This window comes from Ralstonia sp. NFACC01, assembly GCF_900115545.1.
Lineage (GTDB): Bacteria > Pseudomonadota > Gammaproteobacteria > Burkholderiales > Burkholderiaceae > Ralstonia > Ralstonia mojiangensis.
The window spans coordinates 285,301-341,122 of sequence record NZ_FOWV01000001.1 but is presented as its reverse complement, the minus strand read 5'-3'; the positions used below and the strand labels follow the sequence as shown (position 1 = coordinate 341,122).

57 protein-coding genes (2 of these 57 running past the window's edge) are annotated in these 55,822 nt (G+C 63.3%); 21 read left to right on the top strand and 36 right to left on the bottom strand.

Annotated features, from left to right (window positions below):
- A protein-coding gene (locus BM136_RS01620) for a Crp/Fnr family transcriptional regulator (RefSeq protein ID WP_092969711.1) crosses the window boundary here: on the top strand, positions 1 to 214 show its final stretch. It extends 464 nt beyond the left edge of the window; the window shows 214 of its 678 coding nt (coding positions 465-678); the start codon falls outside the window, past its left edge; its stop codon occupies positions 212 to 214.
- Positions 215 to 234: 20 nt separating this feature from the next.
- Here the strand turns inward: BM136_RS01620 and BM136_RS01615 are convergent, their stop codons facing one another.
- The 6 genes from BM136_RS01615 to BM136_RS01590 form a co-directional block, all read right to left on the bottom strand.
- Complete coding sequence (locus BM136_RS01615; RefSeq protein WP_092969709.1) at positions 235 to 624, bottom strand: putative zinc-binding protein; 390 nt, start codon at positions 622 to 624, stop codon at positions 235 to 237.
- Positions 625 to 635: 11 nt separating this feature from the next.
- Positions 636 to 1,061 (bottom strand): ubiquinone anaerobic biosynthesis accessory factor UbiT, encoded by a 426-nt coding sequence (locus BM136_RS01610; RefSeq protein ID WP_092969707.1) that lies wholly within the window; start codon positions 1,059 to 1,061, stop codon positions 636 to 638.
- Positions 1,058 to 1,942, bottom strand: coding sequence for a U32 family peptidase (locus BM136_RS01605; protein ID WP_092969705.1), 885 nt, complete (start codon positions 1,940 to 1,942; stop codon positions 1,058 to 1,060). The genes BM136_RS01610 and BM136_RS01605 overlap by 4 nt, the downstream gene beginning before the upstream one ends.
- An 11-nt stretch (positions 1,943 to 1,953) precedes the next feature.
- A complete protein-coding gene (locus BM136_RS01600; protein ID WP_092969703.1) occupies positions 1,954 to 2,970 on the bottom strand; it encodes a ubiquinone anaerobic biosynthesis protein UbiU in 1,017 nt (338 codons plus the stop codon).
- Between the two features lie 45 nt (positions 2,971 to 3,015).
- Positions 3,016 to 4,296, bottom strand: a complete 1,281-nt coding sequence (locus tag BM136_RS01595) for a DUF2339 domain-containing protein (protein WP_092969701.1) — start codon at positions 4,294 to 4,296, stop codon at positions 3,016 to 3,018.
- Between the two features lie 75 nt (positions 4,297 to 4,371).
- The gene (locus BM136_RS01590; RefSeq protein ID WP_092969699.1) at positions 4,372 to 6,693 is read right to left on the bottom strand and encodes an AAA family ATPase; all 2,322 of its coding nucleotides are present in this window, start codon (positions 6,691 to 6,693) and stop codon (positions 4,372 to 4,374) included.
- A 515-nt stretch (positions 6,694 to 7,208) separates the two neighbouring features.
- Here BM136_RS01590 and BM136_RS01585 point away from each other — a divergent pair.
- The 4 genes from BM136_RS01585 (at position 7,209) to hemP (ending at position 9,580) form a co-directional block, all read left to right on the top strand.
- Complete coding sequence (locus BM136_RS01585) at positions 7,209 to 7,865, top strand: energy transducer TonB (RefSeq protein ID WP_092969697.1); 657 nt, start codon at positions 7,209 to 7,211, stop codon at positions 7,863 to 7,865.
- Positions 7,866 to 7,914: 49 nt separating this feature from the next.
- Complete coding sequence (locus BM136_RS01580; RefSeq protein ID WP_092969695.1) at positions 7,915 to 8,643, top strand: MotA/TolQ/ExbB proton channel family protein; 729 nt, start codon at positions 7,915 to 7,917, stop codon at positions 8,641 to 8,643.
- 9 nt (positions 8,644 to 8,652) lie between these two features.
- Positions 8,653 to 9,063 carry an ExbD/TolR family protein gene (locus tag BM136_RS01575; protein WP_024975369.1) on the top strand — a complete coding sequence of 137 codons (411 nt, stop codon included), beginning with the start codon at positions 8,653 to 8,655 and terminating at the stop codon, positions 9,061 to 9,063.
- A gap of 244 nt (positions 9,064 to 9,307) precedes the next feature.
- A complete protein-coding gene (hemP, locus tag BM136_RS01570; protein ID WP_092970693.1) occupies positions 9,308 to 9,580 on the top strand; it encodes a hemin uptake protein HemP in 273 nt (90 codons plus the stop codon).
- Between the two features lie 187 nt (positions 9,581 to 9,767).
- On the opposite strand, the gene BM136_RS01565 is transcribed toward hemP, so the two are convergent.
- The 5 genes from BM136_RS01565 to BM136_RS01545 all read right to left on the bottom strand — a co-directional run bounded on the left by BM136_RS01565 (position 9,768) and on the right by BM136_RS01545 (position 12,477).
- Complete coding sequence (locus BM136_RS01565; RefSeq protein WP_024972523.1) at positions 9,768 to 10,181, bottom strand: GlcG/HbpS family heme-binding protein; 414 nt, start codon at positions 10,179 to 10,181, stop codon at positions 9,768 to 9,770.
- A gap of 304 nt (positions 10,182 to 10,485) precedes the next feature.
- Complete coding sequence (locus BM136_RS01560; RefSeq protein ID WP_092969694.1) at positions 10,486 to 10,737, bottom strand: hypothetical protein; 252 nt, start codon at positions 10,735 to 10,737, stop codon at positions 10,486 to 10,488.
- A 247-nt stretch (positions 10,738 to 10,984) separates the two neighbouring features.
- Positions 10,985 to 11,323: a hypothetical protein gene (locus BM136_RS01555; RefSeq protein ID WP_175537053.1), complete on the bottom strand. Its 339-nt coding sequence runs from the start codon at positions 11,321 to 11,323 to the stop codon at positions 10,985 to 10,987.
- A 145-nt stretch (positions 11,324 to 11,468) separates the two neighbouring features.
- Positions 11,469 to 11,708, bottom strand: a complete 240-nt coding sequence (locus tag BM136_RS01550) for a hypothetical protein (protein WP_092969692.1) — start codon at positions 11,706 to 11,708, stop codon at positions 11,469 to 11,471.
- A gap of 301 nt (positions 11,709 to 12,009) precedes the next feature.
- Entirely contained in the window at positions 12,010 to 12,477 is a 468-nt protein-coding gene (locus tag BM136_RS01545; protein ID WP_139219325.1) for a phasin family protein, read from the bottom strand.
- A gap of 190 nt (positions 12,478 to 12,667) precedes the next feature.
- Between BM136_RS01545 and BM136_RS01540 the strand changes: the two genes are divergently transcribed.
- The 4 genes from BM136_RS01540 (at position 12,668) to BM136_RS01525 (ending at position 15,370) form a co-directional block, all read left to right on the top strand.
- A complete protein-coding gene (locus BM136_RS01540; protein WP_092969690.1) occupies positions 12,668 to 13,078 on the top strand; it encodes a PRC-barrel domain-containing protein in 411 nt (136 codons plus the stop codon).
- A gap of 138 nt (positions 13,079 to 13,216) precedes the next feature.
- A complete protein-coding gene (locus BM136_RS01535) occupies positions 13,217 to 13,417 on the top strand; it encodes a glycine zipper 2TM domain-containing protein (protein WP_004634401.1) in 201 nt (66 codons plus the stop codon).
- A 157-nt stretch (positions 13,418 to 13,574) separates the two neighbouring features.
- Complete coding sequence (gene nodI, locus BM136_RS01530) at positions 13,575 to 14,537, top strand: nodulation factor ABC transporter ATP-binding protein NodI (RefSeq protein ID WP_092969688.1); 963 nt, start codon at positions 13,575 to 13,577, stop codon at positions 14,535 to 14,537.
- An 11-nt stretch (positions 14,538 to 14,548) separates the two neighbouring features.
- Positions 14,549 to 15,370: an ABC transporter permease gene (locus BM136_RS01525; protein WP_092969686.1), complete on the top strand. Its 822-nt coding sequence runs from the start codon at positions 14,549 to 14,551 to the stop codon at positions 15,368 to 15,370.
- A gap of 69 nt (positions 15,371 to 15,439) precedes the next feature.
- Here BM136_RS01525 and purF read toward each other — a convergent pair whose 3' ends face one another.
- From purF to BM136_RS01415, 22 genes are all read right to left on the bottom strand, one after another.
- Entirely contained in the window at positions 15,440 to 16,975 is a 1,536-nt protein-coding gene (purF, locus tag BM136_RS01520) for an amidophosphoribosyltransferase (RefSeq protein ID WP_092969684.1), read from the bottom strand.
- A gap of 98 nt (positions 16,976 to 17,073) precedes the next feature.
- Positions 17,074 to 17,571 carry a CvpA family protein gene (locus BM136_RS01515; protein WP_092969682.1) on the bottom strand — a complete coding sequence of 166 codons (498 nt, stop codon included), beginning with the start codon at positions 17,569 to 17,571 and terminating at the stop codon, positions 17,074 to 17,076.
- Between the two features lie 90 nt (positions 17,572 to 17,661).
- The gene (locus tag BM136_RS01510; RefSeq protein ID WP_092969680.1) at positions 17,662 to 18,522 is read right to left on the bottom strand and encodes an SPOR domain-containing protein; all 861 of its coding nucleotides are present in this window, start codon (positions 18,520 to 18,522) and stop codon (positions 17,662 to 17,664) included.
- Positions 18,523 to 18,535: 13 nt separating this feature from the next.
- Positions 18,536 to 19,834 carry a bifunctional tetrahydrofolate synthase/dihydrofolate synthase gene (folC, locus tag BM136_RS01505; RefSeq protein ID WP_092969678.1) on the bottom strand — a complete coding sequence of 433 codons (1,299 nt, stop codon included), beginning with the start codon at positions 19,832 to 19,834 and terminating at the stop codon, positions 18,536 to 18,538.
- Between the two features lie 92 nt (positions 19,835 to 19,926).
- Positions 19,927 to 20,799, bottom strand: a complete 873-nt coding sequence (gene accD / locus BM136_RS01500; protein WP_092969676.1) for an acetyl-CoA carboxylase, carboxyltransferase subunit beta — start codon at positions 20,797 to 20,799, stop codon at positions 19,927 to 19,929.
- Positions 20,800 to 20,829: 30 nt separating this feature from the next.
- Positions 20,830 to 21,627 (bottom strand): tryptophan synthase subunit alpha, encoded by a 798-nt coding sequence (gene trpA / locus BM136_RS01495; protein WP_092969674.1) that lies wholly within the window; start codon positions 21,625 to 21,627, stop codon positions 20,830 to 20,832.
- Between the two features lie 14 nt (positions 21,628 to 21,641).
- A complete protein-coding gene (locus BM136_RS01490) occupies positions 21,642 to 22,463 on the bottom strand; it encodes a DNA-methyltransferase (RefSeq protein ID WP_092969672.1) in 822 nt (273 codons plus the stop codon).
- Between the two features lie 16 nt (positions 22,464 to 22,479).
- Positions 22,480 to 23,673: a tryptophan synthase subunit beta gene (gene trpB, locus BM136_RS01485; RefSeq protein WP_092969670.1), complete on the bottom strand. Its 1,194-nt coding sequence runs from the start codon at positions 23,671 to 23,673 to the stop codon at positions 22,480 to 22,482.
- A 95-nt stretch (positions 23,674 to 23,768) separates the two neighbouring features.
- Positions 23,769 to 24,488 (bottom strand): phosphoribosylanthranilate isomerase, encoded by a 720-nt coding sequence (locus BM136_RS01480; RefSeq protein ID WP_302848159.1) that lies wholly within the window; start codon positions 24,486 to 24,488, stop codon positions 23,769 to 23,771.
- A complete protein-coding gene (gene truA / locus BM136_RS01475; protein ID WP_092969666.1) occupies positions 24,485 to 25,309 on the bottom strand; it encodes a tRNA pseudouridine(38-40) synthase TruA in 825 nt (274 codons plus the stop codon). Before truA ends, BM136_RS01480 begins: the two co-directional genes overlap by 4 nt.
- Positions 25,310 to 25,392: 83 nt before the next feature.
- On the bottom strand, positions 25,393 to 28,299 hold the full coding sequence (tapV, locus tag BM136_RS01470) for a FimV/HubP family polar landmark-like protein TapV (RefSeq protein WP_092969664.1): 2,907 nt from the start codon (positions 28,297 to 28,299) through the stop codon (positions 25,393 to 25,395).
- 387 nt (positions 28,300 to 28,686) lie between these two features.
- Positions 28,687 to 29,790, bottom strand: coding sequence for an aspartate-semialdehyde dehydrogenase (asd, locus tag BM136_RS01465; protein ID WP_092969662.1), 1,104 nt, complete (start codon positions 29,788 to 29,790; stop codon positions 28,687 to 28,689).
- 340 nt (positions 29,791 to 30,130) lie between these two features.
- Positions 30,131 to 31,201, bottom strand: coding sequence for a 3-isopropylmalate dehydrogenase (leuB, locus tag BM136_RS01460; protein WP_092969660.1), 1,071 nt, complete (start codon positions 31,199 to 31,201; stop codon positions 30,131 to 30,133).
- 33 nt (positions 31,202 to 31,234) lie between these two features.
- On the bottom strand, positions 31,235 to 31,885 hold the full coding sequence (gene leuD, locus BM136_RS01455) for a 3-isopropylmalate dehydratase small subunit (RefSeq protein ID WP_027681084.1): 651 nt from the start codon (positions 31,883 to 31,885) through the stop codon (positions 31,235 to 31,237).
- Positions 31,886 to 31,908: 23 nt separating this feature from the next.
- Positions 31,909 to 33,318, bottom strand: coding sequence for a 3-isopropylmalate dehydratase large subunit (gene leuC / locus BM136_RS01450; RefSeq protein ID WP_092970689.1), 1,410 nt, complete (start codon positions 33,316 to 33,318; stop codon positions 31,909 to 31,911).
- A gap of 226 nt (positions 33,319 to 33,544) precedes the next feature.
- Positions 33,545 to 34,846, bottom strand: coding sequence for a citrate synthase (gene gltA, locus BM136_RS01445; protein WP_092969658.1), 1,302 nt, complete (start codon positions 34,844 to 34,846; stop codon positions 33,545 to 33,547).
- A 122-nt stretch (positions 34,847 to 34,968) separates the two neighbouring features.
- A complete protein-coding gene (locus BM136_RS01440; protein ID WP_009241006.1) occupies positions 34,969 to 35,256 on the bottom strand; it encodes an FAD assembly factor SdhE in 288 nt (95 codons plus the stop codon).
- A gap of 71 nt (positions 35,257 to 35,327) precedes the next feature.
- The gene (locus BM136_RS01435) at positions 35,328 to 36,029 is read right to left on the bottom strand and encodes a succinate dehydrogenase iron-sulfur subunit (RefSeq protein ID WP_092969656.1); all 702 of its coding nucleotides are present in this window, start codon (positions 36,027 to 36,029) and stop codon (positions 35,328 to 35,330) included.
- A 22-nt stretch (positions 36,030 to 36,051) separates the two neighbouring features.
- Positions 36,052 to 37,830, bottom strand: a complete 1,779-nt coding sequence (gene sdhA, locus BM136_RS01430) for a succinate dehydrogenase flavoprotein subunit (RefSeq protein ID WP_045206860.1) — start codon at positions 37,828 to 37,830, stop codon at positions 36,052 to 36,054.
- 3 nt (positions 37,831 to 37,833) lie between these two features.
- Positions 37,834 to 38,199, bottom strand: coding sequence for a succinate dehydrogenase, hydrophobic membrane anchor protein (sdhD, locus tag BM136_RS01425; RefSeq protein ID WP_092969654.1), 366 nt, complete (start codon positions 38,197 to 38,199; stop codon positions 37,834 to 37,836).
- A 10-nt stretch (positions 38,200 to 38,209) separates the two neighbouring features.
- Positions 38,210 to 38,620, bottom strand: a complete 411-nt coding sequence (gene sdhC, locus BM136_RS01420; protein ID WP_012436028.1) for a succinate dehydrogenase, cytochrome b556 subunit — start codon at positions 38,618 to 38,620, stop codon at positions 38,210 to 38,212.
- Positions 38,621 to 38,892: 272 nt separating this feature from the next.
- Positions 38,893 to 39,702, bottom strand: coding sequence for a GntR family transcriptional regulator (locus tag BM136_RS01415; RefSeq protein ID WP_092969652.1), 810 nt, complete (start codon positions 39,700 to 39,702; stop codon positions 38,893 to 38,895).
- A gap of 352 nt (positions 39,703 to 40,054) precedes the next feature.
- Here BM136_RS01415 and BM136_RS01410 point away from each other — a divergent pair, with 352 nt between their 5' ends.
- The 10 genes from BM136_RS01410 (at position 40,055) to BM136_RS01365 (ending at position 51,639) form a co-directional block, all read left to right on the top strand.
- The gene (locus tag BM136_RS01410; RefSeq protein WP_024975343.1) at positions 40,055 to 41,041 is read left to right on the top strand and encodes a malate dehydrogenase; all 987 of its coding nucleotides are present in this window, start codon (positions 40,055 to 40,057) and stop codon (positions 41,039 to 41,041) included.
- Positions 41,042 to 41,159: 118 nt separating this feature from the next.
- Positions 41,160 to 42,140 carry an HpcH/HpaI aldolase/citrate lyase family protein gene (locus tag BM136_RS01405; RefSeq protein WP_092969650.1) on the top strand — a complete coding sequence of 327 codons (981 nt, stop codon included), beginning with the start codon at positions 41,160 to 41,162 and terminating at the stop codon, positions 42,138 to 42,140.
- Between the two features lie 23 nt (positions 42,141 to 42,163).
- Complete coding sequence (gene prpB, locus BM136_RS01400) at positions 42,164 to 43,060, top strand: methylisocitrate lyase (RefSeq protein ID WP_092969648.1); 897 nt, start codon at positions 42,164 to 42,166, stop codon at positions 43,058 to 43,060.
- Between the two features lie 258 nt (positions 43,061 to 43,318).
- Entirely contained in the window at positions 43,319 to 43,858 is a 540-nt protein-coding gene (locus BM136_RS01395; protein WP_092969646.1) for a hypothetical protein, read from the top strand.
- A 35-nt stretch (positions 43,859 to 43,893) separates the two neighbouring features.
- Complete coding sequence (locus tag BM136_RS01390; protein WP_092969644.1) at positions 43,894 to 44,292, top strand: 2-methylcitrate dehydratase; 399 nt, start codon at positions 43,894 to 43,896, stop codon at positions 44,290 to 44,292.
- Between the two features lie 77 nt (positions 44,293 to 44,369).
- On the top strand, positions 44,370 to 47,075 hold the full coding sequence (gene acnA / locus BM136_RS01385) for an aconitate hydratase AcnA (protein ID WP_092969642.1): 2,706 nt from the start codon (positions 44,370 to 44,372) through the stop codon (positions 47,073 to 47,075).
- A 217-nt stretch (positions 47,076 to 47,292) separates the two neighbouring features.
- Positions 47,293 to 47,574, top strand: coding sequence for a hypothetical protein (locus tag BM136_RS01380; protein WP_092969640.1), 282 nt, complete (start codon positions 47,293 to 47,295; stop codon positions 47,572 to 47,574).
- Between the two features lie 97 nt (positions 47,575 to 47,671).
- Positions 47,672 to 48,883, top strand: coding sequence for a DUF2863 family protein (locus BM136_RS01375; RefSeq protein WP_092969638.1), 1,212 nt, complete (start codon positions 47,672 to 47,674; stop codon positions 48,881 to 48,883).
- A 162-nt stretch (positions 48,884 to 49,045) separates the two neighbouring features.
- Positions 49,046 to 50,644 carry an ABC transporter substrate-binding protein gene (locus BM136_RS01370; RefSeq protein ID WP_092969636.1) on the top strand — a complete coding sequence of 533 codons (1,599 nt, stop codon included), beginning with the start codon at positions 49,046 to 49,048 and terminating at the stop codon, positions 50,642 to 50,644.
- A 158-nt stretch (positions 50,645 to 50,802) separates the two neighbouring features.
- On the top strand, positions 50,803 to 51,639 hold the full coding sequence (locus BM136_RS01365) for a BspC domain-containing protein (RefSeq protein ID WP_092969634.1): 837 nt from the start codon (positions 50,803 to 50,805) through the stop codon (positions 51,637 to 51,639).
- Positions 51,640 to 51,679: 40 nt separating this feature from the next.
- On the opposite strand, the gene BM136_RS01360 is transcribed toward BM136_RS01365, so the two are convergent.
- Both BM136_RS01360 and yaaA read right to left on the bottom strand, forming a co-directional pair.
- Positions 51,680 to 52,825 (bottom strand): M14 family metallopeptidase, encoded by a 1,146-nt coding sequence (locus tag BM136_RS01360; protein ID WP_092969632.1) that lies wholly within the window; start codon positions 52,823 to 52,825, stop codon positions 51,680 to 51,682.
- Between the two features lie 14 nt (positions 52,826 to 52,839).
- Positions 52,840 to 53,613 carry a peroxide stress protein YaaA gene (gene yaaA, locus BM136_RS01355; RefSeq protein ID WP_092969630.1) on the bottom strand — a complete coding sequence of 258 codons (774 nt, stop codon included), beginning with the start codon at positions 53,611 to 53,613 and terminating at the stop codon, positions 52,840 to 52,842.
- Positions 53,614 to 53,650: 37 nt separating this feature from the next.
- Here yaaA and BM136_RS01350 point away from each other — a divergent pair, with 37 nt between their 5' ends.
- Both BM136_RS01350 and BM136_RS01345 read left to right on the top strand, forming a co-directional pair.
- The gene (locus BM136_RS01350; protein WP_092969628.1) at positions 53,651 to 54,175 is read left to right on the top strand and encodes a putative toxin-antitoxin system toxin component, PIN family; all 525 of its coding nucleotides are present in this window, start codon (positions 53,651 to 53,653) and stop codon (positions 54,173 to 54,175) included.
- Between the two features lie 12 nt (positions 54,176 to 54,187).
- Positions 54,188 to 55,360: a pyridoxal phosphate-dependent aminotransferase gene (locus BM136_RS01345; protein WP_092969627.1), complete on the top strand. Its 1,173-nt coding sequence runs from the start codon at positions 54,188 to 54,190 to the stop codon at positions 55,358 to 55,360.
- 20 nt (positions 55,361 to 55,380) lie between these two features.
- Here the strand turns inward: BM136_RS01345 and BM136_RS01340 are convergent, their stop codons facing one another.
- A protein-coding gene (locus BM136_RS01340) for a glutathione S-transferase (RefSeq protein ID WP_092969625.1) crosses the window boundary here: on the bottom strand, positions 55,381 to 55,822 show its 3' portion. 212 nt of this gene lie beyond the right edge of the window; the window shows 442 of its 654 coding nt (coding positions 213-654); its start codon lies off the right edge, out of view; its stop codon occupies positions 55,381 to 55,383.

Here is a 55,822-nt window from a genome sequence, read left to right as displayed (position 1 = left end):
GCTGATCGGGTATCTGCTCTCGCTGCCGCGCAAGTTTGACCGCACGCGATTTCCATGCAGCAAGAGTCTGGTCGCGTCCAAGCTGGGGCTGGCACCGGCCACGCTTTCCCGCACGCTGCGTCAGTTGATTCGCGACGGACTGATCCGCGTGGAAGGCCGCGAAATTGTCATCCCGAATACCACGGCGTTGCAGCGTCAGCTCATCGCAGGATAAACGCAGGAAGCCAATGCGGATCAATCGCCTGCGGTGTCGAGGCGATGCCGGAGCGTGTTGACGGCGTCATCCACCAGCGCGGCGGCGGCAGTCAATTCATCGTCGCTGCAATCGGCGTGATAACGCTTCTTGGCGCCGCACTGATTGAGCACGAGGTGAATGTCCGGCGCCACGCCCGCCGTTGCCAGGCAGGCCTTGACACACGCCAGCGCGCAACCGTCGAGCGCGAGAATGGGCCGCCCGCTGCGTGCTGTCTTGACGAGCGCGCGCACCCCACCGCCGACACCGCTGATGCAGGACATCTCTGCCCTGCCTGCGCGGTCCAGATCAACGGCCAGGCGGTTTGCCGCTTGCGCCACGCTTGAACAACCCGAGCATGCATAGACGAGCGGCAATGCACGTGATGACATGGCACCCCTCGCTACCGCGATTGCCAGCGTGCAAGCCACGCCGGGCGTGCAGCCGCATCGAGCCAGTTCTTGACGATCAGCCCAAGCTCCGTGTCGCCCGCAATCTTGAGGCGGCGTTGGAAAAACAGCGTATCTGCGTCGGCAGTGCCGCGAATGAGCGCAACGAAATCGCCCACGCCGGCACGCAACTCCAGTTCGGGTTCGGGGCTTGAAACGGAGAGCGTGTGGAACGCTCCACCGCGGCAGCAAAAGCAGGCGCGCAGGCCGAGGTCTTCCACGGTGATGGCAAAGCGCCGCCCCTCCAGTTCCGGGGGCGGCGTCAGCCAAGACAGGCGCCGGGCCAGATCGAGGCCCAGCACAAACGGGAACGATGTCAGCGGCACCGGCAGGCTGCGCGCCATGCGGACGAGCATTTCGGGTGGGCGGAGTCGCGTCATTGCGGCGCCTCCAGCCATTCAATGCCTGACTGGCCGTGCCAATAGCCGTTGCAGCGTCCCATGCCCTCGGGCGGCTGCACGTCTTGCACGGACTGACCTAAGCGCAGGGCATCCAGTGCAGCCACGGCGTCCAGCGTGCCTTGCGATTGCGGGCTGACACGCAGCACCTTCACGCCCAGCGCAGACAGCGCGGGCGCCTGATCGAGAATGTCGAGACATTGCCCCGATTGCGTCTGGATACCATTGATGGCGAGAAACTCCTGCCCTTCGCGCGTGCGCACGGCCAGGCCATCCGGATGCTCGATGCAGCGGAAGCCGCAGTCGTCCTTGTTGAGGCGAAAGTGCCGCGCCGTAAAGCAGCGTGCAGAAAATGCCAGCGGCAAGCGTCCCCACACCATTGCTTCGATTGCCAAGTCGGCAGGCTTCTCATGCATCAGATCGGCCAGTGTGGCCTGGCTCATCTCCAGCGGCATGACCGCACGCACGGCACCCAGCCCGGCCAGCCATGCCAGTGTCGCGCCGTGATACGCGTTGCAATGCGGCCCTGCAACGAATGGCCGGCCGTTCAGCAACCGCACAGCGCCAAGCTCGCCGGCTTCGACCATCCAGTCGTCCTGCTGACATTGCTTGCGCAACGCCTGCGCCTCGGCACTCGTTTCGATGAGCGTGCGCGTCGACAGCACCACCGACTTGCCGGCCTCGCGCAGCATGGCCGCGATATCGAGCCAGTCGTCCGCTCGCAATTCGTGGCGGCGGCTGCAGACCGTCTCGCCCACGTAGACGATGTCGACAGGGCTGGCGGCGACTTCTGCGTAGAAGTCAAACGTCTGTAGCCGCGGCCAGTAATACAGCAGCGGACCAAGCGAAATTTCGTAGGACATGATGTGCCTTTCTATTTCCAGGGCCGGTCAAACGCGCCTTGCGTGACATGCGCGCCTTCTGCGTGACGCACGAGTGCGGCCTGCCAGTCGGGCTTGACGGAGAAGCGCGCCGGATCCGCCTCTGCCGTGTCCAATGCGTCGCGCAATGTGGCCACCACCTGCGCAACGTACGCCGGACTGCGCTGGCGCCCCTCGATCTTGATTGCCGACACGCCCATGGCGAGCAGCCTGGGCAGCAAGCTGAGCGCATTGAGGCTCGTGGGCTCTTCCAGCACGTGGTCGATCTCGCCGTCGACTAGGAAGCGCCCCTTGCACAGCGTCGGATACCCGGCCGGCTCACCCGGTGCGTATTGATCGATCATGATGTTGTTCAGGCGGGCATCCAGGCTGCCGTCGCGCTCCACCCAGCGCACCGCATGCGCGGGTGAACACACGCCCTTGTTGTTGGGCGAATCGCCCGTGGCATACGACGACAACAGGCAACGCCCTTCGGCCATCACGCACAGGCTGCCAAAGCCGAACACCTCGATCTGCACCGACGTCTGCTGGATTACGCGTTCGACTTCGGTCAAGGTCAGCACGCGCGGGAGCACAGCGCGGTGAATGCCGAACTGCTCGCGCATCAGCTCGATGGCGCCGGCATGCGTGGCCGAACCCTGCACGGATAGATGCAGCCGAAGGTTCGGATAGCGGTCATGCGCATAGGCCATCAAGCCGGGGTCGGCCAGGATGACGGCATCGGCGCCCAGCATGTAGGCAGCATCGATTGCCATGCGCCACTCAATGGCGCGGCCGGGCTGCGGAAACGTGTTGATGGCAAACAGCACCTGGCGACCTTTCCGATGCGCATATTCAACGCCAGCGCGGATGTCACTCTCGGTAAAGTTCAGGCCGGCGAAGTTGCGCGCGTTGGTCGCATTCTTCAAGCCGAGGTAGACGGTGTCGGCCCCGGCCTCCACGGCCGCCTTGAGTGCGGCCAGGCTGCCTGCTGGCGCCACCAGTTCAATGGGGGAAACGTTCTGTGTCATGGCGGCCAGTCTGCGACTTGTCCGCCAATGTGGTTTTGCGTTCCGTCAATCGGGTGCAAACGCTCGCGAGACACGGCGAAACGTCAGCAGCGCCCGGCACAGCATCGCACCCAGCCACACGTGCGACAACGCGAACAGCACGCCAGCAATCACCACCATTCGTTGAGGCTGTAACGGCACCAGCAACAACGCCAGCAACACGAGCAGCAGCAGGCGGGCATGCCAATGCTGTCGGCGCTCGCCGATCAACGTTTGCATAGCCGGCAGCCGCACATGCCGCGGCACCCGCCTACGCAGATGCATCCAGATCATGAACGGGATGATCTTGCCGAGCATCGCATTGACAGGCAGCACGCCGCCACCCACGAGGGCCAGCACGCCCATCTCCCACGCGACGGGCCAGTCTGCTGGCAGCCAAGACGTGGTCAGACCCAGCACGGCAACCACCAGCCAGGCGACGGAAGCGGCCAGCCACAGCCGCCAGCCCGGATCGTGCCGACGACGCGCGCTGCGCAGTGCATGCATGCCCGCCATCGCCAGCGTTGCCAGGGCGAGCCATCCCCATGTCTGCCAAAGCACCGCGCCGCGCCCGACGCTCCACAGAGTGCCAATGATCAGCGGCGCCCACAGCCACCACGGCATCAGCCGATGCCAGCGCTCCGGCAAACGCCGCGTCTGCCAGAACATCGGCAACACTGTCGACGCCACACCCGCGACCAACGTGGCCAGCCAGCCGCCGAGGCCCCAGCCGACATGCAGAGCCAGCAGCCTGGGGGATAGCGCAAACCATCCGCTGGCCAAGGCCGTGGCAAGCGTCGCGCCGCTCACCAGCGTTGCCAACACGGCCCAGCCGATGCAGCGCAGTGTTCGCACCGTCGCATGCGTGCTAGGCGTCTGCACCACGCGCATGCCGGCAAGAATGATCAACGCGGCGGGCACGGCCAGCAGCGGCGCCCCCATCCATGCAGCCAGCACGAACGCGCGATGATTTGCGCCCAGGAAACCGGTCGCCAGTGCAGATGCCGTTGCCACGCACGAGAGCGACACCCATGGCGACACCCATCTCGCGCCACGCACAGGCACGCCGGCCACCACGGGAAGCAATTGAAATAGCGCACCGAGCATCGCCGGCAAAAGCACGCCCACGGCCAAGGCATGAACCAGCGCGAGCGACAGCGGCGCGAATCGGTCAGGCAAACCCGCGGATGGCCCCAGCGCTAATAGAAGACCCGCCGCGGCGCCTATCCACGGCACCGGCAGCAGGCAGCCGAACACCACGCCGGCGGGCGGCATGCGTTCGTAGAAAAGCGTGGGTGTAGTTGACATCGGGCCGACCGGATATCTATCCAGCCGACCACGTTAGCGCAGCCGCGTCTGCATGCGCTTGATATGCGTTAAGCGTCAGCGCAGTGTGAATCCGATGGAGCGCCGCTCGCGCAGTTCCGGCTTGATGGAATGCTCCTGTCGCAATTGTGCGAGGAAGGATTCCGGGTCAAGCGTCTCGCCCAACAGCAAAGACTGCTGCTTGACCACCGCAAAATCGCCCGGCGTGAGCATGTCGAGCGACGCCAGCATCTCGCGCCACACAGGCTTGAGCGCCTCAGCTTTGCCGCCCAGCGCTTCCGCAATGAACATCTGCTCGCGCTGCGCACGCACCAGCGGCTTGAAGCGGATCTTGAACGCAAACCGCCGCAGCGCCGCTTCGTCAATCCGATCAAACAAGTTGGTCGTACAGACGAAGATGCCGTCAAAGCGCTCCATGCCCTGCAGCATCTCGTTGACTTCCGACACTTCGTAATTGCGCACCGCACCCTGGCGGCTCTGCATGAAACTGTCCGCCTCGTCGAGCAGGAGCAGTGCACGCTCCTCTTCGGCTCGCGAAAACATCGCTGCAATCTGCTGCTCGGTTTCGCCGACGTACTTGCTCATCAAGTCCGACGCACGGCGAATCATCAACGGCATGTCGAGCTGCGCAGCAATGTGTTCGGCCAGCACCGTCTTGCCCGTGCCCGGCGGCCCGTAGAAGCACAGCGTGCCGCGTCGCCGCACGCGCAGCGCTTCGATGATGCGCTCGACGGAAAACCGCGTCTCCAGGTTCAGATAATCCAGCTTGTATTCAGTCACGACGCGATGCGCCTGCACGTCTGGCCGCAAGCCCATCGCCTGATCCGCGTGGTCGAGCTGACGCTCGATCAGTGATTCGGCGGACTCTTCCATTGCCGGCTGCGTCAGGCGCGCAAAGCGTGCGGCAGAATCGATTTGCGCAGGTGTGAGCGTCTTGCGCGCCGCCAGCTTGGCCATGAACGCGTCCGACACCTCCAGCCCCTCCAGGTGCTTGCGGATGATGCTCTCGCGCACCGTCGCCGGCGGCACCTTCAGCTCAAGATGGAACTGGAAACGGCGCAGGTATGCCGGGTCGATCTGGCGGATGGAATTCGACACCCAGATCACCGGCACGGGGTTCTGCTCCAGCGTCTGGTTCACCCACGCCTTGCCGTTGACGGAGCCCCGCGGCTCTTCGTGGCCGAAGAGGCTCATCAGCTCACGCGTCGGGCCGGGGAATACGTCTTCCACCTCGTCGAACAGCAGTACCGCGCCGGGCCGCCCGCGCAGGAACGCCTGCGACACCTGCAGCGAGCGGTAGCGGTCTTTGCCCGTGAGGCTGTTGCCGTCCTTGTCGAGGCAATCCACTTCGTACAGTTCGCAACCGGCGTCACGCGCCAGCACTCGGGCCAGTTCCGTTTTGCCGGTACCAGGCGCGCCGTACAGCAGGATGTTGACGCCCGAGGCGCGCTGCTGCGACGCGTTCTCCAACAGCGCGGTCAGGTAGCGCGCGTCGGTTTCCACATGCGGGTAATCGGACTGCGACAGCGTGGTCGGCGGTGCCGGGCGCGTGAAGACGGCCATCATGTCCGCCTCGCTAGCGTAGTCGCCCAGCAGCACGTGCAGCAGGCGGTCGGAGATGCGCATCAGATCGCCCAGGTCGGTGACGCTGTTCTCCGGCAGCGGCGGTTCGATGAGACCCAGCGTCTCCAGCCGCGAACCGGGCCGCAATGACGCAGCAATTTCGGACGTGCTTGCGCCCGCCAGGCTGGCGAGCAGCTGGAACGCTTCCTGGCTGTGCGCGACCTTGCAATCGACCATCACTGCGCGCAGATCGCGCTTGTATTTCACCAGGGAGGCAAACAGCAGCAGCGCGCGTTCGTGCGGCGGCAGGCCGAGCACGCGGGCCAGCATGTCGATGTTGCCGACCAGCAGGACACGTTCACCGGAGAGCCGCTCGCCCAGCGCATCGCACGACGCGCCGAACACGGTGAACATGTCCTTGGCGTGATGCTTGACGTACTCGTCGAGGTAATAGAAGAGCGAGCCTTCATCGAAGGCGCTACTCCACTGGCCGTGGCGGTCCATGAAGGTGGGCAGGTCGAGCTTGCCGACCGCGCGCCAGCCCGGCATGTCGGCGCAGCGTGCAGACAGAAAGCGCTGCAGCCGCTGGATGACCGTCACGGGCCAGATCAGCTCCGGCGCGCACACGGTGAGGATGTCATTGATATTGGTGCGCAGGTTGAAGCGCAGGCCCATCGCGCAGACCGTGCGCAGCGCAAACTGCGCGCACATGGAATCCAGCGACGACAACAGCAGCGCCTGCGGCTGCCTGCCGCCCGTGGGGACGAACGTACCATCGTCGTCAGCGTCGTCCATGTTGAGGTTGGCTTCATCCATGGTCGCCCCCTTCTTCCCCGTTTCACGGTTGGCCGGCCGGTCACCGTGTTTGAATGATTTTCATCCTAGCGCGTTTGCGCACACAGCGTACCCCGGGTGGACCCGTGTCTTTGCAAGTTGCGAGCCCGCAGCGCCTCGAATGGCCAACCGCCTGCACAGGCAGTTTCTCGCCATCAGCCGTCTGGACGTGAGCCTCACCCCACGAAAGAGAGGGAATTGCGCGCAAATAGGAATCATTATCGTTTATACTTTGCCTATCGACCCAATAGACTGAACGCAAACTGTGCTCGGTTGTCGCAACACTGTTGCAGTTGCGGGCCTACAATACCTGTCACGCTGGCGGCGACCCCGCCGGCTTCAACGCTAGGCGCCATGGAATTGCTCCTGAGTCTGCTCATCAGCATTGGGGTTTCATTGATTGTTTTCGGCAAGCGCTGACGCTGCGCCGCTTTCGTTGTTCATCCCACCACCATCGCATTGCATTCCTTTTTTCTGCTTTCGATTCCCGGTCGTTGATGATTCACCCTCGTACTCTCAAGATTCTGGTGGTCGTGCTGTTGCTGCACGCGGGCGTGCTGATGCTGATCCAGCTTGGCTTGATCGCCCCGCGCCCGCCTGTCGAAGAACCACTCGAAATCCAGGCGCACATCATTCCGGCCGCGCCTGAGCCGATCAAGCAACCGGAGCCGCCCAAGCAGCAGCCGATCAAGCAAGAGGCGCCCAAGCCCGTCAACATCGTCAAGCCGGTCGCGCAACCCAAGCCCACGCCGATGCCGACGCCCACGCTGCCGCCGTCGGACAACGCGCCCGTGGTGCCTGCCGCACCGCCCACGCCGCCGGCACCGGCTCCAGAACCTGCTCCCGCACCGGCACCGGTTTCATCTGGCCCGATCAGCGTCGGTATCAACGACATCCAGTGCAGCGATCCGCCGCTCGTCTATCCCAGCATGTCGCAGAAAATGGGCGAGGAAGGCCGCGCCATGGTCAAGATCTCCATCGGCACGGCCGGTGAAGTCACCAACGTGGCGGTCACCTCGTCGTCCGGCTCGCCGCGCCTTGACCGTGCTGCCACCGACGCCGCGCGTGCCATCAAGTGCAGCCCTTACAAGCAGAACGGCCATGCCGTGCCCGTGGTGGCCAGCAAGCCGTTCGTCTTCAAGCTCGATAACTAATTCGATCCCGCTTCTCGCTTAGCCTCTCGCTCAATTCAGGACATTCATCATGCAGGAACTCGGTCTTTCCCACCTCTGGACACAAGGCGATATCGTCACCCGCGCCACGGCGATTCTGCTGCTCATCATGTCGCTCGCCTCGTGGATCGTCATCTTCACCAAGGCGTGGGACATCGTGCGTCTGAAGTCGATGGCGCAAGGCGCTGAAAAGCGTTTCTGGCACTCGGACGATTTCGATCACGCCATGCAGACGCTGGGCTCGGCCAAGGACAACCCGTTCCACACGCTGGCGCAGACCGGCCGCGAGGCCGCGCAGCATCACCGCGCGAGCCAGCCGCAGCTGCACGATGTGATGGACATCTCCGACTGGATCACGCGCTCGCTCAAGAGCGCCATCGATGAGGCCGTGGGCCAGATGCAATCGGGCTTGGCCGTGCTGGCATCGGTCGGCTCAACTGCACCGTTCGTCGGCCTCTTCGGCACGGTGTGGGGCATCTATCACGCCCTGCTCGGCATCGGCGCCGTGGGCGTGCCGACCATCGACAAGGTGGCTGGCCCTGTGGGTGAATCGCTCATCATGACGGCCTTCGGTCTGGCCGTCGCCATTCCGGCGGTGCTCGGCTACAACGCGCTCACGCGCGGCAACAAAGCCATCATCGCCAAGCTCAACCGCTTCGCGCACGATCTGCACGCCTACTTCGTGACAGGCGCGCGCCTGCGCCCGGGCGCTTCGCGTGATGAAGCCGGCGTGCGTCTGGCGGCAGTCAAGCAGCAGTAAGGAGCGGCCATGTCCTTCGGATCTTTCGACAGCGACGACGAGGTGATGAGCGAGATCAACATGACGCCGCTGGTCGACGTCATGCTGGTGCTGCTGATCATCTTCATCATCACCATTCCGGTAATCAACCACGCGGTGAAGATCGACCTGCCGCGCGCATCCAACAAACCCGACGACGCCAAGCCGCAAAGCGTGAACGTCGAGATCAACGCAGACGGCCAGGTGTTCTGGAACAACCAGCCCGTTGACGAAGCGACGCTGCAGGCCGACATCGCGCAGGCCGCGCAGCAGCAGCCGCAGCCGGAAATGCACCTGCGCGCTGACCGCAACGTGCGCTACGAGCGCGTGGCGCAGGTGATGGCCTCCATCCAGCGGGGCGGCCTGTCGCGCATTGGTTTCGTGACGGAGCCGCAGCACTAAGGCGGCATCACCACGTTGCCCGACCGCCGTTCTCGCAGAACGTCCGGCGTCGCGGCACGGCTGGCTCACAGCACATCTACACGACCGGGCCTCGCGCCCGGTTTTGTTTTTTCAGGCGTGGATCAGCACATCGTCAGTCCACGCTTGTAATGATAACGATTCTCATTTAATCTATTTGGCATTCGCTGGAGACCCTTTGCCAGCCAACGTCTCAGCCCATGCTTCCGCCCGCCAGGACATCGCCATGAACGCTTCCGAACACCAAGACGCTGGACGCACCGTGACCCGCCGTCGTCACGTCATCGTCGCCCGTAAGCAGCCCGCTGACCTGAACACCGCTGCCGCAACGCCCGCGGCCCAGACCGTTCGCGATATGCCAGTCGCCACCATCGGCGACACGCGGACGATGACTTCTGAACAACTCTTTGCCGGTCAGAACGCCGTGGCCATACGCCACAACGGCGCAATCTACACGCTGCGCGTGACGCGCTTCGGCAAGCTGATTCTGACCAAGTAACACTGCAACACGCACCGGCTTTTGTGGGGACGTCTCTCTCAGGAGACATTCGGCCGTAGCCAGCCGTCGTCATTCCGCATTGCCGGACGACTGCCAGCCAAGCCCTTCTTTCTCCCCACCGCGCCCAAAGAGAAAGGGCGCGACCTCCGCCGCGCCCTTCCCTTTAAATCTGTTGCGTGATCGCGTATCAGCAAATCACGTTCACAGCGGCGATACCCGCCTTGGCGATCACGACATCCTCGGTCGACTTCACGCCCGACACACCGACCGCACCGGCGCAGACGCCTTCCACCATCACCGGCACGCCACCTTCGAGCATGCCCTGCAGATGCGGCGCCGACAGGAACGAGATGCGACCGTTGTTGATGATGTCTTCGTAGATCTTCGACTCGCGACGGCCCAGCGCTGCGGTACGCGCCTTTTCCGGAGCGATGTATGCCGAGATGGTGGCGCAGCCGTCCATGCGGCGCAGGCCCATCAGATGGCCGCCATCGTCTACCACGGCGATCGTCACGTTCCATTGGTGCGCACGCGCTTCTTTCTCGGCAGCGTCCAGGATCTTGGTGACATCGTCCTGGCACAGGCACGGTTTCGTTTTCATGACGTTCTCCTTGGTGGTTGTAATGCAATGGCGCAAGGGCTGCACAGAGCCCGTATTAGGCGAAAGTATGCCACTGGCATCGACCGCTTCCACGACTCTTCCTGAACCAATGACGCAAAAGAGCCGATACATTCCTGCGCTTCAGTATGGTTGAGGATCGTTCCGCTTGCGCCGTACGCCAGCGTTTCGCGGGACGTTGCGGGCCGACGTTAACACGAGGCTTCGTCAGAAAGATGCACAAAGAAAAAGCCCGGGTATCGCCCGGGCTTGATGTTGCGATGCGACAGCGCCTGCCGCTCTTCCTTTACGGCTGGCGATCGGTGCAGGCGCCATCGGTGTACGGGTCGGCGCGTTCCATTTTCGCGCCATCGGTGTACGGATCAGCGCGACTTACCTTGGCACCGTCGGTGTACGGATCGGCGCGGCTCACCTTGTGGTTGGCCTGATACGGATCGATCGACCCGGCGTGCGCGACCGCCGCGCCTAGCGCCAGGGCCAAGCCGCTTGCGGCCGCAACCAGGGTGCGCGTTGCAAAGCGTTGCGTGGTGACTTGCATGAGGACTCCTTTGGTCATGACACTGCGAACATGACGTGCGCCGCTGCGGCACACGTGTCCGCGTCGTTCACGCGGACGTCATATCGACCGGGTAGCGGGCGCCCAGTTCTGCACCGCGCTGCTTTGTCACGGGGCGGTGGCGCGCTTACCCGTCATCCAAATCCACGCACATGCCGTGCCACACGGGCACCTGCCGTCTAAGAAAAAAAGGCTCCCGAAGGAGCCTTTCTCTTGGCGGGTGCGCCGCTTAGCGCCAGTGGCCCCAGTGACGGCCATCGTACCAGCGATAACGCGGGCCCCAACGGTACCAGCCTGCGCCCACCACAACAGGTGCCGGGCCGTAAGCGGGCGGACCGTAATACACGGGCGCCGGGGCGTAATACGCCGGCGGCGGTGGCGCGTAGTAGACCGGAGGCGGAGGCGGCGGTGGGTAGTACACCGGTGCAGGGGCCACATACACAGGGGCCACCGGCACGCCAAACCCGATGCCGACGCTCACGTGCGCCGACGCCATCTGCGGCACGGCCAGCACTGCCAGCGCGGCTGCACCTGCAATCCACAGCACATTGCGTCGAATCATCTTCATCACCTGCAGCTGAAGCGCCGGGCGAATCCGTAGCCGGCGCGAAATACGGTATCTGTATTGTATTCAGAGCCGCTGACACAGGTGATACGGTGCTGGCGAATTAGTAACAGAACGTAACGCCACACCACCCACAAGGGACGCTCCGTCAGTCAAGCACGGGGCTGCAGTCGAACTCGCCGGAGGCGATCATCGCCTCGGCATACGCTCGCGCGGCTTCCAGCGCGCTCGCCGCACTCGGATACGTATTCGCCGATTCGCGCACGGTTGTACGGGCTAAGAGGGTCTCACCGTTGCTGGCGCGCAGGATGCTCACTTCGGCGCGCCAGGCTTGCGGCGAGAGTTCATAGGCAGATACCTCGATTTTGCAGTCGTCTCGGAAAGTCATGTGTCCTCCGGTTTGTATTGGATAGGCCTAGCTTCGTGTCAATGCACGAAAAGCCAGATCACCAGCAACACAAGCGCGGGAACACCCAAGAGCCACGCAACGAGATAGGGCATGACAACCTCCTACATGTTGATAGGCATGTAGGAAGTGTAAAGACGCGCGCACGGACAGAGTGTCGACCTCCGCCCGCGCCCTTTTGTAGGACTGTACCGAAATGACTGTCGGCCCACGCCGACGCTTCTCACCCGTACAGAGGAGCCTTAATGTGCCGCACCGTCCTTGACGGCTACGTCACTTGGCCTCAGGAATCGGCTCGCACCGCGTCTTCCGCCGCCTCTGCGGCGGCTACTTCCAGGCCGACCGATGCTTTGAAGAAATTCACGGCCGCCTCGGCGCCAGGAGGCGCAGCGTCCACTAGGTTCTCCGCGACGAAGCCCCATTGGCGGCGGACTTCATCACCGTGACGTTGCAAGGCGCGGGCGATCCCATTTTGGGTCTCCACGCCGATCTCAACAAAGTTGCGCGTATAGCCGGAGACGCGTTCGCCGGCAGGTTGCAGATAACGCGCTTGTGCGTTCCACCATTGGCCGGCGTCCTGCGCACCCGCAGCGTCGTGCAGGCAGTGCTCCGTCTCGCCAAGACCGGTCTTGAGGGCCTGCAGATTGAGCCCGATCAGGCGATTGACGCCGTTTACGGCCTCTTCCGTGACGGCCATCCAGGTTTCGAGCTGTGATCGTTGCAGAACGCCGAGTTGCTCCAGAGTCATCATGTCGGTTACTCCCTCGTGAGATCGGTAAATACGTCCAGCATGTGCCGGGCGTTTCAGTGTAGCTGCGCGCGACGCCGATTTCCTTGACCTCACCCGTTTGTCCTACATACGTTTCGGACGTCTTCGCCTGCGGTGCCGGCCATGTGCGCGTTAGAGTCGAACGCCTCATTCACCAAACCACGGAGTCACGATGAAACGTCTCGCCGCTGCCCTGATCGCTAGCGCCACCATTGCCGCCACACCGCAGGCTTTCGCGCAGGTCGCGGGCCACGCTGCGCTAGGGGTATCCGTTACCGAACTCGATGCCGTCATCAAAGGCGTGAGTGTGAAGAAGCAGGTGCTCGGCAAGCCGGTCTACAACGAGGGCAAGGAGAAGGTCGGCGATGTGCAGGACTTGATCGTGACGCCCGAGAATGCCGTCTCGTTCGCTATCGTTGGTGCGGGCGGCTTCGTGGGTGTGGGCCGTTATGACGTGGCCATTCCCGTGAATCAGTTCCAGTACGACCAGGGCAGGATTGTGCTGCCGGGCGCGACCAAAGACGCCATCAAGGCGCTGCCCGAATTCAAGTACGAGCGTCAGCCAAAGCCTGCCAAGGCCTGATGCCCGGGGGAACTTTGTCCTCCGCAGCCGCGCTGAAGGTGTGGGAATCGGCCGACACGCCTTTCAGGCAACCTGACCTGCACATACTGGCCTGCGTGTTCTTGAATGAAGATACACAGACGACAAAAGGAGTTTGTTATGCGTGCCTTCGTATCCTTGATTCTGGCGGCCGCATTGGCATCCGTCAGCGGATGCGCGGACATGACGCCAAAGCAGCGCAATACTGCGCTAGGCGCAGCCGCAGGTGGTGTCGCCGGGGCGGCCATCTGGGGCGGTCCGGGCGCCACGCTGGGTGGTGCGGCACTGGGTGGCGTGGTCGGTAACGCCGTCACCAAGTAGCCCCCCGGCGCGCAGCGATGCGCGCGCTGCAAGCTCGGGCCAGGCCATATCGCCTGGCCCTTTTTGTTGCCTGAGAGCGGCGCACTGCCATTGCACATTCCCCTCATACGCATATGCGAATGCCGGCGCATAATCGGCGTTTTGCAACGGAGGCAATGTGCGATACGAGCAAGAGGGTTTTGGCGTGAGCAGCACACCGATCCTGCGCGTCGAGGGCCTGCGCAAACGTTACGGTGACCAGACGGTCGTCGACAACCTCAGCTTCAGCGTCCGGCGCGGCCAGTGCTTCGGCCTGCTTGGCCCCAACGGCGCCGGCAAGACCACCACGCTGCGCATGCTGCTCGGGATGACGATGCCCGATGCGGGCAGTCTGAGACTGTGCGACGAGCCGGTTCCCGAAGCCGCACACCGCGCGCGCATGCGCGTGGGTGTCGTGCCGCAGTTCGACAATCTCGACCCTGATTTCTCCGTCTCGGAAAACCTGCGCATCTTCGGACGCTACTTTGGCCTGTCGTCCGCCACCATCCGCGAGCGCATTCCTACCCTGCTGGAGTTCGCGCGGCTCGAACAGAAAGCCGATGCGCCTGTACGCGCGCTCTCGGGCGGCATGAAGCGGCGGCTGACGGTCGCGCGCGCGCTGATCAACGATCCCGACATCCTCGTCATGGACGAGCCCACCACGGGGCTCGACCCGCAAGCGCGGCACCTGATCTGGGAGCGCCTGCGCTCATTGCTCGCCGCCGGCAAGACCATCTTGCTGACCACGCATTTCATGGAAGAAGCCGAGCGCCTGTGCGATGAGCTCTGCGTGATCGACAACGGCCGGAAGATCGCGCAAGGCAAGCCTCAAGAACTCATCGCGCGCGAAATCGGCTGCGACGTCGTTGAAGTCTATGGTGACGACCTCAACGCCCTGCGCACGCTGCTCACACCGCTCGCTGACCGCGTCGAAACCAGCGGCGAGACACTCTTCTGCTATGCACGCGATCCGCAGCCGCTGGTGGCCGCGCTGCGCACGCAGGCAGAAACGCACACCATGCCTGGGCTGCGCTACCTGCACCGCCCGGCCAATCTCGAAGATGTGTTCCTGCGCCTGACCGGCCGCGAAATGCGTGATTGAGAGAACCGCCCATGTCCACTGAAACCGCACTCACTCCAACGCAGAAACAGGCCTTTCCGCAGCCGCTGCTGCCACTGAACTTCCGCAACTGGCAGTACGTCTGGCTGCGCAACTTCATGGTGTGGCGCAAGCTGGCCATTCCATCGATGGCCGGCAACCTGGCCGACCCAATGATCTACCTGTTCGGTCTGGGTCTCGGGCTCGGCCTGCTCGTCGGGCGCGTTGACGGCGTGTCGTATATCGCCTTCCTGGCGGCCGGCACCGTGGCGTCCAGCACGATGATGTCGGCGAGCTTTGAGGCGATGTACTCCGCGTTTTCGCGCATGCATGTGCAACGCACGTGGGAGGCGATTCTGTACGCGCCGCTCAGCCTGGGCGACGTCGTCCTCGGCGAGCTGTTCTGGGCTGCCAGCAAGTCCGTGCTCTCAGGCCTGGCGATCATGTTGGTCGCGGGGGCGCTCGGGTATGCGTCGATGCCGCAGGCGCTGCTGGCTCTGCCCGTCATCGTGCTGACCGGCTTCACCTTTGCCTGCTTGGCGATGAACATGACGGCGCTTGCGCCCAACTACGACTTCTTCATGTTCTACCAAACGCTGGTGATCACGCCGATGATGCTGCTCTCGGGCGTGTTCTTCCCGCTGTCGCAACTGCCGGCGCCCGTGCGCGCGGCGACGAGCGTGCTGCCATTGCCGCACGCGGTGGACCTGATCCGCCCGCTGATGCTGGGTCGCACGCCCGACAACATCCTGCTGCACCTTGGCGTGCTGGTGCTGTACGCCGTGGCCGCGCTGCTGCTTTGTCTGTGGCTGCTCCGCCGTCGCATGCTCAAGTAAGGCACGATCGCAACGCCCAACAAAAAAGCCCGTCGCAATGACGGGCTTTTCTTTTGCTGCGTTCGAGATTTACTCGTTCACGGCAGAGCGCTGCAGGTGCAGCTGCGTACGCGGATCATCGTTCTGCGCATTCTCACGGTCGGCTTTGGCCGAGCTGTTGCGCGCGGCCTCCAGACGATCGAGGTAAGCCTCATCAATGTCGCCCGTCACGTACTTGCCGTCAAAGCACGAGGCGTCGAAATCCTTCAGCGCAGGATTGACGTCGCGTACGGCACGCTTCATGTCTTCCACGTCCTGGTACACCAGCTGGTCTGCGCCGATGATCTTGGCGATCTCTTCGTGCGTGCGGCCATAAGCGACCAGTTCGCCGCGCGTCGGCATGTCGATACCGTACACGTTCGGGAACTTCACCGGCGGCGCAGCCGAAGCGAAGATCACCTTCTTCGCACCGGCATCGCGCGCCATCTGCACGATCTCCGACGACGTCGTACCCCGCACGATGGAGTCGTCGACGATCAGCACGTTCTTGTCCTTGAACTCGATCGCCATGGCGTTGAGTTTCTGGCGCACGGACTTCTTGCGCACCGCCTGGCCCGGCATGATGAAGGTGCGGCCCACGTAGCGGTTCTTGAAGAAGCCTTCGCGATACGGCACGCCCAGGTGGTTGGCCACTTGCATGGCGGCCGGACGCGACGAATCCGGAATCGGCATCACCACGTCGATCTTGTCGGTCACCTCGCGCTTGATCTTCTCGGCCAGGTAATCGCCCATGCGCAGGCGTGCGTCGTACACCGACACGCCGTCCATGCGGGAGTCCGGACGGGCGAGGTACACGTATTCAAAAATGCATGGTGAAAGCACCGGGTTCGCGGCGCACTGCTTGGTGTGCAGCTTGCCCTCGAGATCGATGAAGATGGCTTCGCCGGGGGCCACATCACGCTCGAACTTGAAGCCGATGCCTTCCAGCGCCACCGATTCCGAGGCAACCATGTATTCGATGTCGCCATCCGGCGTTTCCTGGCTTCCCAGTGCAAGCGGGCGGATGCCGAACGGGTCACGCACAGCCAGCACGCCGTAGCCGGAAATCTCGGCAGCGATGGCATACGAACCGCGCACACGACGGTGCAGGCCTTCCACCGCCGTGAAGATGGAATCGCGATTCAGCGGGATGTCGTTGCTGGCGCGTTGCAGCTCGTCGGCCAGCACGTTGAGCAGCACTTCGGAGTCGGACTGCGTGTTGATGTGGCGGCGGTCACGCCGGAACATCTCGTCGCGCAGTTGATCCGAGTTCGTCAGGTTGCCGTTGTGTGCCAGCACGATGCCGAACGGCGCGTTGACATAGAACGGTTGGGCCTCTTCCTCGCTGGAGGAACCTGCGGTCGGATAGCGCACTTGACCGATGCCGCTCGTACCCGGCAGACCGCGCATGTTGCGCGTGCGGAACACGTCACGCACCATGCCGTTGGCCTTGTGCATGTGGAAAGTGCTGCCTGAAGCGGTGGCAATGCCCGCCGCGTCTTGCCCGCGATGTTGCAGGAGCAACAGACTGTCGTAGATCAGCTGATTGACGGGCGTGGCTGAGACCACCCCAACGATACCGCACATGTCGAACTCCAGCGAGAACGTATTTGGTGGCGCCCACACCCGTTGCGGGCGCCGAAAAAGCTTCCCGGATTGCCTAGCTTGTGGCCAGACGCTCCAGATCAATAGTGAACATACTTCGCGACATCCGGTGGCAACAACGGCTTGGCTGCCTGTACTGCCTGCTCCGCGTAAGGCCTTGTCATCGCATCGCGCCAGAACGGCTGCTCAGGCAGGCTGGTAAAACCGGCCACCGTCATCAGTACGAGGATGATCACGCCACCGCGTGCCAACCCGAACACCATACCCAGACCGCGATCCGCCGGCTTGAGCCCCGCGCTCGCCAGGGCCGCCGAGAGCAGCGCACCCACCAGCGAAGATGCAATCACCGTCACGATAAACAGTAGGACGAAACCGAGAACGGTGCGTGCGACCGGGCCGCCCGGCAGCGATTCCGGCATCCAGCCGGCCGCCACGCCTGAAAACGTGTATGCCACCCACGCCGCAAACAACCACCCGAGGAGCGCCAGCACTTCGCGGATCAGCCCCCGAAACAACCCAATCAGCGCCGACGTGACGATGATGAACAGCACGCCGTAGTCAAAGAAAGTCGGTTGCATCTGGCAGCGGCTCGGATTGACTGGCGTGGAATGCAGCGGGGTGAATCAGCAAACTTGGCGAGCGCGCTATGTACACGTTCGACCGCATTGTCATTGCTGCACGAGCTTCGGCGTCAGGCCGATCTGCTCGGCACGCTTCTGCGCCGCCTCGGCGGATGCACGATCGTTGAACGGACCCGCTCGCAGCAAGGCCAGATCGCCCTTCTCAGGCACCTTCTTGTGTTCGATGTAACCCGGAATCTTCTCGCTCTTGAGCTTGCCCAGCCAATTTCGGGCGCGGTCTTCGGAAGCGAACGCGCCAATCAGGAGAATGAACTTGCCGCCGTTGGCATCGGTGCTCGCTGCGGCCGTTTGCTGTGTGGGCTGGGCTGCCGGTTGGGCAGGTTTCGCTGTGGGCTTCGATTCAGCAGGTGGCGTCAGACTGGCGACAGGCTTGGGCGGTGTCGTCGGTTTGGTTGCAGCCGGCGGGTTCTGAGCCTCCGACGGCGCGTCGTTGCTCGCAACCACCTCTTCGCCTTGGTCAAGCGCCTGCGCCTGATCGGTCGACGAGGCTGCCGGACGCGACGCGGAACGCCGGCTGGCGACCTTCGGCTCATCGGTCGAGGCTTTGGCGCCACGATCAACCGGCTGATCCTGGATCTGCACGGCCACGGCATCGGTTACGGGGCGCGGCTTGGCATCAAACACGAGGGGCAACACGATGACGGCAGCGCCAACCAGCACCAAGGCGCCGATCAGCCGACGGCGAGCGCGTTGCTTTTGCGGGAGTTCGGGATCAAGGCCGTCGTCGTCATCGTCGGTGCGACGGGAGGCGCGGCTGCGAGCAGTGGACGATGCGCGCGAACCACGCACCGCATCGCGAGCGACATCGGCAGCACTGCCGGCGGCTGCGCCGCGTGTGCGTTCGCCTTCAGCGTTCTTGCGGGAGGAAAAGATGGAAAACAGTCCCATGAGGGCCCCGGTTTTAGTGCGCGCGACTCTTGCGCTCCGCCAGCACGCCGGCAACGGTGTAGAACGATCCGAAGACCACGATTCTATCATCCTCGGTCGCCCGCTCCATGGCGTTGCGATAGGCTGTGGCGGGATCGCTGAATGTGCTCACGCTCGATTCCTTGCCTGCGCGGAAACCGCAGTCGGCCAGCGCCTGCGCCAGGCTTGCAGCGCTCGCGGCGCGCGGCGTCGGCAAGTCGGTCAGGCACCAGTGATCGACCTTGTCGAGCATGTGCCCGAGCACACCCGCGATGTCCTTGTCCTGCATCGCACCGAACACCGCGTAGGTGTAGCGGTAAAAACCCATGTTCTCGAGGTTCTGGCCCAGCGCAGCCGACGCGTGCGGGTTATGCGCAACGTCCAGGACGACGGACGGACGGCCCGGCAAGACCTGGAAGCGCCCCGGCAACACCACCTGCGACAACCCCAGACGCACGTCCTGCGCCGAGATCGGCAACCGGTCGCGCACTGATTCCAAAGCCGCCAGCGCGGCCGAAGCGTTCAGCAACTGGTTTGCCCCGCGCAATGCCGGATACCCGAGGCTAGGCCAACGGCGCCCGCGGCCGCTAAAGCCCCACTGCTGCTTGTCACCTTGGAAATTGAAATCGCGGCCGATCAGCCAAAGATCTGCGCCAATGGCCTCGGCGTGCTCCACCAGGGAAATTGGCGGCACCGGGTCAGCGCAGATCGCCGGCTTGCCCGCGCGAAAGATGCCGGCTTTCTCAAAGCCGATCGCCTCGCGGGTATCGCCCAGGTAGGCCATGTGATCGAGATCGACGCTGGTAATGATGGCGCAATCGGTATCGATGATGTTAACCGCATCCAATCGGCCGCCCAGGCCGACTTCCAGGATCACCGCATCAAGGCCTGCATTGGCGAACAGATGCATGATCGCCAGCGTGGTGAATTCGAAATAGGTCAGGCTGACGGGCTCGGGGAAGCTGCAGCGCGCACGCTCCACCGCCTCAAAGTGCGGCAGCAACATCGCGTCTGTGGCGATCTCCCCATTCACGCGAGCACGCTCGTTAAAGTCGATCAGGTGCGGCGAAGTATGGCAACCTACCTTGTAGCCGGCCGCCAGCAGGATCGCCTCCAGCATCGCGCAGGTCGAGCCCTTGCCATTGGTGCCGCCCACCGTAAAGACGACTGACTTGAATTCCAGCCCGAGCGCCTCGCGCACGCGACTGATGCGGGCCAAGCCCATGTCGATGCCGACCGGGTGTGCGGTTTCCAGGTGGGCCAGCCAGTCGGGCAGCGTGTCGAATGTAGGCATGCGAAATAGGTGGCGCGGCTTCGGGAAACGGGCCGCGCAAAAACAAGAAGCGCGGACTCACGCCCGCGCTTCGGTTCAACAGATGTGCTGCATCAGGCCAGTGCGTCGGCCGGTTGCTTCTGCAGGAGCGCCAGAAGCTCGGCGATCTCGCGGCGCATGTTTCGGCGGTCGACAATCATGTCGATGGCGCCCTTCGTCAGAAGGAACTCAGCGCGCTGGAAGCCTTCCGGCAGCTTTTCCCGAACGGTCTGCTCGATCACGCGCGGGCCGGCAAAGCCGATCATTGCCTTGGGCTCGGCGATCACCACGTCGCCCATGAAGGCGAAGCTGGCAGACACACCGCCCGTGGTCGGGTCGGTCAGCACGCTGATGAACGGCAGCTTGGCTTCCGCCAGCTTCTGGACCATCGCAGTGGTCTTGGCCATTTGCATGAGCGACAGCAGGCTTTCCTGCATGCGCGCACCGCCCGACGCCGTCACACAGATGAACGGAACCTTCTGTTCCAGCGCCATCTGTGCGCCACGCGCGAAACGCTCGCCCACTACAGAGCCCATCGAGCCCGTCATGAACTCGAACTCGAAGCAAGCTACCACCACCGGCAGCGCATGGATTGCGCCGCCCAGCACGACCATGGCATCGGTCTCGCCGGTGTTGTCCATGGCCGCCTTGATGCGGTCGGGGTACTTTTTGCTGTCCTTGAACTTGAGCGCGTCGACCGGAAGGATCTCCTGGCCCAGCTCATAGCGGCCCTCGGCGTCCAGCAGCGCGTCCAGACGGGCACGCGCGCCAATGCGCATGTGATGATCGCACTTGGGGCAGACGTGCAGATTGGCTTCGACGTCGGTACGGTACAACACCGACTCGCAGGCCGGGCATTTGACCCAGAGGCCTTCCGGAATGCCCTTGCGTTGCGACGGATCGGTCTGTTGGATCTTGGGCGGAAGCAGTTTGTCCAGCCAGCTCATGCGTGCTCCTTGAATGCAGTGTCGCCGAGATCAGGCGTCGAGCGCCTGGCGAATCTCTGCGATGAAATCAGTCAAGTATTGTACCGCTTGTTCGCGAGGTGCTTCTTCAAGCAATTGCACAATGCGGGATCCGATGACCACCGCATCCGCCACACCGCTGATCGCGCGCGCCGTTGCCGCATCACGGATGCCAAACCCGACACCTACCGGCAACCGGGCGTGCTGGCGAATTTGCGGGATGCGCGCGGCGACCGCGTCCAGGTCGATGGTGGCCGCGCCTGTCACGCCTTTAAGCGACACGTAGTAGATGTAGCCGCTCGCCACGCGGGCAATCTGGGCGATGCGCGCCTCGGTGGACGTGGGCGCCAACAGGAAGATTGGATCGATGCCGGCGGCGCGCATGGTCTTGGCAAAGGCCTCGCACTCTTCGGGCGGATAGTCGACCACCAGCACGCCGTCGACACCCGCTTCGGATGCAGCCTTGGCAAAGGCATCCACGCCCATGCGTTCGATCGGGTTGGCGTAGCCCATGAGCACCACGGGCGTCGTTGAATCCGTGGTGCGGAATGTGCGCACATAGTCCAGCACCGTGCGCAGGCCCACCTTCTTGGCCAATGCGCGCTCCGACGCACGTTGGATCACAGGGCCGTCGGCCATCGGGTCTGAGAACGGCACGCCCAGTTCGATGACGTTGGAGCCGCCCTTGACCAGCGCGTGCATCAGGTCGACGGTCATCTCGGGGTACGGATCGCCGGCCGTGATGAACGGAATCAGGCCTTTGCGGCCCTGCGCAGAGAGTTGTGAGAAGGTTTGAGCGATGCGGGACATAGGGGGATCAGGTTTCAGGCGACCTTGATGGTGTCGGGCGCCGGAGATTCAGTCGGTTGGGCGGCAAATTCGGCGGCGGCATGCACAGCAGCCACGCGCTCGCGTGCCACGCGGCAATAGTCGGCGTTGATCTCGAAGCCGGCGAAACGGCGGCTGAGCCTTGCACACGCGGCAGCCGTCGTGCCACTGCCCAGGAACGGGTCCAGCACCAGGCCGCCCGGCGGGCAGCTTGCCAGGATCATGCGCTCCACCAATTCCAGTGGCTTCTGCGTCGGGTGCTCTGCGCGCTCCGGGTCTTGCCGGTGCAGACGCGACACGCTCCACACGTCTTTCGGGTTGTAGCCGACTTCCAGCCACTTCTTGCCCTCGAAACGCTTGCGGCTGCGCGCCTTCTTCGTCTCGGCATCGTACGGAATGCGCACGGCGTCGACATCGAAGTAGTAATCGCGCGAAGCAGCAAAAAAGCCGATGTTGTCGTGCACCGACGAGAACTTGCGCGTGCTGCCGCCCATGCTGGGCACGCGGCGATCCCAGATGATCTCGTTGACCATCGTGAGGCGCCGCTTGAGCATGACGAACAGTTCCGGCGCGTATTGCCACGTGCAGAACAGGTAGAGCGATCCGTTGCGCGCAAGCTTCGGCCGCACCGCATCGATCCAGCGCTCGGACCAGGCGAGGTACGCGTCGCCCGACAGCTTGTCGGAGTCGTTGCCGTAATCCTTGCCCAGCCCGTACGGCGGATCGGCGATGACGAGGTCCACGCTGCCGTCGGCCAGATGCCCGACCCCGGTAATGCAGTCCTCGTTGAAGATGCCGTCGATGGCGCGCTCGGTCATGCGTGTGCCAGTGCCGTTAGAGTTTGATGCCGGAGAATTCGGCGACGGTATGCATGTCCTTGTCGCCACGGCCGGACAGGTTCACCAGCAGGATCTTGTCCTTGGGTAGCGTCGGCGCCAGCTTGCACGCATACGCCAGCGCATGGCTCGATTCCAGCGCGGGGATGATGCCCTCCATGCGGCACAGGTCGTGGAAGGATTGCAGCGCTTCCTTGTCGGTAATGCCGACGTATTCCGCGCGCCGCACATCCTTCAACCAGGCGTGCTCCGGACCGACGCCCGGGTAATCGAGCCCCGCCGAAATCGAATGCGTCTCGATGATCTGGCCGTCTTCATCCTGCAGCAGATAGGTGCGATTGCCGTGCAGCACGCCCGGTGAGCCGCCCGTGAGCGACGCGGCGTGGCGGCCGGTTTCGATGCCCTCGCCCGCCGCTTCCACGCCGATCAGCTTCACGTCGGCATGGTCGATGTATGGGTAGAAGATGCCCATGGCGTTGGAGCCGCCGCCCACGCAGGCGATGACGGCATCGGGCTGGCGCCCGGTCATCTCCGGCATCTGCACTTTGCATTCCTCGCCGATCACGGCCTGGAAGTCGCGCACCATCATCGGATACGGGTGCGGGCCCGCCACCGTGCCGATGATGTAGAAGGTGTCGGCCACGTTGGTCACCCAGTCGCGCATCGCTTCGTTCAGCGCGTCCTTGAGCGTGCGTGAGCCCGACTCCACCGGCACCACGGTCGCGCCGAGTAGCTTCATGCGATACACATTGGCGGCCTGGCGGCGCACGTCTTCGCTGCCCATGTAGACGACGCATTCCATGCCGTAGCGCGCGGCGATCGTGGCCGTGGCCACGCCGTGCTGGCCGGCACCGGTTTCAGCAATCACGCGTGGCTTGCCCATGCGGCGCGCCAGCAGCGCCTGGCCGATCACGTTGTTCACCTTATGCGCGCCGGTGTGGTTCAGGTCTTCGCGCTTGAGGTAGATCTGCGCGCCGCCGCAGTGTTCGGTCAGGCGGCGTGCGTGATAGATGGGCGACGGACGGCCAACGAAATGCTTCAGCTCGTATTCGTATTCCCTGATGAATTCCGGATCGTGCTGGTAGCGCGCGTAGGCGTCGCGCAATTCATCGAGCGCGTGAGACAGCGTTTCCGCAACGAAGGTACCGCCGTAGGGGCCGAAATGGCCGTGGGCGTCGGGCAGGTTGTACATGGCAATCTCTCGAGGCATCCGCCGAGGTCAGGATGAAGACCCGTCGGCGGAGATATTCAGGAAGGCGTACGTCGCGAGAAACCCGCCAGATCGGCTCAGGCCTGAACCGATGCGCCCAGGGCTGCATCGGCCTCGCGGACCGCACGCACAAATTCGGTCATCCGGGCGTGGTCTTTCACGCCCCGTGCGGCCTCGATCCCGCTGCTGACGTCAACAGCGTACGGCCGCACGCGTTCAATCGCGCCAGCGACGTTTTGCGCGCTCAACCCACCACTCAAAACGAGCCGAGGAGCGGCGCTTGTGGTTGGCAAGGATGGCGATTGCGGGAGCCATTGCGGAGGAATGAGGGTCCAGTCGAAGATGTGGCCGCCACCGCCATAACCCTCAACAAATGCGTCGAGCAGCAGACCTTGGGCAGCGGCAAACCGATCGGCGAATTCTACCAAATCGGCCCCGGGCTGAACACGCAGGGCGCGCAGCCAGGGCAGCCCCATTTTCGCTGCAATCTCGACACACAGTTCTGCCGGCTCGTCACCGTGGAACTGAAGCAGCGTAAGCGGCACTTGGTCGAGCACCCGCGCCACGTCATCCGCGCTGGCGTTGACGAACAGACCGGTCACGGTGACGAACGGACCAGCGCGGCGGGCCAGCTCTGCCGCACGTTCGGTGGGAACGTAACGCGGGCTGGGCGGATAGAAAACGAGCCCGATCGCATCGGCGCCGAGCGTGACGGCGTGGTCGACGTCGGCCGGCTGGGTCAGGCCACACAGCTTGATACGGGTACGGTGCAACGGCATGGCGGAAGCGGAATTCACGGGCCGGCGTATTCGTCGAACACGCCACGAAACAGGCTGGACGATGCCGGAGAGGCCGGCAACGAGAAAGCATCAGGATAGCCGACCTCGGCCAGATACAAGCCGTCGGGCATGAAAGTCGGGGCGGCGGCTACGCGGCTGCGGGCAGCCAGCACATCGCGCATCCACGACGCGGGCTGCCGGCCGCGCCCGATCGCCACCAAGCACCCCATGATGTTGCGCACCATGTGGTGCAGGAAGGCGCTGCCGCGAATGCGCACGAATACCCATTCACCCTCGCCTCGCACCTCGATGGAGTACATCGTTTTGACGGGCGACTTGGCTTGGCATTCGGCCGCGCGGAACGACGAGAAATCGTGCTCGCCGACAAGCGCCTGTGCAGCCTCGTTCATGGTTGCCACGTCAAGGGATTGGCCAGGCGGCAGCATCACGTAGCCGGCCTTGTCTTCGAGCAGCGGTGCGCGCGTCGGGCCGAAGGTCAGCGCGTAGTAATACGTGCGGCGATGGGCGGAGAAGCGCGCGTGGAAATCCTCCGGCATCTCCTGCGCCCATCGCACGGCCACCGTGGGCGGCAGAAAGGCGTTGGTGCCACGCACCCACGAGAACGGCTCGCGCACGAGGTCGGTATCCAGGTGGACGACCTGGCCCAGCGCGTGCACTCCTGCATCGGTGCGGCCGGCCACCGTGGTCGGCAACGCCACGCCGGCAAACTGCCGCAGCGCCTCCTCCAGCGCATCCTGCACAGTGTTGCCGTGCGGCTGCGATTGCCAACCCGAAAACGCGGCACCGTCGTACTGAATGCCAAGCGCGATGCGCGTCATGCCGTGTGAATCCTCGTGCGGAAAGAAAAACGCCGGCAGGATACCACCCTGCCGGCGCTGTCGATGGCGTAAAACGCGTTGCGTCAGCCGATCTGGCGCATCAAGGCTTGCGCCTCGGCGTGGAACGACGGATCGCCCAAGTCCAGCACTTCCTGCAGAAGTTCGCGGGCGCCTTCCTTGTCGCCGATCTCGATGTAGGCCTTGGCCAGGTCGAACTTGATCTGCAGATCGCGCACGCCGTCGGCACCGTGCTCGCCGGACAGCGTGTGCGGCAGGTTGGTGTCCAGACGGATGGCAGATTGCGGTTCGTCGTTCGCGACCTCGGCGTGATGCGGCTCGGATTCGAAATGCATCGGGGCCTGCGACAGGTCGGTCGGCTGAGCCCAGCTCGGCAGGCTTTCCTCCGCGGCAACCGAGGCTGCCGGAGCCGTCGTTTCTGCGGCGGGCGGCGTCGGGTTCAGATCCAGCGACAAATCCGACAGATCCATATGCAGCGGGGGCGCAGCGACGGGCTGATAAGCCTCGCCAGCGTGCGCGTTGAACTGCGGCAGATCCGCCTCGGGTTCGGCGTGCACCTTGAAGATGTCCGATGCTTCTTCCGGCGCGGTGATCGGCTCGCCTGCTGCCGGCGCCGGGAACGACTCCAGCGGTAGATCGAAATCGGCCAGTTGCGGCGCCTTGGTCGACGGCGCGGACGGGTCCAGATCCGGAGACAGCGTAGTCCAGTCGTCCCCACGACGGGTGGTCTGCCCCGTTACCGTCGGGCTGAAGGCCTCGGCAGCCACCGCAGCGCCCACACCGGCCAGCGCAGCGGCACCTGCCACTGCGGCGCCAGCGTGGCTCGGCTCCGCATGCGCTTCGGCACCAACATGGCTCCCATCACCCTGCACCGTCAGGTACAGCGGGTTAGCTGGGTCGAACTTGCGGCCCATCGCAGCAGCCTCTGCCCATTCCGAAGAGGCCGCGCCAACTTGCGCCAGCATCTCTTCAGCAATGGTCTGGAAGCCATGGGCGTCCTGACGATTGGCGTAAATTTCCATCAACTTCAGGCGAATGGCTTGGCGCTCCGGATGCTGCTCCAGAGCCTCGCGCAGGATTTCTTCGGCTTGTACGTCGCGACCGTAGGCGATATAGACATCGGCCTCGGCAATCGGGTCGACTTCATTGCTCTCGTTGCCGCCGCCAATGCGGAAATCCGCACCGAACACGCTGTGCTGCGAGGTGTCGACGCTTTGACCACCGGCCGCGCCAAACAGCGAGTTGGCACCCGCCATCACGGTACTTTCCTGCGACAACAGACTGTCCTGGAAGCCATGTGCCTGCTCAGGCTTCTGCTGGCGGCGGCGATACACCACCAGACCACCCAGCAAGGCGACCACCAAGCCGCCCAGGCCCAGAGCCATCGGGTTGCCCAGCAGCGACGAGAGGAACGATTCCTCTTGAATCGGGGGCGGCGGGGCCACCACGACCGGCGCCTTCTTCGGCGCGGCAGCGGGTGCCGAGGCAGCCGCCATCGGGGCGCTGGCCGCCTGCGGTGCCGAGGCTGCAGCCACCGGCGCCGATGCCGCTTCCGGTGCGGAAGCTGCCGCCGCGGCCGTTGTCGAGGAAGCCGGTGCGGCGGCTGCCGTTTCTGCAAGAGCAGCGGCAGCAGGAGCCGGCGCTGACGATGCGGCTGCCACCGGCGCGGGAGCCGGCGCATTGGCTGCCGCCACTGCCGGAGCAGCCGTCGACGGTGCAGCACCAGCGGCCGGCTTGGCAGCGCTGGCGGCCTTGGCCAGTTCAGCGTTCTTCAATTCAACCAGGCGCTGCATGTCAGAGAGATTCTTCTCCAACTGTGCAACGCGTGATTCCATTTCCTTGAGCGCCCGTTCCTTGGCGACGAGTTCCTCATCGCGGGCCGCGGCCGCCCCGGCCTTACCGGTGCGGTCGGCCTTGGACAGACGCAATTCATCACGGCCGCTGGCAGCAGGCGTGGCTTGATCCTGCACACGGGCCGACACGCTGCCGCTCTGCTGGCGGGCGGAGTCGGTATCCGTGGCCGCGTTGGCTTCAGCCGCCGTTGCGAGGCGGTTCCGGTAGCCAGCGAAGCCGGACGTTTGCGCAATGACTTCGCGGCGCGCCTCGCGCGCAGGCGTTTTCTGCGCTTCGGCCTGCGACGGCACTTTCAGCACCGAGCCGGTACGCAGCCGGTTGATATTGCCGCCAATGAAAGCGTTGGGATTGTTCCGATACAGGGCCAGCAGCATCTGGTCGAGCGACACGGCGTCTTGGCCTTGCGCGGCGGTCGATGCCACGTCGTACAGGCTATCGCCGCGCTGCACGGTGTACGAGCCACCGGGCGTAGCGTCCGGGGTGGCAGCAGCAGGAGCAGCTTGCTGGGCACGCGCGGCTTGGCGAGCAGCACGGGGCTGGCGTGCCGGTGCGGGCGCTGCGGCAGCCGGCGCCGCAGCTTGCGGTTGGGCGGTCGAAGCAGCCGGCGCCGACTCAACGGTGCCGGGCGTGGTGGCCTGCACCACCGGTGTCGGCGCAAAATTCTGTGCGGTATTGCTGGAACCCACCGGGTCAAGCAGGAACGTATAAGCGCGCGAAACGTGGCCGCTTGCCCAGTTCAGGTCAACCAGGACATCAACGAACGGCTCAGCGACGGGCTGGGTCGAGCGCAGACGCACCACGTAGTTGCCATTCGACTGGCGCTCCAGCGAGGCACGCAGCGAGGAGACGATCGGGTTGTAGGTCAGCCCGGCGCGCGAATAGGCATCCGGCGCAGCCAATTTGGCGACCAGGTTTTGCGCCTCTTCGGGCGTCACGCCGGTCAGATCGATTTCGGCCTGCAGCGGCTGGCCGAGGCTGGAACGCACGTGCAGCGCGCCGAAACCGGCCGCTTGCGCTGCGGGCTGAATCAGCAGCAGGCTCGCCGCAGCAAACGCGACGGCCGACCAGCGAGGACTGCGATGGGACGATTCTCTCCGGCGGTATTGGCTCACCCTCACCTTCGACTCCGTTATCTTTTAATGTGCAAACGAACTTAACATCAACGAGTTAGCGCAGCAAGTTCACCCAAAAAGTGAAGTGCTGGATAAGAACCGCCGTCAATCTTTATGAAAACGACACAATTGGCGAGATTCTGAAGCACCCGACGTACCCCCCGGAATGCGCGTGCTTCATGTGGCGCTAACCCTTCCCCGTGCCCCGTCCACCCCACGAATGGGCGGACAGCGTTCCGGCCGCTATTGTGTACCAACGTTACAGACCGTGGGCATCCAGATGGCACAACGCCGCGCAGGCCGCGCGGCGTTGGTAGAAAAAGCGCACTTTCTGTTGTCAGGCCGCAACGACAGCTGCCGACGGCCGGCCTGACAAGGAAAGCAAAGCTCGAATCACTTGTCCAGCAGGATACGCAGCGTGCGGCGCAGCGGCTCGGCAGCACCCCACAGAAGTTGGTCGCCGATCACGAAGGCGCTCACATACTCGGGCCCCATGTTCAGCTTGCGCACACGGCCCACGCCGATTTCCAGACCACCAGTGATGGATGCCGGCGTCAGCTCCTTCTCGGTGATGCTGCGGTCGTTCGGCACCCACTTCACCCAGGGGTTGCCCGAGCGGATGATCTGCTCGATTTCTTCGAGCGGCAGGTCGCGCTTAAGCTTGAGCGTCAGGCCCAGGCTGTGGCAGCGCATTGCGCCAATCCGCACACACAGGCCGTCGACCGGAATCGTCTGCGCCGTGCCCAGGATCTTGTTGACCTCGGCCTGGCCCTTCCACTCTTCCTTCGACTGACCGTTGTCGAGCTGCTTGTCGATCCAGGGGATCAAACCGCCCGCCAGCGGGGCCGGGAAGAATTCGGTCGGCACGTCCTCGCGGATGGTCTTGGCAACCTTGCGATCGATGTCCAGGATGGCGGACGCCGGATTGGCCAGTTCATCGGCCACGGCGCTATGGATCACGCCCATGCCCTTGAGCAGTTCGCGCATGTGGTTTGCGCCACCGCCCGAAGCTGCCTGATAGGTCATCGAGCTGACCCATTCGACCAGGCCTTCGCGGAACAGGCCGCCCACGCCCATCAGCAGAATCGAGTTGGTACAGTTGCCGCCGATGAAATTCTTGGTGCCGGCCGCCACCGCATTCTTAATGAGCGACAGGTTGACCGGGTCCAGCACGATCACGGCGTCATCTTCCATGCGGAGCGTCGAAGCGGCGTCGATCCAGTAGCCGTGCCAGCCCGCGGCGCGCAGCTTCGGGAAGACTTCGGTGGTGTAGTCGCCACCCTGGCACGTGATGATCGTGTCGCATGCCTTGAGCGCTTCGATGTCGTTGGCGTCAGCCAGGGGCGCATCCGTCTTGGCGAATGCGGGCGCCTTACCGCCGGCGTTGCTGGTGCTAAAAAACACCGTGTCGATCAGGTCGAAATCCTTTTCTTCCTGCATGCGCTGCATCAGCACGCTGCCAACCATGCCGCGCCAACCGACGAGACCTACCTTCATGATTGTGAACCTCTAGTGATTTTCCCCGCCTCGGTCGCCCGGCGTGACCGCGCGGGGAAGGCGAACGGACACGACGGACGATCTACGAGATCGTTTTTTTGGTAATGACTTTCGTGGTCGTGCGAATCTCGACAGGCGTCATGCGAGCGCGCGCGGCAGTGCCCTTGGCGGCGATAGCCAGGGTGCCCAGAATGCCCAGTACGAGGACGGGGAGCGCGATCGAGATCATCTGCAAAAATATACACGATTTGGCGGTCGCACAATGCACTGCAACATGTGTCCGCCGAAAAAATGACGATTGCGGCGCCGCATGTGACGGCACCGCAACGCACGTTTTGATTTACAAGGCAGCGACCACCGCGTCGCCCATCTCCACAGTGCCGACTTGCTTGCAGCCCGGCGTCAGGATGTCGCCGGTCCGGTAGCCCTGTGCCAGCACCTTCTTGACAGCCGTTTCGATGCGATCAGCCTGCTCGGCCTTGTTCAGCGAATAGCGCAGCATCATCGCCGCCGACAGGATCGTCGCCAGCGGGTTGGCAACGCCCTTGCCCGCGATGTCCGGCGCAGAACCGTGCGACGGCTCATACAAGCCTTTGTTGTTCGCGTCGAGCGACGCCGACGGCAGCATGCCGATCGAGCCGGTCAGCATGGCTGCCTCATCCGAGAGGATGTCGCCGAACATGTTGCCGGTGACGATCACGTCGAAGTTCTTCGGCGCCTTGACGAGCTGCATGGCCGCGTTGTCGACATACATGTGCGACAGCTCGACTTCCGGATACTCCTTGTGCACATCGGTGACGATGTCCTTCCAGAACTGGAACGTCTCGAGCACGTTGGCCTTGTCGACGCTGCACAGTTTCTTGCCGCGCTTGGCGGCAGCCTGGAAGGCGACGTGCGCGATGCGGCGGATTTCTGGCTCGGCGTAGCGCATGGTGTCGAATCCTTCGCGTGCACCGGCGAACGCGCCGTCCGGGGCCGAACGCACGCCGCGCGGCTGGCCGAAGTAGATGTCGCCGGTCAGTTCGCGCACGATCAGGATGTCGAGGCCGGAGACGATCTCGGGCTTCAGGCTCGATGCACCGGCCAGCTCCGGATAGCAGATCGCAGGACGGAAATTGGCGAACAGCTGCAGATGCTTGCGCAAGCCGAGGATGGCCTGCTCGGGGCGCAGTTCGCGCGCCAGCGTGTCGTACTTCCAGTCGCCCACGGCACCGAACAGGATGGCATCAGCCTCCTTGGCAAGCTTGAGCGTATCTTCGGGCAGCGGATGGCCCTTGGCTTCGTAGCCTGCGCCGCCCACGGGGGCGAATTCCATCTCGAACGGCTCGCCCAGTACCTTGAGCACCTTCACGGCCTCGGCGACGATTTCCTTGCCAATGCCGTCACCCGGCAACACTGCAATCTTGGTCATGTGTTTGGTTGTCCTTGTTGTTCTAGCGTCAGCTCAGCCGACGAGCTTGTGCGCGAGCCACGGCATCTTGGCCAGGCGCTGCGCTTCGTAAGCCTTGATCTGGTCGGCGTAGCGCAGGGTCAGACCGATGTCGTCGAAGCCGTTCAGCAGGCAGTATTTGCGGAACGCCGTGATGTCGAACGGATACGCCGTACCGCCCGGCGTGACGACGACCTGCTTGTCCAGATCGACGGTCAGCTGGTAGCCCGTAAAGGCTTGCGTTTCGTTGAACAGATGGTCGACTTGCGACTCCGTCAGCACGATCGGCAGCAGGCCGTTCTTGAAGCAGTTGTTGAAGAAAATGTCGGCAAAGCTCGGCGCGATGATGGCGCGAAAGCCGTACTGCTGCAGCGCCCACGGCGCATGTTCACGCGAGCTGCCGCAGCCGAAGTTCTTGCGCGCCAGCAACACGGAGGCGCCCTTGTAACGCGGCTGGTTCAGCACGAAGTCCGGGTTCAGCGGACGCTTGCTGTTGTCCTGGCCAGGCTCGCCGACATCCTTGTAGCGCCACTCGTCGAACAGGTTCGGGCCAAAGCCGGTGCGCTTGATCGACTTGAGGAATTGCTTCGGGATGATGGCGTCGGTGTCGACGTTCTCGCGGTCGAGCGGGGCCACGAGGCCGGTGTGGATGGTGAATTGTTCCATGATTGCTCTCTCTATCCTGCCGCTCAAGCGAGCTTGCGCACGTCAACGAAGTGGCCTTCCAGCGCGGCCGCTGCGGCCATCGCCGGGCTTACCAGATGGGTGCGGCCACCCGCGCCCTGACGGCCTTCGAAGTTGCGGTTGGACGTGGATGCGCAGCGCTCGCCCGGGTCGAGGCGGTCGGCGTTCATTGCGAGACACATCGAGCAGCCCGGCTCGCGCCATTCAAAGCCAGCCGCCTTGAAGATCTTGTCGAGCCCTTCGCGCTCGGCCTGCTCCTTCACGAGGCCCGAGCCCGGCACGACCATCGCCAGCTTCACGTTCGAGGCAATGCGCTTGCCGAGCTTCTGCACGACCCACGCGGCAGCGCGCATGTCTTCGATGCGGCTGTTGGTGCAGGAGCCGATGAACACCTTGTCGATGTTGATGTCGCTGATGGCGACGTTCGGCTGCAGACCCATATATTCGAGCGCGCGCTCCATGGCGTTGCGCTTGTTCGGGTCTTTCTCCTTGTCGGGATCCGGCACGCGGTCTTCAATGCTGACCACCATTTCCGGTGACGTGCCCCAGCTCACCTGCGGACGGATCTCTTCAGCACGCAACTCGACCACGTGATCGAAATGCGCACCTTCATCGGAATGCAGCGTGCGCCAGTACGTCACGGCCTGATCCCATTCCACGCCCTGTGGCGCGAACGGACGACCCTTGATGTATTCCAGCGTGACATCATCCACGGCGACCATACCAGCGCGAGCGCCGCCTTCGATTGCCATGTTGCACACCGTCATGCGGCCTTCCATCGACAGCGCGCGAATCGCCGAACCGCCGAACTCCATGGCGTAGCCCGTACCGCCTGCGGTGCCGATCTTGCCGATGATGGCGAGCACGATGTCCTTGGCCGTGCAGCCACGCGGCAGCGTGCCTTCCACCTTCACGAGCATGTTCTTGCTCTTCTTGGCGAGCAGCGTTTGCGTGGCCAGCACATGCTCGACTTCCGACGTGCCGATGCCGTGCGCGAGCGCGCCGAATGCGCCGTGCGTGCTGGTGTGCGAATCACCGCAGACCACTGTCATGCCCGGCAGCGTCGCGCCCTGCTCCGGCCCGATCACGTGCACGATGCCCTGACGCTTGTCGTTCATCTTGAATTGTGTGATGCCATAGCTGTCGCAGTTGGCGTCAAGCGTATCGACCTGGAGCTTGGAAACCGGATCGGCAATGCCGTGCGAGCGGTCGGTGGTCGGCACGTTGTGGTCCGACACAGCCAGGTTGGCGCTGATGCGCCACACCGGGCGCTCGGCCAACTTCAGGCCCTCGAAGGCCTGCGGGCTCGTCACTTCGTGCAGCAGTTGACGATCGATGTAGAGGACAGTCGTGCCGTCTTCTTCGGTATGAACGACGTGATCGTCCCAAAGTTTGTCGTAGAGCGTCTTGGCCATGATGCGATCCGTGCACAACGCACCCATTTTGAAATTCTGGGCCGCTGCGCGAGCAGTTTCGTGGGGAGTGATCGATTATGCCACCCGGTGCATTGGGCACCGGACGTGACTGACGAAAGGGGGTTTCGCCATTTCGCGAAGGCCCTTTCCGGGCACCTCAAGCGGCGCGCAACAAAAAACCCCGCCGGTTTCCCGGGCGGGGTTTCTGCAAGGCGAACAGCTTGGCTTAGCGCTTGTCGATCGACGGCACTTCGCGGGTGGCGGCGCCGTTGAACAGTTGGCGCGGGCGGCCGATCTTGTATTCCGGATCGGTGATCATCTCTTCCCATTGCGAAATCCAGCCCACCGAGCGAGCCAGCGCGAAAATGCAAGTGAACATCGAGGTGGGGATGCCCAGCGCGCGCTGAACGATGCCCGAGTAGAAGTCGACGTTCGGGTACAGCTTGCGGCTGACGAAGTACTCGTCTTCCAGGGCGATCTTTTCCAGCTCCATGGCCAGCTTGAACAGCGGGTCATTGTGCAGGCCCAGCTCTTCGAGCACTTCGTGGCAGGTTTCGCGCATCAGCTTCGCGCGCGGATCGTAGTTCTTGTACACGCGGTGGCCAAAGCCCATCAGGCGCACGCCGCTGTTCTTGTCCTTCACCTGCTTGATGAACTCGGGCACCTTGTCGACGGTACCGATTTCTTCCAGCATGTTCAGCGCAGCTTCGTTCGCGCCGCCGTGCGCCGGGCCCCACAGGCAAGCGATACCGGCGGCAATGGCAGCGATCGGGTTGGTACCCGACGAACCCGCCAGACGCACCGTCGACGTCGACGCATTCTGTTCGTGATCCGCGTGCAGGATGAAGATGCGGTCCAGTGCCTTTTCCAGCACCGGATTCACCTTGTAGTCTTCGCACGGTGTGGCAAACATCATGCGCATGAAGTTGCCGGTGTACGACAGGTTGTTCTGCGGATAGATGAGCGGCTGGCCGATGTTGTACTTGTATGCCATGGCCACCAGCGTCGGCAGCTTGGCGATCAGGCGAATCTGCGAGATTTCGCGCTCGCGCGGGTCGTTGATGTTGGCAGCGTCCGGATAGAACGCGCTCATGGCGCCAACCAGGCCCGTCAGCACGGCCATCGGATGAGCGTCACGACGGAAACCGCGCAGGAAGAACTGCATCTGTTCGTGCACCATGGTGTGATTCGTCACCACATGGTTGAACTCTTCCTTCTGCTTGGCGTTGGGCAGCTCGCCCTTCAACAGCAGGTAGCAAATTTCCATGAAATCGCACTTGCTGGCCAGATCGTCGATGGCGTAGCCGCGATACAGCAGCTCACCTTTGTCACCATCGATGTAGGTGATCTTGGAATTGCACGACGCGGTCGACATGAAGCCGGGGTCGTACGTGAACTTGCCCGTCTGACCGTACAGCTTGCGAATGTCGATCACGTCCGGGCCAACCGTGCCCTTATAGATCGGCAGCTCGACGCTGGGCGAGCCATCGGAAAACGATAGGGTGGCTTTCACTTCGGACGGCGTCATGTCGGTTTCCTTCTCTGCTGTTTATAAAAATGAAGTCGGGAGACTCCCGCCAGACGGATCGAGGGGCGCCGGCCGGGGGCGGCTGGAACGATTCGTCTTGCGGCAACCTCTCGAGCGCCGGTTCAGACCGAGCGCAGCAAGGTCAGGACGTGCTGGATATGAGGCACGTCGAGTTCGCCCTCCGGCTCCTTGCGCGCAAGCAGGAGATCCATCAGGTCGTTGTCGGGTAGCTCGAACAACTGCGAGAGTGCGGCAACGTCGTCATCCGACAGCTCCGTCTCGTAGCGGTTGAAAAAGCGCTCGACGATGATGTCGTTCTCAAGCAGGCCGCGTCGGGCACGCCAGCGCAAACGGGCACGCTTGTGCGGATCGGACTGATGGGAGAACGTTGGAGTGTTCACAGCAACCATACTTCCTGAAAATGTGTCGCCGGAGAAACCGCTCCGGCGACACACAATGCCAAAGTGCGCTGACTCGCGGCTTACACCGCGCGCCGCACCATCAATTCCTTGATCTTGCCGATGGCCTTGGTCGGGTTGAGACCCTTCGGGCACACATCGACGCAGTTCATGATGGTGTGGCAGCGGAACAGGCGATACGGATCTTCCAGATTGTCCAGACGCTCGCTGGTAGCCTGGTCGCGGCTGTCGGCGATGAAACGATACGCCTGCAGCAGACCGGCCGGGCCGACGAACTTGTCCGGATTCCACCAGAACGACGGGCACGACGTCGAGCAGCTCGCGCACAGAATGCACTCGTACAGGCCGTCGAGCTCTTCGCGCTCTTCCGGCGATTGCAGGCGCTCCTTCTCGGGCGGCAGCTCGTCGTTGATCAGGTACGGCTTGATCGAGTGGTACTGGTTGAAGAACTGCGTCATGTCGACGATCAGGTCGCGCACCACGGGCAGCCCCGGCAGCGGGCGCAGCACGATCTTCTCGGGCAGCTCGCGCATGTTGGTCAGGCAGGCCAGACCATTCTTGCCGTTGATGTTCATGGCGTCGGAGCCGCACACGCCTTCACGGCACGAGCGACGGAACGCGATCGACTCGTCGAGCTTCTTCAGCTTGACCAGCGCGTCGAGCAGCATGCGCTCGTGACCGTCGAGCTCAACCTCGTAGGTCTGCATGCGGGGCGCTGCGTCCTTGTCCGGATCGTAGCGATAGACTTCAAAAATACGCTTCATTTTTGTGGGCCCTTCTTATCCGTTAGAACGTACGCGCCTTGGGCGGCACCGATTCCACCGACAGCGGCTTCAACTGCACGGGCTTGTAGTCGAGGCGGTTGCCTTCGCTGTACCACAGCGAGTGCTTCATCCAGTTTTCGTCGTCGCGGTTCGGGAAGTCGCTGTGTGCGTGGGCACCGCGCGATTCCTTGCGGGCGGCGGCCGACACCATCGTCGCCTTTGCCACTTCCACCAGGTTGGCCACTTCCAGCGCTTCGACGCGCGCGGTGTTGAACACCTTGGACTTGTCCTTCAGGTGGATGCTGCCAGCGCGCTCGGCCACTTCCAGGATGCGCTCGACGCCTTCATCCATCAGCTTTTGCGTGCGGAACACGCCGGCGTGCGACTGCATGTTGCGGCGGATGTCGTTGGCGACGTCCTGCGCGTACTCGCCCGAGCTGGACGAATCGAGCTTGGCCAGGCGCGACAGTGCGCGGTCCGCTGCATCGGCCGGCAGCGGCTTGTGCTCGCGGTTCTTCAGGTTCTGCGCAATGATGTGGTTGCCCGCCGACCGGCCGAACACCACCAGGTCGAGCAGCGAGTTCGTGCCCAGGCGGTTGGCGCCGTGCACCGACACGCACGAGCATTCGCCAATCGCGTAGAAGCCGTTGATGACCTCGTTCGGGTTGCCGTTCTTCGGCACCACGACCTGGCCGTGATAGTTCGTCGGAATGCCACCCATCTGGTAGTGGATGGTCGGCACCACCGGGATCGGTTCCTTGATGGCGTCGACGTTGGCGAACTTCAGGCCGATCTCGCGGATCGACGGCAGGCGCTTCATGATGGTCTCGGCACCGACGTGGGTCAGGTCGAGCAGCACGTAGTCGCCGTTCGGGCCGCAGCCGCGGCCTTCCTTGATCTCCTGATCCATCGAGCGCGACACGAAGTCACGCGGCGCCAGATCCTTCAGCGTCGGGGCATAGCGCTCCATGAAGCGCTCGCCATCCTTGTTACGCAGGATGCCGCCCTCGCCACGCACGCCTTCCGTGATCAGCACGCCCGCGCCGGCCACGCCGGTCGGGTGGAACTGCCAGAACTCCATGTCTTCCAGCGGGACGCCTGCGCGCGCTGCCATGCCCAGGCCGTCACCGGTGTTGATGAAGGCGTTGGTCGAGGCTGCGTAGATCCGGCCTGCACCGCCCGTGGCGAACAGCGTCGTCTTCGCTTCGAGGATGTAGACCTCGCCGGTTTCCATTTCCAGCGCGGTCACGCCCAGCACGTCGCCGTCCTGGTCGCGGATCAGATCCAGCGCCATCCATTCGACGAAGAAGTGGGTCTTGGCCTTGACGTTACGCTGGTACAGCGTGTGCAGCAGCGCGTGGCCAGTACGGTCAGCCGCGGCGCAGGCACGCTGCACGGGCTTCTCACCGTAATTCGACGTGTGACCGCCGAACGGACGCTGATAGATGGTGCCGTCGGCGTTGCGGTCGAACGGCATGCCGAAGTGTTCCAGCTCATAGACCACGTTCGGCGCCTGGCGGCACATGAACTCGATCGCGTCCTGGTCGCCGAGCCAGTCGGAGCCCTTGACGGTGTCGTAGAAGTGATAGTGCCAGTTGTCTTCGCTCATGTTACCCAGCGAAGCGCCGATACCACCCTGCGCCGCAACGGTGTGCGAGCGGGTGGGGAAAACCTTGGACAGCACGGCCACGGAGAGGCCGGCCTCTGCCAGCTGCAGCGATGCGCGCATGCCCGAACCGCCCGCACCGACGATCACGACGTCGAATTTGCGGCGCGGCAGCCCAGTCTTGACTGCGACCATGTCTTAAACCCTCCAGAGAATCTGAGCTGCGTAGCCCGCACAACCGACGAGCCACAGAATCGTCAACACTTGCAGCGTCAAACGCACTGCCACGGGCTTCACGTAGTCCATCCAGATGTCACGGACACCGATCCAGGCGTGATACGTGAGCGACACGAACGCCAGGAACGTCAGCATCTTCATCCACTGGTTGGAGAACAGCCCCGCCCAGCTTTGGTAAGACGTGTCTTTGGAGAGCAGGAACGCAGCCAGCAGCACGACGGTATAGACCGCCATGATCACGGCGGTGACGCGCTGCGCGAGGAAGTCCTTCAGGCCGTAGTGCGCGCCGACAACGAGGCGCTTGGGACCGATATTGTTTTGTGCCATTGCGGATTCCTCAGAACAGGCCGAACAGCTTGGCGCCGAACACGACGGTCAGCAGCAGGCTGACGATCAGCACGCTCACAGCCGACTTGGAGGCCGAAGCCTTGTCGATGCCGATATGCAGATCGAGGATCAGGTAACGGACACCTGCGCAGAAGTGGTGCAGGTATGCCCAGATGAGGGCAAGGACAACAACCTTGGCAAAGCCGTTGGACAGAAGCGCCGAGAACTTGGCGAAACTGATTTCCGACGTGAGACTTTGCTCGAACAAGTACAGCACGAACGGAAGAAGAAGGAACATCAGCGCACCGCTGGCACGGTGCAAGATGGACACCTTACCGGCCCAGGGCAAGCGGTAACGGGCGATATCGCCCAAACCGATGTTCCTGTATACCGGCCTGGCTTTCTTGATGGCTTCTGCCATGGTCAGACCCCAATTGGCTAATCAACAAACAAAACAGCTTTGCACAAATCCGCGAGATTCTAGCGCGCTTTTGTTGCGCAGCGCACCATTAATTCCATGCGACGCGCTCCACTTTTGTGCTTCCTGCCCTCGCCTGCCAGTGGCGTGATACGGGGGCCGATTGTCCTCTCTACACTGCCTTCATGACGCGCAATACGCTGTTGCGCGACGCACAAACCGCGATGCCACCGAAGTGGCAGCGGCCCGCACGAATCGGGCCCGGCAACGCGTCGTCAATTTAATTCGTTCTGGTAGTAGTGCCGCGTCGTGACGTACAGGCCACGACGTATCTCCACCGGTTTGTCGCCGAACGTGTGCGACACACGTTCCACCGAGAGCAGCGGCGATTCAACTGCAACTGATAGCAGCTCAGCCGTGGTCGCGTCAGCCGCTACCGCACGGAGGCGCTCGGTAGCACGCAACATGCGGACACCGAATTCCGCCTCGAAAAACGCGTACATCGGGCCCTTCCACTCGGTCAGCTTTTCAGCCGTCAGCCCTTTGAAACTCGCCCCCGGCAGCCAGATTTCTTCCAGCACGGTCGGTTCGCCCGAAAAAAACAGGATGCGGCGGATCTGCACGACGCTGTCGCCAGCCTTGAGTTCGAGCAGGCGTGCGATCTCGGCCGGGGCGCGCATACGCTTGCACTCCAGCACGCGACTGCTCGGATAGTGCTGCTCACCCTGCTCCGGCATCAGACGCAAGAAACGGAATTGCACCCCTTCTTCGTAGTGCGTGGTAACGAAGGTGCCTTTGCCCTGGCGCCGGGCGACCAAGTTTTCGGCCGCCAGCTCGTCGATCGCCTTGCGCACGGTCCCTTGGCTGACCTTGTAGCGGGCGGCCAATTCCATCTCACTCGGGATCATCTCGCCCGGCTTCCATTCGCCGGCCTGCAAGCTTTGCAGGATCAGGGTCTTGATCTGCTGATACAGCGGGCTAAAGGTGGGAGAGCCGCCCCCGCCTCCCGCAGAAGCGGGCGATGCGCCGCCTTCGCCGCCCGGAGGAGGCATCGCAGCGGATAGAGGGCTGGGTGTGCTCGACATAACTGCCGATTTCACCACAAAAGCGACAAGGGCGTCCAGCCCGTTTATAGAATGTCTTATGTCTTATATAAGACAGAAGATTCATTGACTTTCCCACGGGCACCGACCTACACTCGCGCCTGTTCCGGGCGACGGCCCACACACACACCACGATGGCTCAAAGGTCAATCGCAAGTGTGTTTCCACATCGTCATGCGGACGCAGTAAACTGCGAGGCTCTTGCCGTTCCCGAGCCGACCGCCCACGAGGCGCCGACCGTTGCCGGCAACGCCTGCGAGGCTGCACCGACATCCTGCCGGGATGCGCGCCGCGCGCAGTGCGATCCGCTTTCACTACCGTTTGGAGAGTTCTCATGGCAAAAGCACCCATGCGCGTCGCAGTGACCGGCGCTGCTGGACAGATCGGTTACGCCCTGCTGTTCCGCATCGCCGCCGGCGAAATGCTGGGCAAGGATCAACCCGTCATCCTGCAACTGCTGGAAATCCCCGATGAGAAGGCCCAAAAGGCGCTCAAGGGCGTGATGATGGAGATCGAAGACTGCGCATTCCCGCTGCTGGCTGGCATGGAAGCGCATTCCGACCCGATGACCGCATTCAAGGACGCCGATGTGGCTCTGCTGGTGGGCGCCCGCCCCCGTGGCCCGGGCATGGAACGTGCGGATCTGCTGTCGGCCAATGCCCAGATCTTCACGGCACAAGGCAAGGCACTGAACGCCGTGGCTTCGCGCAACGTCAAGGTGCTGGTGGTCGGCAACCCGGCCAACACGAACGCCTACATCGCCATGAAGTCGGCGCCGGATCTGCCGCGCGAGAACTTCACCGCCATGCTGCGCCTGGACCACAACCGCGCCCTGTCGCAGATCGCCGCCAAGACCGGCAAGCCGGTGTCGAGCATTGAGAAGCTGTTCGTGTGGGGCAACCACAGCCCGACGATGTACGCCGACTACCGCTACGCCACGATCGACGGCAAGAGCGTCAAGGACATGATCAACGACCCGGTGTGGAACAACGACGTGTTCCTGCCGACCGTTGGCAAGCGCGGCGCCGCGATCATCGAAGCCCGTGGCCTGTCGTCGGCTGCTTCGGCTGCCAACGCCGCCATCGACCACGTGCGCGACTGGGTACTCGGCACCAACGGCAAGATTGTCACGATGGGCATCCCGTCGAACGGCGAGTACGGCATTCCGAAGGACGTGATGTTCGGCTTCCCGGTCACCACCGAGAATGGCAAGTACAAGATCGTCGAAGGCCTGGAAATCGACGAGTACAGCCAAGGCAAGATCAAGATCACGCTCGACGAGCTGGAAGGCGAGCGTGCGGGCGTGCAGCATCTGCTGTGATCCGCATGATCTAAAAGAAGAAACCGGAGCGGATCGGCAGCGAACCCTCCGGTTTTTTTACACCTGCATTTCGAACAAAACGCAGGCGTTACCCGCGCCGCCCAACCGATACCAACCCGTGCACCCCACCGAGGTTTTGTTCCAGGACGATGCCCTGCCGGCCCAATTGCCGGTCTGCGACCACTACGCGGGCGCAGAAAAACTGATGCGCAAGTCGCTCGCCCTGCAACAAGCCCTTGGCCCCGTTTTCGATATCACGTTTGACTGCGAAGACGGCGCTGCCGTCGGCCAGGAACGTGCGCACGCCGAACTGGCCGCCGCACTCATCAACAGTGACGACAACCGCTTCAACCGCGTTGGCGTGCGCATCCACGATCCGAACCACGATGCGTGGACGCAGGACGTTGACATCCTAGTAGGCCTTGCCGGCCGCCGACTCGCCTACGTGACCGTGCCCAAGGTACGTGACGTGGTGGAAGTGGCGCGCGTGACCGATCGCATCAACCAGGCCGCCAAGGCTGCGGGCATTGCGCGACACCTGCCGATCCACGTGCTGATCGAAACGCATGGCGCGCTGGCGCAGGTGTTCGATATCGCTTCGTTGGTGCAGGTGGAATGCCTGAGCTTCGGCCTGATGGATTTTGTTTCGGCGCACAACGGTGCGATTCCGGGCGCGGCGATGGGCTCGCCCGAGCAGTTCGAGCATCCGCTGATCCGCCGCGCGCTGACCGATATTTCCGCCGCGTGCCACGCGCACGGCAAGGTGCCATCGCACAACGTCAGCACCGACATCAAGCACCCGGAGCGGGCCCGCGCCGATGCTGCCCGTGCCCGCAACGAGTTCGGCTATCTGCGCAAGTGGAGCATCCATCCGGATCAGATCGCGCCAATCGTTTCCGCCTTCCGCCCATCGCACGAAGAAGTGACACACGCGAGCGCCATTCTTGCGGCTGCGCAGGATGCCGCGTGGGGCCCGATCCAGCATGAAGGCCGGCTGCATGACCGCGCAAGCTATCGCTATTGGTGGGCCGTGCTGCAACGCGCGCACACCACCGGCGTGGAAATGCCAGCCGACGCCGTAGCGCGCTTCTTTGCGTGACGAGCATAAAGAGGAGATTCGCCATGACGGCAAACACCCAAACCAGCGCAGGTGCGCGCTTCCGCCAGGCGCTGGTCGAAGAATCGCCGTTGCAGATCGTCGGCACCATCAACGCCAACCACGCGCTGCTGGCCAAGCGCGCCGGCTATCGCGCGATCTACCTGTCGGGCGGCGGTGTGGCTGCGGGCTCGCTGGGCTTGCCTGACCTCGGCATATCGGGCCTGGATGACGTTCTGACCGACGTCCGCCGCATCACCGATGTGTGTGATGTGCCGCTACTGGTGGACGTCGACACGGGTTTCGGCGCTTCCGCCTTCAACGTGGCGCGCACAACCAAGTCGCTCATCAAGTTTGGCGCTGCGGCCATGCATATCGAAGACCAGGTCGGCGCCAAGCGCTGTGGCCATCGACCCAACAAAGAGATCGTCTCGAAGGACGAGATGGTCGATCGCATCAAGGCTGCCGTCGACGCGCGCACCGACGCCAGCTTTGTCGTCATGGCCCGCACCGATGCGCTGGCCGTCGAGGGATTCGACCGCGCCCTTGAACGCGCCGTGGCCTGCGTGGAAGCCGGCGCCGACGCGATCTTTCCCGAGGCGATGACGGAACTGTCGATGTACCGCAGGTTTGTCGACGCGGTGAAGGTACCGGTGCTGGCCAACATCACCGAATTTGGCCAGACGCCGCTTTTCACGCGCGATGAGCTGGCCTCCGCAAGCGTGTCGATGATTTTGTACCCGCTGTCGGCATTCCGCGCGATGAACAAGGCCGCAGAGAACGTTTACGCCGCTATTCGTCGCGATGGCACGCAACAAAATGTGGTGGACACCATGCAGACGCGCATGGAACTGTACGACAGCATCGGTTACCACGACTACGAGGCCAAGCTGGACGCGCTGTTCGCACAGAATCGCAGTTGAGCCGGGCCAAGATCCACACCAACGCAAACAAGGAGAACGGAAGGCAAAACTGCGGGGGTAAGTTGCCCGGGAACGCCCCGAAAAACGACGCTGATGCTAGCGCGACACCTCCGTTTGGCGGAGATGTCGGGCAAGCATGTAACAGAACGTTGGGCACGGCGGGCAAATCGGTCAAAATACCGGCCGGTGTGCGAAATGCCGTGGCATTCCGTGGCCTGGCAGCCGCCTCCCCCACTCTGTCTTACCGAAGGAAACCCTATGAACAAATTCATCGTGGGCGCCTGTGCTGGCGTTCTTTCGCTGGCTGCATCGCAATATGCAACCGCCCAGGCCCCGGCCAAGCCGGCTGCCAAGAAGGCTCCGGCCAAGAAGCGCGCCTCCAAGAAGGCCGCGCCTGTTGCCGCCGTCAAGCCGGAAGGCGTCGAATGGAAGTGTGAGCTTGGCAACGAGCTGTATCTCAAGGGCGACATGGCCCGCGACCAGATCATCACGATGTACTGGAAGGGCAAGAACTACCAGCTGCCGCGCCAGATGACCCGCACCGGCGCCGACCGTTACTTCGACCAGAAGACCGGCATGGACCTGGTGGTGATCCCGTCCAAGGCCATGCTGTTCGATCGCAACGAAGGCCACCGCCTGGCCGACGAGTGCCAGACCGCCGAGATGGCTGCCGGCGCACCGGCCCCGACGCAAGCCGGCGCCCTGCGCGCCCCGGCCGGCCTGCCGCTGATGACGCCGGACAGCCCGGCTCCAGCTCCGGCCCCGGCGCCGGGCACGGCCCAACCGGCCCAGCAGTAATCCGCCATCGCGCAAGAGGCCCAGAGGAACCGCCCATGTCCGCGCCGGTTGCGAACACACGCACGAATCCAGACAAGGTCATCGTCGACGATGTGACCTTGCCCGGATGCGCCGGGCGCCTTGGGCCCACCGTATCCGGGACCGTCGAGCCAACTGGCACGATGGCTCCCGGTACCGCCCTCTTCGCCTATCAGGCCATCGAGGGGCACCAGGATACCGTCGCCCGCGGCGCTCGCAGCACTGTGCTGCGGATGAAAAACGCCCGCGTGGACGACAAGCCTTTCACCACGAATGACCACGACGCCAAGAAGCGTCCGATCGCCCATGGCATCACCGCCCGCATCAACGGCGGCAAGACGTTCAGCGGGGTCGTGGCGAAGTACCAGACCGGTCAGAAGCCAGGCCGGTCAACGCGTTTGTCGGTTTGTACCTGATTTGATTTTGTCGATTTGATGTATCCGCAAGGGGCGCCCCGGCACCCCGCGCAATCCTCAAGCCTTGGAGTCATGCCATGCCCCACAATCTGAAAAAAACACTCAAGGAATTTAAGATCAACGGCGGCCAGACCGGCAAGTTCCACTCCCTGCCGCAACTGGGCAAGGAACTGGGCGTGGCGATCGAGCGCCTGCCGGTGTCGATCCGCATCGTGCTGGAGTCCGTGCTGCGCAACTGCGACGGCAAGAAGGTGACCGAAGAGCACGTTGCGCAACTGGCCAACTGGAAGCCGAACGCCGAGCGCGTCGACGAAATCCCGTTCGTGGTTGCCCGCGTGGTGCTACAGGACTTTACCGGCGTGCCGCTGCTGGCCGACCTGGCCGCCATGCGCAACGTGGCCGAGCGCATGGGCAAGAACCCCAAGAAGATCGAGCCGCTGGTGCCGGTTGACCTCGTGGTGGATCACTCGGTGCAGGTCGACCACTTCCGCGAGAAGAAAGCCTTGGACCTGAACATGCAACTGGAGTTCTCGCGCAACAACGAGCGCTACCAGTTCATGAAGTGGGGCATGCAGGCATTCGACACGTTTGGCGTGGTGCAGCCGGGCTTCGGCATCGTCCACCAGGTGAACCTGGAATACCTGGCACGCGGCGTTCATAAGAAAGACGGCGTGTTCTACCCGGATACGCTGGTCGGCACCGACAGCCACACCACCATGATCAACGGTATTGGCGTGGTGGGCTGGGGCGTGGGCGGCATCGAGGCGGAAGCCGGCATGCTGGGCCAGCCGGTGTACTTCCTGACACCGGACGTCGTCGGCGTTGAGCTGAAGGGCCGCCTGCGTGAAGGCTGCACGGCCACCGACCTAGTGCTCACGATTACCGAAATGCTGCGCAAGGAGAAGGTCGTCGGCAAGTTCGTCGAGTTCTTTGGCGAAGGCACGGCCAGCCTGTCGCTGCCGGACCGCGCGACCATCGGCAACATGGCTCCGGAATACGGCGCAACGATGGGCTTCTTCCCGGTTGACGAAAAGACCATCGACTACTTTAAGGGCACGGGCCGCACGCAGGAAGAAATCGCTGCGTTTGAAGGCTACTTCAAGGCGCAGAAGCTGTTCGGCGTGCCGAAGGCCGGCGAAATTGACTACACCAAGACGCTGACGCTGGATCTGGGCACGGTGGCCCCGTCGCTCGCCGGCCCGAAGCGTCCGCAAGACCGTATCGAAATCGGCAACGTGAAGTCGACGTTCTCGTCGCTGTTCTCGAAGCCGGTCGCAGAAAACGGTTTCAACAAGAAGTCGGAAGACCTCGACAAGACCTTCACGACCACCAACGGCGTCGACGTGAAGAGCGGCGACGTGCTGATCGCTGCGATCACCTCGTGCACGAACACGTCCAACCCGAGCGTGCTGCTGGCGGCAGGCCTGCTGGCCAAGAAGGCCGTCGAAGCCGGCTTGGAAGTGGCTCCGCACATCAAGACGTCGCTCGCCCCGGGAAGCCGCGTGGTGACGAAGTATCTGGAAGCCGCCGGCCTGCTGCCGTACCTTGAGAAGCTGGGCTTTGGCGTGACCGCATACGGCTGCACGACCTGTATCGGCAACGCCGGCGACCTGACGCCGGAACTGAACGAAGCCATCGTGAAGAACGACATCGTTGCTGCCGCTGTGCTGTCGGGCAACCGCAACTTTGAAGCGCGTATCCACCCGAACATCCGTGCCAACTTCCTGGCCTCGCCGCCGCTGGTCGTTGCTTACGCCATCGCGGGCAACGTGACGCGAGACCTGATGACCGAGCCGGTCGGCAAGGGCAAGAACGGCAAGGATGTGTATCTGGGTGACATTTGGCCGACCTCGGATGAGATCGCCAAGCTGATGAAGTTCGCGATGAACGCCGACACGTTCCGCACGAACTACGAGCAGGTCAAGAAGCCGTCCAAGCTGTGGGCCAACGTCAAGGGCACGAAGGGCCAGGTCTACGACTGGCCGAAGTCGACGTACATCGCCGAGCCCCCGTTCTTCGAAGGCTTTGGCATGACGCCGGCTGCTGCCTCGGCATCGGTCAAGGGCGCACGCGCACTCGGCGTGTTTGGGGATTCCGTGACGACTGACCACATCTCCCCGGCCGGTTCGATCAAGGAAACGTCGCCCGCCGGTAAATACCTGCTGGCCAACGGCGTGCTCAAGGCCGACTTCAACAGCTACGGCTCCCGCCGCGGCAACCATGAGGTGATGATGCGCGGCACGTTCGCCAACGTGCGCATCAAGAACCTGATGATCCCCGCCAAGGCCGACGGTTCGCGCGTGGAAGGCGGCGAGACGCTGTTCCAGCCGAGCGGCGAACAAATGTCGATCTACGACGCTGCCATGAAGTACATCGCCGAAGGCACGCCGACGGTCGTGTTTGGTGGCGAAGAGTACGGCACGGGCAGCTCGCGCGACTGGGCCGCCAAGGGCACGCAGCTCCTGGGCGTGAAGGCCGTGATCGCACGCAGCTTCGAGCGTATCCACCGATCGAACCTGGTCGGCATGGGCGTGTTGCCGCTGCAGTTCAAGGGCAGCGACTCGGCACAATCGCTGGGCATCGTGGGCGACGAGACCTTCGACATCGAAGGCCTGGACGGCGAAATCAAGCCGCAACAGGACGTCACACTGGTCATCCATCGCGCCAACGGCGAGACCACGCGTGCGCAAGTGCTGCTGCGCATCGACACCCCGATCGAAGTCGACTACTACAAGCACGGCGGCATCCTGCCGTTCGTGCTGCGTCAGCTGCTGGCGGCTTAAGCTTCACGCATTGCGCTGCCCCGGTGCAGAACGGAAACCGGCTCTTCGGAGCCGGTTTTTTATTGCCTGCCGAATCAAACAAGGTGACGATGCTCCAATCCGCACGCAGGCTTTGATACAGTGTGCCGAATCGGCCGCGTGATGTGCTCGTCCCCCCTCGGCGGCGAAATTGCCATCCGCCCTTGCCTGACCGTTTCATTGCTGGAGTCCCGCACCCATGGCCCAAGTAGTACTAGCCTTCATCGTCGTGGCGGCTGCCGTGTTCTACATCCTGGTCAAGGCACCCCAGACCGACGCCCAGACGCCAGCCTCCGCCGCGCCCGCTGTAGCGGCTGCGCCCGTGCCCCCGCCTCCACCGCTGGCTGCCTCCGCGCCCGTTGCCGAGGCTCAGGTGGCACCAGCCAGCACGCCGGCCGCATCAGAACCCACAGCGGCTTCCGTACCTGCGGCCGCAAGCAGCGTGGCCTCGGGAGCATCGATACCCGTAGCCAAGCCTTAACGTTTTCGCCCTATGGGTTTCGCTATGGGCGTCGCGCAGCAGCGTACAAGGGTAAAATAATGCCCCTTCATTCTTCCAACGAACGGTACGGCACAGCATGGCAGGATTCCGCTCCAAGGCTCCCCAACGTCTTTCCCCCGATGCAGAACGGCTGGTGGCCGATGCGCTGGCGCTCGACGCGTCGGGCAGCCGCATCGAAGACGTCTATTGGGAACAAAGGCTGTCCGAACGTCTTTCCCGGCTGCTCAAGAACGGCAGCCAGACCGCGCTCGACGCCGCGCTAGACCATCTTTTCAAACACAACGAGGAAGCTTCCGACGTGCTGGCCGAACAGGCCGAGACACTGGCCGAATCGGCCATCCTCAGCTCGGGCGGCGTCGAATATGACGCGTTGCTGATCGCAGCGCCGATCCTGGCACACACGCGCTACATGATCCCGTCGGGCACGATCAAGCCCGAGATGGCGCAGACGCTACAGGTGCACCTGCAGGCCCACGTGATGGCTTCAAACGCTCGCGTGGCGCTCGCGCCGTATCTGTACAGCATCGACCAGCTGCCGCGCACCCATTCCGACACCTTTGCGCTTACGCACAAGCTGGCAGCCTATGCGCTGTCGGGCCAGCCTGCCAAGGTCGAATTGCGCGATATGCCCGAGACGGCACCGATCCTGGCCGATCCGCGCTATCTGGTGGCAATCGTCGTGGCGCAGCACGGCCAGGCGCTGTTCCGCTGGCAGGAGGACGCCAAGGAGCACCACGCAGAGCGCTCCGCCTGCCTGGAGCAATGGCGCGAACAGGTCACGCCGACCATCTCAACGCTGATGCCCGGCTGCGAGTTCGATCTGCTGCTGCCGGACGCCTTCTTCCTGTCCTGCCGCGAGTCCGACAAGCAGATCCGCCCGCTGACCGTCCGCGCTGCCGTCAACTACCTGCAGGGCGCGCTCGATATGCCGGCCAACCGGTTCGGCGCCATCATCGGCGCATTCGGCGAAGAGCAGATCGAGGAATACCGCGTGGCTTTCACAGTGCGCGGCGAAAAAGATCTCATCTACGGCATCGTCTGGCCAGTCTACGGCCGCGACGGCGGCGCCACGGATGTCGCCGCGGAAGGCGAACCCGGCAGCCCCCTGGAGCAGATCTGCGACGAGTTGCGCGCCTGCGGCATCGAAGACATCTTCCGCCACGGCCAGCTCTTCGAACCGGAGTACTGCGAAGACTGCGGCGCCCCGCTCTATGCAGACCGCTCGGCAGAAATCGTCCACGCAGAAATGCCGGAAGACGCGCCGACACAGCAGCCGCTGTTCCACTAATGCACGCTGTGCGGCATCAAAGCCACCTTCGGGTGGCTTTTTTTATTGCTCCGCCATCGTTCATATTGATTGTCGGTTTGCGTCGCACGTGCCGGACCGGGCTGCGGCACAATGACGGTCTTCCGCCACGTGGCATCACCGCCCGAACCCCAGGAGCCCCCGATGACAGCCCGTCCCCTCTTGTGTGTTCCCATCCGCGCCTTGATCCGCAACCTCGCCGCATGCGCGCTGGCTGCGGCTGCCGTAGTGCCGTTCGCCGCGCAAGCCGACGACCTGCGTATCGGCCTGTCTGCTGACGTCACGTCGATGGACCCGCAATGGAACAACGCCGGCCCCAACAACGCCATGGCGTTGCACATCTTCGAATCGCTGGTCTTTCTCGACAAGAACGGCCGCTATACACCCGGCTTGGCAACCTCGTGGAAACCTGTCGACGCCAACACCTGGGAGATCAAGCTGCGGCCCAACGTGAAATGGAGTGACGGCACGCCTTTCACCGGTGAAGACGTGAAAGCATCGATCGAACGTCCGGCGCGCCTGACCAACAGCCCAGGCCCGTTCACGAGCTATACCAAGTCGATTACCGACGTACAGATCGTCGATCCGCTCACAGTGCGACTGAAGTTGTCGACGCCCAATTACGCGAGCATCCCGAACGATCTGAACAGCCTGCCCATCATCCCGAAGAAAGTGGCCAACGCGGCGCAGGCGGACTTTGATGCGGGCCGCGCCATGATCGGCACCGGGCCGTTCCTGTTCGACCACTTCACGCGCGGGCAGGAAATCGTTCTGAAGAAGAATCCGCACTACTGGGGCCGCGTGCCGCAGTGGGACAAGGTGACGTTCAAGATCATCACCGACAATGCCGCGCGCACTGCCGCGCTGCTCTCGGGCGATGTGGATGTCGTCGAGGCCGTGCCAGCCGCGGACGTGCCGCGCATCAAGCAGGACCCGAAGTTCCACCTCGAACAGCAGGTGTCGTGGCGCACGATTTTCTGGCAGATGGACCAGAGCCGCGATGTGTCGCCGTTCGTGACCGACAAGGCCGGCAAGCCGCTGGCCAAAAACCCCTTGAAGGACCATCGCGTGCGTGAGGCCATCGCACTGGCCATCAACCGCGATGCCATCGTCAGCCGCGTGCTTGAGGGCCAGGGCGTGGTCGCATCGAGCATCGTGTCGCCGCAGATCTTTGGGCATCCGGGCGGTAAGCCAATTCCATATGACCCTGCTCGCGCGAAGAAACTGCTTGCCGAGGCGGGCTATCCGGACGGCTTCGGACTCACGCTGCACGCCACCAACAACCGCTATCTGAATGATGCGCAGGTCGCGCAAACCACCGCACAGCTGCTCACGCGCATCGGCATTCAGACGAAGGTGGAAACGCTGCCGGTGGCGGCGTATTTCTCGCGTGCGCGTCAGGGCGAGTTCTCGTTCATGATGCTCGGCTGGGGCTCGGTGGCGGCCGATGTGGCGCTGCGCAGCATTCTCGGCACGCCCAACGCCCAAACGGGCTACGGCTCGTGGAACTGGGGCCGCTATAGCAACCCGGAGCTGGACAAGCTGGTGCAGACGTCGCTATCGACAGTCTCGAGCGAACAGGCACACGAGCAGGCCGCCAAGACTGCAGCGCGCTTTGCACAGACCGATTACGCGATCATCCCGTCGCATCACCAACTGGCCACGTGGGCCATGCGCAAGGGCATCCGCTACGAAGCGCGCACCGACGAATGGTCGCTCGCGTGGTTGTTCACCAAGCAATGATGATCACTTGGTAACCAACACCTTGCCGTAACGCGCTGTTACAGCAAATTCGTCGGAAGTGCCGCGTTGGGGACGCATTGGGGTAACTAGCAGGAACTTTCATCCTTGGCTTTCCTCTATCATGGCGATTTCCACGCCGACACCCTGTAACACTCGTGATGTTGCGACCCAAACTACTCTGTCTCGGCGTCGTCGCTTTGCTGGCCGCCTGCTCCAACCTGCAGACTGAACCGACCGATGCGTCGGCCCAGGCCACCAAAGCCACGCCGAGTACCCCGGCCGCGCCAGCCAAGCCGGCCACTCAGCCCGTCCCGACCACGCCGCCCATCGTCTTCGACTCGACCGATAGCAGCGGCACAACGACGGTCAATCTCCCCTCCAAGGACAAGATGAGCTTGTCCGAATACCGCGCACAAACCCGTGACCGCCTGATTCAATCGGAAGGTGCCCGCCCCGACGTGGCCGACTGCGCTGCGCATGCGAGCTGGATCATTCCGCGCTCGACCAATTTCGACCAGTTCCGCCTGCCGACGGGTGCGCTTTCCAACGACCAGGCCAAAGTTGAGCCATGGGACTCCCGCTTCTCGTCCAGCAAGCAAGGCGCGATCAAGGTGTCGAGCGTGGTCAGCTTCAATGCCGCCGTGCACAAGCGCGGCACGGGCAATGACCAGTGGGAGCCCGTGCGCGTGCGCTGCGGGTATGACGAAGGGATGATGCTGGCGTATGAGTTGCTCGACGCCAATGGCCAGCCGTTCGCTGCCCCAGCCGCTGCGCCCTCGTCGTCGACAGCACGCACGCACTGCCGCCGCGGCCATCGCTGCACGACCAGTGCGGCTGTACGCGGCAAGAGCACGGCCAAGGGCAAGGCGTCGACAAGAGCGACGGCCAAGTCTGCCAAGGGCAGCGGCACCGCCAAGACCAAGTCGACCACGGCAAGCAAATCTACCGCCAAGTCGACGGCAAAGAAGACGACGAAGAAGTCGTCCTCCAACTAAGCGCAATGCGCCGCCGACCCAGGCGGCGCAGCGTTTATCTTCAGCCGAGATACTCCAGGATCGCCTGCAGCATGGCCGCGCCCAACGCGGCACTGCGGGCGCCATCCCAGCCCACGCGTGCGTCCGGCAGGTCGGCGTTGTCCTTGAACGGCATTTCCAGCGTCAACGACAAGCACCCATAGGTATGGCCGATGTACTTGGAGGCGAGCTTCAGCGCGTCTTCGTTGTACTTGCTAGCCTCGTAGCCGTACCGCGTCTGGAAATCCGGTGATGCACGCAGGAAGGCCGCGACAAAGCGGTCCTGATCAGCGCGCTGAGCATCGGTAAAGCCGGGCAGCATTTCACTGCCGGCCACGAACACATAGGGCAGCGCCTCGTCGCCGTGGATGTCGAAGAACAGGTCGACACCGGTTTGCTCGATGGCCTGACGCACCGCCAGCACTTCGGGACTGCGCTGGGCGTCAGGCTCCATCCACTCGCGGTTCAGGTTGGCGCCTGCGGCATTGGTGCGCAAGTTGCCCAGCGCCGAACCGTCCGGGTTCATGTTCGGCACGATATGGAAGACGGCGCGCTCGGCAAGCACACGGCCGATGGGATCGCCGCTCCAGACACCTTGGCGCGTCAGACGTGCGAGCAGGCCTTCAACGAACCACTCAGCCATCGTCTCGCCCGGATGCTGACGCGCGATGATCCACACGTTCTTCTTGCCGCGACCCGGTTCGCCGACGGTGATGCTGGTCATATCGCGGCCCTGCACCGTTTGCCCCAGGCGTTGCGTGCGCACGCCCGCCTTCGTTTGCGCAGCGGCCACGAGCGAGAGGTGGCGCTCATCCGAGTACGGCTCGAAGTATGCAAACCAGATGCTGTCATGCTCCGGCGTCACCTCGATGGTCATGGTCTTGCCGTCATAGCGTGTAGGCACCCGAAACCAGCGCTCGCGGTCGTACGAGGCGACGGCGCGGTAGTCTTTCCAGCCGGCGGCGTAGGTGCATTCACCGGCGTTTTCCAGCGCGAGCCTGCAGGCTTGGCCCTGCACGCCTTGCAGCCGGAAGTGGAACCACTGCATGAAGTCTGCGTGCGAATCGCGGCGAATGCGCAGGCGGATGGCATCGGCGCGGGCGGCATCGATGATTTCGATGGCGCCGCTGTCGAACGCGCTGGAGATGTGCGGTTGATTGGCGGTCATGTCGGATCCTGTCATCAGGTGAGCTTGCGGCGGAAGACCCAGCGCTCGTCGTCGGAATCGGCAGCGGCAAAGGCATAGCCGTCGACATCGAACGCCTTGAGCTTGCGCGGATCGGTGAGGCGGTGCTCGATCGCGTAGCGCGCCATCAGACCGCGGGCACGCTTCGCGTAGAACGAAATGATCTTGTACTGGCCGTTCTTCCAGTCTTCAAAAACCGGCGTGACGATGCGCGCCTTGAGCACCTTGGGCCGCACCACCTTGAAATACTCTTCCGACGCGAGATTGACGAGCACGGGATCGTCGTCCTGCTTGAAGAGCTTGTTCAGCGCCAGCGTCACCTCGTCGCCCCAGAAGGCGTACAGGTCCTTGCCGCGCGGATTGGCAAGGCGCGTGCCCATTTCCAGCCGATACGGCTGCATCCAGTCGAGCGGGCGCAGCACGCCGTACAGCCCCGACAGAATCCGCAGATGCTTCTGCGCGAACTGCAGATCGTCGACGGCCAGCGAATTGGAGTCGAGCCCGCCGTAGACATCGCCGTCGAAGGCCAGCGCGGCCTGCTTGCTGTTCTCGGCCGTGAATTCGGACGACCAATCCGCATAGCGCGTGGCATTAAGCGCCGCCAGCGGGTCGGAAATGTGCATCAGCGTGCCGATCTGGGCCGGCGACAGCTTGCGAAGCACTTCAATGAGTTCTGCGGAGCGCGCGATGAAATCGGGCAGCGTGTGGGTCTTGGTGCGCGGCGGTGTGTCGTAGTCGAGCGACTTGGCCGGCGAGAGGACGATGATCATGTCAGAATCGCGGTTCACAAGTCTGGAATTGTATCGAATGGCAGACGTTGCCGCCCTCGCCCACTCCACCCAGGCTCCGGCCCCGCGCGTGGTGCTGGACTCCAACATCTGGGTCGACATCCTGATCTTCGACGATGCGGTGGCGCGACCGATCCGCGCCGCGCTGGAAGCCGGCCGGCTAGACGCCATCATCAGCCCGGCATGTCGCGAAGAACTTCGCCGCGTGCTGGATTACCCGCAATTCGCGCATTACGCCGTCGACGCGCAAGCCGCTCTGGCGTGGGTCGATCGCGTGACACGGTCCGTTGCAGATCCTGAAGAAGCCGCCCGGACGCAAGGCGAGGCGTTCGTCCCGCGTTGCAAGGATCGCGACGACCAGAAATTCCTCGCGCTGGCCGATGCCGCCGACGTTGCCTATCTCGTTTCCAAGGATCGCGCCGTACTCAAGCTCAAGCGCCGCATGGCCAAGTACTGCGACGTGGCGGTGCTGCCGCCCAAGCAGTTCGTCGCAGCGGTCCAGTTGGAAAGCGCTCCCCTCGCTGAAACCCAAAATCAAGCCTGAAGCCGTATTGCCATGACCACCGTTGAATCGCTCGCGCCCATCGCACCGCCGCCGTCGCGGCTGCCGAATGTCGGTACCACCATCTTCACCGTGATGTCGGCGCTGGCCGTGGAAAAGCAGGCCGTCAACCTGGGCCAGGGCTTTCCGGATTTCGATTGCGACCCGCGCATCGTCGATGCGGTGTCCGACGCCATGCGCGCCGGCCTGAACCAATACCCCCCGATGACGGGCGTGCCCGCCCTGCGCCAGGCCATCGCCGCGAAGGTCGCTAATCTGTACGGCCACGCTTACGATGCCGACCGCGAGATCACCGTCACCGCCGGCGCCACGCAGGCGCTGCTGACGACCGTGCTGTGCTGCGTGCATCCGGGCGATGAAGTCATCGTCTTCGAGCCGACGTACGACAGCTACATTCCGTCGATTGAACTGGCGGGCGGCAAGGTCGTGCCAATCACGCTGAATGCGCCGGACTTCCGCATCCCGTTCGACACGCTGGCGGCGGCCATCACACCGCGCACGCGCCTGATCATGCTCAACACACCGCACAACCCGACCGGCACGGTCTGGCATGCGGACGACATGCGCAGGCTCGCCGAGATCCTGGCGCCGACCAACGTGCTGCTGCTCTCCGATGAGGTGTACGAGCACATGGTGTACGACGGCGTGCCGCACGCCTCCGTCGCACGCATTCCCGAGCTGGCGCGGCGCGCCTTCGTGGTGTCGAGCTTCGGCAAGACGTATCACGTGACGGGCTGGAAGGTCGGCTACGTGGCTGCCCCCGCCGCACTGATGGCGGAATTCCGCAAGGTGCACCAGTTCAACGTATTCACCGTCAACACGCCAATGCAGCACGGCCTGGCGAGCTACATGGCGGATCCGCGTCCGTATCTGGAGTTGCCGGCGTTCTACCAGCACAAGCGCGACCTGTTCCGCGCCGGGCTGGAGAAGACGCGCTTCAAGCTGCTGCCCTGCCAGGGCACGTACTTCCAGTGCGTGGATTACAGCGCCATCTCCGATCTGCCCGAGGCCGAGTTCGCCAAGTGGCTGACGAGCGAGATTGGTGTGGCGGCGATCCCCGTATCGGCGTTCTACTCCCAGCCGCACGAATCGGGCGTGGTGCGCTTCTGCTTCGCCAAGAAAGACGAAACGCTCCAGGTTGCCCTGGAGCGCTTGTCGAAGGTGTAAGACCGTAAGGCCGAGGCCGATCAGCGCTTGCTGGCGTAGTGCGCCAGCATCTGCTCCAGATTGGCCTTGCTGTCTGCCCGAACTTTCTGCACGTTCGGGTTTTCCGCCATCTGGGCCAAGTAGGGCTTGACGCCCTCGACCTGCGCCAGCAGGTCTTCACCGTAGATGATCTTGGTGGCCTGGCTGACCAGCGGGAAGTGCACAATGGCCGCGCAGTCCGCAATGGTGAACGTGTCGCCCGCGACGTAAGGCGAGAACTTGAACAGCTTGGCCGCCGCCGGAATGTTCTTCTGCAGTTGTTCGCGCACCTTGACCTTCAGGTTGTCGCTGATCTTGCCGCCGAAGAACGCCTCGGGAAACAGCTGGCGCGCCACCAATTCCAGGTGCAGCTCCAGGAAAGTCACGACCTCTCGCACCTTGGCTGCCTGGAATGGATCGGCCGGAATCAGCGGATGTTCCGGA

Excerpts from the sequence above, each read along its gene's own strand:
- BM136_RS01615 (WP_092969709.1), bottom strand. The coding sequence starts at position 624 with ATGTCATCACGTGCATTGCCGCTCGTCTATGCATGCTCGGGTTGTTCA.
- BM136_RS01610 (WP_092969707.1), bottom strand. The coding sequence starts at position 1,061 with ATGACGCGACTCCGCCCACCCGAAATGCTCGTCCGCATGGCGCGCAGC.
- BM136_RS01605 (WP_092969705.1), bottom strand. The coding sequence starts at position 1,942 with ATGTCCTACGAAATTTCGCTTGGTCCGCTGCTGTATTACTGGCCGCGG.
- BM136_RS01600 (WP_092969703.1), bottom strand. The coding sequence starts at position 2,970 with ATGACACAGAACGTTTCCCCCATTGAACTGGTGGCGCCAGCAGGCAGC.
- BM136_RS01595 (WP_092969701.1), bottom strand. The coding sequence starts at position 4,296 with ATGTCAACTACACCCACGCTTTTCTACGAACGCATGCCGCCCGCCGGC.
- BM136_RS01590 (WP_092969699.1), bottom strand. The coding sequence starts at position 6,693 with ATGGATGAAGCCAACCTCAACATGGACGACGCTGACGACGATGGTACG.
- BM136_RS01585 (WP_092969697.1), top strand. The coding sequence starts at position 7,209 with ATGATTCACCCTCGTACTCTCAAGATTCTGGTGGTCGTGCTGTTGCTG.
- BM136_RS01580 (WP_092969695.1), top strand. The coding sequence starts at position 7,915 with ATGCAGGAACTCGGTCTTTCCCACCTCTGGACACAAGGCGATATCGTC.
- BM136_RS01575 (WP_024975369.1), top strand. The coding sequence starts at position 8,653 with ATGTCCTTCGGATCTTTCGACAGCGACGACGAGGTGATGAGCGAGATC.
- hemP (WP_092970693.1), top strand. The coding sequence starts at position 9,308 with ATGAACGCTTCCGAACACCAAGACGCTGGACGCACCGTGACCCGCCGT.
- BM136_RS01565 (WP_024972523.1), bottom strand. The coding sequence starts at position 10,181 with ATGAAAACGAAACCGTGCCTGTGCCAGGACGATGTCACCAAGATCCTG.
- BM136_RS01560 (WP_092969694.1), bottom strand. The coding sequence starts at position 10,737 with ATGCAAGTCACCACGCAACGCTTTGCAACGCGCACCCTGGTTGCGGCC.
- BM136_RS01555 (WP_175537053.1), bottom strand. The coding sequence starts at position 11,323 with ATGAAGATGATTCGACGCAATGTGCTGTGGATTGCAGGTGCAGCCGCG.
- BM136_RS01550 (WP_092969692.1), bottom strand. The coding sequence starts at position 11,708 with ATGACTTTCCGAGACGACTGCAAAATCGAGGTATCTGCCTATGAACTC.
- BM136_RS01545 (WP_139219325.1), bottom strand. The coding sequence starts at position 12,477 with ATGATGACTCTGGAGCAACTCGGCGTTCTGCAACGATCACAGCTCGAA.
- BM136_RS01540 (WP_092969690.1), top strand. The coding sequence starts at position 12,668 with ATGAAACGTCTCGCCGCTGCCCTGATCGCTAGCGCCACCATTGCCGCC.
- BM136_RS01535 (WP_004634401.1), top strand. The coding sequence starts at position 13,217 with ATGCGTGCCTTCGTATCCTTGATTCTGGCGGCCGCATTGGCATCCGTC.
- BM136_RS01525 (WP_092969686.1), top strand. The coding sequence starts at position 14,549 with ATGTCCACTGAAACCGCACTCACTCCAACGCAGAAACAGGCCTTTCCG.
- purF (WP_092969684.1), bottom strand. The coding sequence starts at position 16,975 with ATGTGCGGTATCGTTGGGGTGGTCTCAGCCACGCCCGTCAATCAGCTG.
- BM136_RS01515 (WP_092969682.1), bottom strand. The coding sequence starts at position 17,571 with ATGCAACCGACTTTCTTTGACTACGGCGTGCTGTTCATCATCGTCACG.
- BM136_RS01510 (WP_092969680.1), bottom strand. The coding sequence starts at position 18,522 with ATGGGACTGTTTTCCATCTTTTCCTCCCGCAAGAACGCTGAAGGCGAA.
- folC (WP_092969678.1), bottom strand. The coding sequence starts at position 19,834 with ATGCCTACATTCGACACGCTGCCCGACTGGCTGGCCCACCTGGAAACC.
- accD (WP_092969676.1), bottom strand. The coding sequence starts at position 20,799 with ATGAGCTGGCTGGACAAACTGCTTCCGCCCAAGATCCAACAGACCGAT.
- trpA (WP_092969674.1), bottom strand. The coding sequence starts at position 21,627 with ATGTCCCGCATCGCTCAAACCTTCTCACAACTCTCTGCGCAGGGCCGC.
- BM136_RS01490 (WP_092969672.1), bottom strand. The coding sequence starts at position 22,463 with ATGACCGAGCGCGCCATCGACGGCATCTTCAACGAGGACTGCATTACC.
- trpB (WP_092969670.1), bottom strand. The coding sequence starts at position 23,673 with ATGTACAACCTGCCCGACGCCCACGGCCATTTCGGCCCCTACGGCGGT.
- truA (WP_092969666.1), bottom strand. The coding sequence starts at position 25,309 with ATGACGCGCATCGCGCTTGGCATTCAGTACGACGGTGCCGCGTTTTCG.
- asd (WP_092969662.1), bottom strand. The coding sequence starts at position 29,790 with ATGAAGGTAGGTCTCGTCGGTTGGCGCGGCATGGTTGGCAGCGTGCTG.
- leuB (WP_092969660.1), bottom strand. The coding sequence starts at position 31,201 with ATGACCAAGATTGCAGTGTTGCCGGGTGACGGCATTGGCAAGGAAATC.
- leuD (WP_027681084.1), bottom strand. The coding sequence starts at position 31,885 with ATGGAACAATTCACCATCCACACCGGCCTCGTGGCCCCGCTCGACCGC.
- leuC (WP_092970689.1), bottom strand. The coding sequence starts at position 33,318 with ATGGCCAAGACGCTCTACGACAAACTTTGGGACGATCACGTCGTTCAT.
- gltA (WP_092969658.1), bottom strand. The coding sequence starts at position 34,846 with ATGACGCCGTCCGAAGTGAAAGCCACCCTATCGTTTTCCGATGGCTCG.
- BM136_RS01440 (WP_009241006.1), bottom strand. The coding sequence starts at position 35,256 with ATGGTTGCTGTGAACACTCCAACGTTCTCCCATCAGTCCGATCCGCAC.
- BM136_RS01435 (WP_092969656.1), bottom strand. The coding sequence starts at position 36,029 with ATGAAGCGTATTTTTGAAGTCTATCGCTACGATCCGGACAAGGACGCA.
- sdhA (WP_045206860.1), bottom strand. The coding sequence starts at position 37,830 with ATGGTCGCAGTCAAGACTGGGCTGCCGCGCCGCAAATTCGACGTCGTG.
- sdhD (WP_092969654.1), bottom strand. The coding sequence starts at position 38,199 with ATGGCACAAAACAATATCGGTCCCAAGCGCCTCGTTGTCGGCGCGCAC.
- sdhC (WP_012436028.1), bottom strand. The coding sequence starts at position 38,620 with ATGGCAGAAGCCATCAAGAAAGCCAGGCCGGTATACAGGAACATCGGT.
- BM136_RS01415 (WP_092969652.1), bottom strand. The coding sequence starts at position 39,702 with ATGTCGAGCACACCCAGCCCTCTATCCGCTGCGATGCCTCCTCCGGGC.
- BM136_RS01410 (WP_024975343.1), top strand. The coding sequence starts at position 40,055 with ATGGCAAAAGCACCCATGCGCGTCGCAGTGACCGGCGCTGCTGGACAG.
- prpB (WP_092969648.1), top strand. The coding sequence starts at position 42,164 with ATGACGGCAAACACCCAAACCAGCGCAGGTGCGCGCTTCCGCCAGGCG.
- BM136_RS01395 (WP_092969646.1), top strand. The coding sequence starts at position 43,319 with ATGAACAAATTCATCGTGGGCGCCTGTGCTGGCGTTCTTTCGCTGGCT.
- BM136_RS01390 (WP_092969644.1), top strand. The coding sequence starts at position 43,894 with ATGTCCGCGCCGGTTGCGAACACACGCACGAATCCAGACAAGGTCATC.
- acnA (WP_092969642.1), top strand. The coding sequence starts at position 44,370 with ATGCCCCACAATCTGAAAAAAACACTCAAGGAATTTAAGATCAACGGC.
- BM136_RS01380 (WP_092969640.1), top strand. The coding sequence starts at position 47,293 with ATGGCCCAAGTAGTACTAGCCTTCATCGTCGTGGCGGCTGCCGTGTTC.
- BM136_RS01375 (WP_092969638.1), top strand. The coding sequence starts at position 47,672 with ATGGCAGGATTCCGCTCCAAGGCTCCCCAACGTCTTTCCCCCGATGCA.
- BM136_RS01370 (WP_092969636.1), top strand. The coding sequence starts at position 49,046 with ATGACAGCCCGTCCCCTCTTGTGTGTTCCCATCCGCGCCTTGATCCGC.
- BM136_RS01365 (WP_092969634.1), top strand. The coding sequence starts at position 50,803 with ATGTTGCGACCCAAACTACTCTGTCTCGGCGTCGTCGCTTTGCTGGCC.
- BM136_RS01360 (WP_092969632.1), bottom strand. The coding sequence starts at position 52,825 with ATGACCGCCAATCAACCGCACATCTCCAGCGCGTTCGACAGCGGCGCC.
- yaaA (WP_092969630.1), bottom strand. The coding sequence starts at position 53,613 with ATGATCATCGTCCTCTCGCCGGCCAAGTCGCTCGACTACGACACACCG.
- BM136_RS01350 (WP_092969628.1), top strand. The coding sequence starts at position 53,651 with ATGGCAGACGTTGCCGCCCTCGCCCACTCCACCCAGGCTCCGGCCCCG.
- BM136_RS01345 (WP_092969627.1), top strand. The coding sequence starts at position 54,188 with ATGACCACCGTTGAATCGCTCGCGCCCATCGCACCGCCGCCGTCGCGG.